The sequence below is a fragment of the Flavobacterium profundi genome, assembly GCF_006491645.1.
In the GTDB taxonomy this organism is placed as follows: domain Bacteria; phylum Bacteroidota; class Bacteroidia; order Flavobacteriales; family Flavobacteriaceae; genus Flavobacterium; species Flavobacterium profundi.
Map to the genome: position 1 here is coordinate 173,015 of NZ_VDCZ01000005.1, position 57,671 is coordinate 230,685.

At 33.3% G+C, this 57,671-nt stretch carries 41 protein-coding genes (2 of these 41 running past the window's edge); 18 read left to right on the plus strand and 23 right to left on the minus strand.

Features of this window, described 5'->3' with window-relative positions; translation table 11 throughout:
* Positions 1-31 carry the start of a RagB/SusD family nutrient uptake outer membrane protein gene (locus FHG05_RS08805; protein ID WP_140997641.1) on the minus strand. Its footprint begins 1,463 nt before the window's first position, so only the first 31 of its 1,494 coding nucleotides appear in the window; the start codon lies at positions 29-31; its stop codon lies beyond the left edge, outside the window.
* A 12-nt stretch (positions 32-43) separates the two neighbouring features.
* Positions 44-3,286 (minus strand): SusC/RagA family TonB-linked outer membrane protein, encoded by a 3,243-nt coding sequence (locus FHG05_RS08810; protein ID WP_140997642.1) that lies wholly within the window; start codon positions 3,284-3,286, stop codon positions 44-46.
* Positions 3,287-3,486: 200 nt separating this feature from the next.
* Between FHG05_RS08810 and FHG05_RS08815 the strand changes: the two genes are divergently transcribed.
* A complete protein-coding gene (locus tag FHG05_RS08815; RefSeq protein WP_140997643.1) occupies positions 3,487-4,146 on the plus strand; it encodes a ribonuclease HII in 660 nt (219 codons plus the stop codon).
* A gap of 20 nt (positions 4,147-4,166) precedes the next feature.
* On the opposite strand, the gene lipB is transcribed toward FHG05_RS08815, so the two are convergent.
* Together lipB and FHG05_RS08825 are read right to left on the minus strand one after the other, a co-directional pair.
* Positions 4,167-4,862 (minus strand): lipoyl(octanoyl) transferase LipB, encoded by a 696-nt coding sequence (gene lipB, locus FHG05_RS08820; RefSeq protein WP_140997644.1) that lies wholly within the window; start codon positions 4,860-4,862, stop codon positions 4,167-4,169.
* A complete protein-coding gene (locus FHG05_RS08825; RefSeq protein WP_140997645.1) occupies positions 4,855-5,625 on the minus strand; it encodes a hypothetical protein in 771 nt (256 codons plus the stop codon). The genes lipB and FHG05_RS08825 overlap by 8 nt, the downstream gene beginning before the upstream one ends.
* A 237-nt stretch (positions 5,626-5,862) precedes the next feature.
* On the opposite strand from FHG05_RS08825, the gene lysS reads away from it, so the two are divergent.
* Positions 5,863-7,560: a lysine--tRNA ligase gene (gene lysS / locus FHG05_RS08830; RefSeq protein ID WP_140997646.1), complete on the plus strand. Its 1,698-nt coding sequence runs from the start codon at positions 5,863-5,865 to the stop codon at positions 7,558-7,560.
* 47 nt (positions 7,561-7,607) lie between these two features.
* On the opposite strand, the gene FHG05_RS08835 is transcribed toward lysS, so the two are convergent.
* From FHG05_RS08835 to FHG05_RS08850, 4 genes are all read right to left on the minus strand, one after another.
* A complete protein-coding gene (locus tag FHG05_RS08835) occupies positions 7,608-8,561 on the minus strand; it encodes a transporter family protein (protein ID WP_140997647.1) in 954 nt (317 codons plus the stop codon).
* A 15-nt stretch (positions 8,562-8,576) separates the two neighbouring features.
* Positions 8,577-9,614, minus strand: coding sequence for a cytochrome-c peroxidase (locus FHG05_RS08840; protein ID WP_140997648.1), 1,038 nt, complete (start codon positions 9,612-9,614; stop codon positions 8,577-8,579).
* Positions 9,615-9,778: 164 nt separating this feature from the next.
* Positions 9,779-10,558, minus strand: coding sequence for an MbnP family protein (locus FHG05_RS08845; protein WP_140997649.1), 780 nt, complete (start codon positions 10,556-10,558; stop codon positions 9,779-9,781).
* Positions 10,559-10,672: 114 nt separating this feature from the next.
* Positions 10,673-11,095, minus strand: coding sequence for a hypothetical protein (locus FHG05_RS08850; protein WP_317130140.1), 423 nt, complete (start codon positions 11,093-11,095; stop codon positions 10,673-10,675).
* Between the two features lie 71 nt (positions 11,096-11,166).
* Between FHG05_RS08850 and FHG05_RS08855 the strand changes: the two genes are divergently transcribed.
* Together FHG05_RS08855 and FHG05_RS08860 are read left to right on the plus strand one after the other, a co-directional pair.
* Complete coding sequence (locus FHG05_RS08855) at positions 11,167-11,589, plus strand: hypothetical protein (protein WP_140997650.1); 423 nt, start codon at positions 11,167-11,169, stop codon at positions 11,587-11,589.
* A 77-nt stretch (positions 11,590-11,666) separates the two neighbouring features.
* Positions 11,667-12,002, plus strand: coding sequence for a hypothetical protein (locus FHG05_RS08860; RefSeq protein WP_140997651.1), 336 nt, complete (start codon positions 11,667-11,669; stop codon positions 12,000-12,002).
* A gap of 67 nt (positions 12,003-12,069) precedes the next feature.
* Here the strand turns inward: FHG05_RS08860 and hemL are convergent, their stop codons facing one another.
* Genes hemL through FHG05_RS08880 form a run of 4 tightly spaced genes read right to left on the minus strand, consistent with a single transcriptional unit; the run spans position 12,070 to position 17,080 of the window.
* On the minus strand, positions 12,070-13,353 hold the full coding sequence (gene hemL, locus FHG05_RS08865; RefSeq protein WP_140997652.1) for a glutamate-1-semialdehyde 2,1-aminomutase: 1,284 nt from the start codon (positions 13,351-13,353) through the stop codon (positions 12,070-12,072).
* Positions 13,353-14,216, minus strand: coding sequence for a glucosaminidase domain-containing protein (locus FHG05_RS08870; protein ID WP_140997703.1), 864 nt, complete (start codon positions 14,214-14,216; stop codon positions 13,353-13,355). The genes hemL and FHG05_RS08870 overlap by 1 nt, the downstream gene beginning before the upstream one ends.
* On the minus strand, positions 14,216-15,109 hold the full coding sequence (locus FHG05_RS08875) for a 1-aminocyclopropane-1-carboxylate deaminase/D-cysteine desulfhydrase (RefSeq protein ID WP_140997653.1): 894 nt from the start codon (positions 15,107-15,109) through the stop codon (positions 14,216-14,218). Before FHG05_RS08875 ends, FHG05_RS08870 begins: the two co-directional genes overlap by 1 nt.
* Positions 15,110-15,169: 60 nt before the next feature.
* On the minus strand, positions 15,170-17,080 hold the full coding sequence (locus FHG05_RS08880; protein WP_140997654.1) for a T9SS type A sorting domain-containing protein: 1,911 nt from the start codon (positions 17,078-17,080) through the stop codon (positions 15,170-15,172).
* Positions 17,081-17,412: 332 nt separating this feature from the next.
* Between FHG05_RS08880 and FHG05_RS08885 the strand changes: the two genes are divergently transcribed.
* The 3 genes from FHG05_RS08885 to FHG05_RS08895 all read left to right on the plus strand — a co-directional run bounded on the left by FHG05_RS08885 (position 17,413) and on the right by FHG05_RS08895 (position 30,746).
* Positions 17,413-24,036, plus strand: a complete 6,624-nt coding sequence (locus FHG05_RS08885; protein WP_157504215.1) for a GEVED domain-containing protein — start codon at positions 17,413-17,415, stop codon at positions 24,034-24,036.
* A gap of 169 nt (positions 24,037-24,205) precedes the next feature.
* Positions 24,206-29,173, plus strand: a complete 4,968-nt coding sequence (locus FHG05_RS08890) for a GEVED domain-containing protein (protein ID WP_140997656.1) — start codon at positions 24,206-24,208, stop codon at positions 29,171-29,173.
* Positions 29,174-29,345: 172 nt separating this feature from the next.
* Positions 29,346-30,746 carry a hypothetical protein gene (locus tag FHG05_RS08895; RefSeq protein ID WP_140997657.1) on the plus strand — a complete coding sequence of 467 codons (1,401 nt, stop codon included), beginning with the start codon at positions 29,346-29,348 and terminating at the stop codon, positions 30,744-30,746.
* Between the two features lie 4 nt (positions 30,747-30,750).
* Here FHG05_RS08895 and FHG05_RS08900 read toward each other — a convergent pair whose 3' ends face one another.
* Complete coding sequence (locus FHG05_RS08900; protein ID WP_140997658.1) at positions 30,751-31,077, minus strand: hypothetical protein; 327 nt, start codon at positions 31,075-31,077, stop codon at positions 30,751-30,753.
* Between the two features lie 116 nt (positions 31,078-31,193).
* Between FHG05_RS08900 and FHG05_RS18385 the strand changes: the two genes are divergently transcribed.
* The 10 genes from FHG05_RS18385 to FHG05_RS08945 all read left to right on the plus strand — a co-directional run bounded on the left by FHG05_RS18385 (position 31,194) and on the right by FHG05_RS08945 (position 45,031).
* Positions 31,194-31,370, plus strand: coding sequence for a DUF5522 domain-containing protein (locus FHG05_RS18385; protein ID WP_159780654.1), 177 nt, complete (start codon positions 31,194-31,196; stop codon positions 31,368-31,370).
* 187 nt (positions 31,371-31,557) lie between these two features.
* Positions 31,558-33,543, plus strand: a complete 1,986-nt coding sequence (locus FHG05_RS08905) for a urocanate hydratase (protein WP_140997659.1) — start codon at positions 31,558-31,560, stop codon at positions 33,541-33,543.
* A 91-nt stretch (positions 33,544-33,634) separates the two neighbouring features.
* Positions 33,635-34,159 (plus strand): DUF4136 domain-containing protein, encoded by a 525-nt coding sequence (locus FHG05_RS08910; protein ID WP_140997660.1) that lies wholly within the window; start codon positions 33,635-33,637, stop codon positions 34,157-34,159.
* A gap of 587 nt (positions 34,160-34,746) precedes the next feature.
* A complete protein-coding gene (locus FHG05_RS08915; protein ID WP_140997661.1) occupies positions 34,747-35,649 on the plus strand; it encodes a branched-chain amino acid transaminase in 903 nt (300 codons plus the stop codon).
* A 4-nt stretch (positions 35,650-35,653) separates the two neighbouring features.
* On the plus strand, positions 35,654-37,333 hold the full coding sequence (ilvD, locus tag FHG05_RS08920; protein WP_140997662.1) for a dihydroxy-acid dehydratase: 1,680 nt from the start codon (positions 35,654-35,656) through the stop codon (positions 37,331-37,333).
* 11 nt (positions 37,334-37,344) lie between these two features.
* Positions 37,345-39,093 carry a biosynthetic-type acetolactate synthase large subunit gene (gene ilvB / locus FHG05_RS08925; RefSeq protein ID WP_140997663.1) on the plus strand — a complete coding sequence of 583 codons (1,749 nt, stop codon included), beginning with the start codon at positions 37,345-37,347 and terminating at the stop codon, positions 39,091-39,093.
* A gap of 2 nt (positions 39,094-39,095) precedes the next feature.
* On the plus strand, positions 39,096-39,683 hold the full coding sequence (gene ilvN / locus FHG05_RS08930; protein WP_157504217.1) for an acetolactate synthase small subunit: 588 nt from the start codon (positions 39,096-39,098) through the stop codon (positions 39,681-39,683).
* A gap of 180 nt (positions 39,684-39,863) precedes the next feature.
* The gene (ilvC, locus tag FHG05_RS08935; protein ID WP_140997665.1) at positions 39,864-41,342 is read left to right on the plus strand and encodes a ketol-acid reductoisomerase; all 1,479 of its coding nucleotides are present in this window, start codon (positions 39,864-39,866) and stop codon (positions 41,340-41,342) included.
* A 79-nt stretch (positions 41,343-41,421) separates the two neighbouring features.
* The gene (ilvA, locus tag FHG05_RS08940; RefSeq protein WP_140997704.1) at positions 41,422-42,666 is read left to right on the plus strand and encodes a threonine ammonia-lyase IlvA; all 1,245 of its coding nucleotides are present in this window, start codon (positions 41,422-41,424) and stop codon (positions 42,664-42,666) included.
* Between the two features lie 607 nt (positions 42,667-43,273).
* Entirely contained in the window at positions 43,274-45,031 is a 1,758-nt protein-coding gene (locus FHG05_RS08945; RefSeq protein ID WP_140997666.1) for an aromatic amino acid hydroxylase, read from the plus strand.
* Positions 45,032-45,158: 127 nt separating this feature from the next.
* Here FHG05_RS08945 and FHG05_RS08950 read toward each other — a convergent pair whose 3' ends face one another.
* On the minus strand, positions 45,159-46,781 hold the full coding sequence (locus FHG05_RS08950; protein WP_140997667.1) for a DUF4832 domain-containing protein: 1,623 nt from the start codon (positions 46,779-46,781) through the stop codon (positions 45,159-45,161).
* A 97-nt stretch (positions 46,782-46,878) separates the two neighbouring features.
* On the opposite strand from FHG05_RS08950, the gene FHG05_RS08955 reads away from it, so the two are divergent.
* Positions 46,879-47,187 (plus strand): rhodanese-like domain-containing protein, encoded by a 309-nt coding sequence (locus tag FHG05_RS08955; protein ID WP_140997668.1) that lies wholly within the window; start codon positions 46,879-46,881, stop codon positions 47,185-47,187.
* Between the two features lie 96 nt (positions 47,188-47,283).
* Here FHG05_RS08955 and FHG05_RS08960 read toward each other — a convergent pair whose 3' ends face one another.
* The 9 genes from FHG05_RS08960 to FHG05_RS09000 all read right to left on the minus strand — a co-directional run.
* Positions 47,284-47,913 carry a DUF4230 domain-containing protein gene (locus tag FHG05_RS08960; protein WP_140997669.1) on the minus strand — a complete coding sequence of 210 codons (630 nt, stop codon included), beginning with the start codon at positions 47,911-47,913 and terminating at the stop codon, positions 47,284-47,286.
* An 86-nt stretch (positions 47,914-47,999) separates the two neighbouring features.
* Positions 48,000-50,072 carry an OmpA family protein gene (locus FHG05_RS08965; RefSeq protein ID WP_181369158.1) on the minus strand — a complete coding sequence of 691 codons (2,073 nt, stop codon included), beginning with the start codon at positions 50,070-50,072 and terminating at the stop codon, positions 48,000-48,002.
* Between the two features lie 82 nt (positions 50,073-50,154).
* The gene (locus tag FHG05_RS08970) at positions 50,155-50,802 is read right to left on the minus strand and encodes a response regulator (protein WP_140997671.1); all 648 of its coding nucleotides are present in this window, start codon (positions 50,800-50,802) and stop codon (positions 50,155-50,157) included.
* Positions 50,799-51,056, minus strand: a complete 258-nt coding sequence (locus FHG05_RS08975; protein WP_140997672.1) for a hypothetical protein — start codon at positions 51,054-51,056, stop codon at positions 50,799-50,801. Before FHG05_RS08975 ends, FHG05_RS08970 begins: the two co-directional genes overlap by 4 nt.
* A 20-nt stretch (positions 51,057-51,076) precedes the next feature.
* Positions 51,077-51,814 (minus strand): DUF6498-containing protein, encoded by a 738-nt coding sequence (locus tag FHG05_RS08980; RefSeq protein ID WP_140997673.1) that lies wholly within the window; start codon positions 51,812-51,814, stop codon positions 51,077-51,079.
* Positions 51,815-51,822: 8 nt separating this feature from the next.
* Positions 51,823-54,675 carry a CHAT domain-containing protein gene (locus tag FHG05_RS08985; RefSeq protein ID WP_140997674.1) on the minus strand — a complete coding sequence of 951 codons (2,853 nt, stop codon included), beginning with the start codon at positions 54,673-54,675 and terminating at the stop codon, positions 51,823-51,825.
* 12 nt (positions 54,676-54,687) lie between these two features.
* The gene (locus FHG05_RS08990) at positions 54,688-55,431 is read right to left on the minus strand and encodes a hypothetical protein (RefSeq protein ID WP_140997675.1); all 744 of its coding nucleotides are present in this window, start codon (positions 55,429-55,431) and stop codon (positions 54,688-54,690) included.
* A 107-nt stretch (positions 55,432-55,538) separates the two neighbouring features.
* Positions 55,539-56,333 (minus strand): hypothetical protein, encoded by a 795-nt coding sequence (locus FHG05_RS08995; protein ID WP_140997676.1) that lies wholly within the window; start codon positions 56,331-56,333, stop codon positions 55,539-55,541.
* 77 nt (positions 56,334-56,410) lie between these two features.
* Positions 56,411-57,671, minus strand: the 3' portion of a protein-coding gene (locus tag FHG05_RS09000) for a hypothetical protein (RefSeq protein WP_140997677.1). 704 nt of this gene lie beyond the right edge of the window; the window shows 1,261 of its 1,965 coding nt (coding positions 705-1,965); its start codon lies beyond the right edge, outside the window — the gene reads right to left on this strand; the stop codon is at positions 56,411-56,413.

A 57,671-nucleotide genomic window follows, 5' to 3' on the forward strand; every position in this document is an offset into this window, starting at 1 on the left:
CAACCATTAAGTAAATTATTTTATTTTTCATTTTCATATTTTTTTAAAATTCAATTTTAGCACCAAAACTAACTGTAGTCATTGGCATATAAATACCAGAATTAGATCTATCAATTAAAGTTTGTGGATTTAAACCTTTTCTAGCACTCAACATCATTAAGTTATCACCAGAAACATATAAATTTAATCTTGACAAGCTTAATTTGTCAACAAATTTTTCAGGAATTGTATATCCTAATCTCACATTGTTTAAAGCTAAATAATCTGCTTTTGTTAAGAAACGAGTTGATTGACTAGCAAAACTAACATCAGTAGCAACACCTGGAGCTAATCTAGGTACATTCGTAATATCTCCTGGTTCTTTCCATGCATTTAACATATCTGTATGCCAGTTATCAGCACCAATTAATCCAGAAGTTCTCATCAAAGCTGCATAACCGTTATCATAAATATATCCACCAATACTGTAACCAACTTGAGCAGTTAAATCAAAGTTTTTATAACCTGCATTTAAACGGAACGCACCTCTAATTTTTGGAATAGCCGATTTACCAACAAATTTCTGAGTAGCATTAGCGTATACTGAAGTAGTTGTTTTAGCAATATTAACATCACCTGGGTTATCTCTTAAGAAAGTCTCCATATTTGGAATAGAAGAATCACCAGCATTAAATATACCATCATTATTTACGTCATTATAGTACATATTCCATAGAGCCGCACCATTCGCAGGATCCACACCAGCCCATTCACGCATGTAAAAATCGTATATAGAACCACCCACTTTTAAATTTAGGTTATCATCAAAAACTTTAGGCTCTCCTGTGAAGAAATCTTTTGGAGCCTCAAGAAGTTCATTGTGTAAAAACTCCCCATTAACACCTAAACTTAATTTAAAATCTCCAGCTTCTTTAGCATTAACTAAATAACCTGTAATATCAAACTCTAGACCAGCGTTACGCAATTTACCACCATTAAAATCAACAGTATTAAAACCACTTGAAGGTGCTAATCTTTGTTGAAAGAAAAGGTTTTCAGTATCTTTCATATAGTAATCTATATTAACATCTAATCTATTATTAAACCAAGTACTTTCTAAACCTACTTGGGCAATCTTAGAAGTTTCCCATGTTAAATCAGGATTCGCTTTTGTAGAACTAGGTGTAAAAGCATATGACCCATCAACAGTTTGATTGATAGAATAGATTTGCCATCCGTACTGTAAATTAGTACCTTGATCTCCTATAACACCGTAACTAGCTTTTAATTTTAAGTGATTGATAAATTCAGCTTTTGACATGAAATCTTCTTTAGAAATAATCCAACCTAAACCAACTGAACCAAAAGTTCCCCATTTGTTTTGAATAAAACGAGAAGAACCATCACGTCTAACAGAACCTGTTACAAAATATTTTTTAGCATAATCATAACTAAATTGTGCAAAGTAACTTTCAAGAGTCCAAGATTGAGAGAATGAAGTAGCTCTACCAAATGGTGTTGTATACTGAGCTAAATCCAAAGTATTTGGCAAAATAGCAGTTTGCGCAGCAGCACTAAACTCTTTGTATCTATATTCAGTAGATTCATGAGCTGCAAAAGCTTCTATATTATGATTTTCACCAAAAGTTTTCGTAAAACGTAATAATTGCAAGAAATTTTGATTTGTTGCAGTATTATTATTTTTAGACAATAAACCATATGCTGGAGCCCAACCACCATAATATGGATTGTTTCTGTTAGCACTATCAAAATTTTGATATTGCCCACTGTAACGTGTTTCTAAAGTTAAATATTTAGTAAAATCAATACCAATATTGAAATTACCTAATAAAGTAGTACCTAAATCTTGAGACAAATCATATTTAGCATCAGCAATACCATTAGTACTGTTCCAAGCTCTTCTTCCATACACACTTCCATAATCGTATTGGTATCCTCCAAAAATTGGATCTGCTACTAATTGACCGAAATCATCTCTTAAATACACATCATAGATTGCAGGTGTAGTATTCGTTAAAGCAAAAATGTTCCCAGAAGATCCTGCACTACCTTCATCACTAGATGAGTTTGTATATTTAGAACCTGTATAAGCCATATTTCCACCTACTTTTAACCAATCTGTAGCATTGTGCTCCACATTGATACGAGTTGTATAACGTGTATAATTTGATTTAATAGTATAACCTTGATCATCTAAGTAACCAAATGAAGTAGCGAAAACAGTTTTGTCATTACCACCACTAAATTGTAAATTAGCCTCACTTCTGTAACCAGTACCAAAAGCAGCATCAGACCATTTAGTAGGATTGTATCTTCTTCCTACTCCACTAGCAATTTTACCCGTAGCAGGATCAATTAATTGATCACCCGAAACATTCCAAATATTATAATGATTATCAATACCTTGAGCAGTACCGTACAAATTATTACTTGCATAAGCAGCTGGATCAACTTCTCCTTCAATAACCCCTTTAGTTTTTAAAGCACTCCAAGCCGTTTCAATATATGTTTCAGGACTATCGATAATATCGTAAGTTGGCAAAGACAAAGTATTAATACTTGTTTTAAGATCAACAGAAATAACTGATTTACCTGATCTACCTTGTTTTGTAGTAATTAAAATAACTCCGTTAGCACCTCTAGACCCATAGATAGATGTAGCAGCTGCGTCTTTTAAAATAGTCATTGACTCAATGTCAGCTGGGTTGATAGAAGTAATATCACTACTGTAAGGAGCACCATCAACAACGTATAACGGATTACGGTTACCATTTACAGAACCAAAACCACGAATACGAATCGTAGCATCTCTACCTGGAGCACCAGAACCTGTAATAACGTTAACCCCTGCAACTTCACCTCTTAAAGCTTGTGAAATATTAGAAACAGTCTTCGCTTCTAAATTTTCTTTTTCAACCACTGTTGCTGTACCAGTGTAAGCTTCTTTTGTTGTAGTACCGTATCCAACTACCACAACTTCTTTCAAATCCACATTATTTTGAGTTAACAAAATATTGTATGTGTTTTCGGCAGTTACTGGAATTGAGGATTCATTCATCCCAACATAAGTAACAATAAGAATATCCCCCTGATTAGCTTTAATAGTAAAACCACCATTAAAATCTGTTGTAGTTCCTTTACTTGTTCCTTTAACTACAACATTAGCACCAGCTAATGGGCCTAAAGCATCTGAAACGACACCTGTAACAGTTTTCTCTTGTGCGAACGAAAACTGCATTGTAAACGCTACCAAAAGCGTAAAAATCCATTTAAACTTCGATCTCATATTAATTTTTATTTGAGTTAGTTATTTCGCAAACTTCTTAATAATTTCTTAAATAACCAAATAATACTTCGGAATATTACTTTTTTTAAATGTTAAATATTTTAATTATTAATTTGCATTAAACCAATCAATACTAGTTTAAAGATGTTAATTATTCAAAAAGGTTGCGTTAAAAATTATATTTTTACCAAAAAAACAAAATGTTAAGTAAACGTTATAAACCTATAACTTTAGAATGCGGCACAGATGAAGCAGGCAGAGGATGCCTTGCAGGCCCCGTAACAGCAGCCGCTATCATTTTACCTGAAACGTTTCAATCTACCCTATTAAATGACTCTAAACAAGTATCTGAAAAAAATCGTTTCAAACTAAGGCCTCTAATTGAAAAACAAGCAATTTCATTTTCTTATACTCATATTTTTCATCAAGAAATTGATGAAATAAATATATTAAATGCATCAATGAAAGCTATGCAGGAAAGTATTTTACAGCTTCAGCCTCTACCCGAATTTATTATAGTAGACGGCAACAGACCCATTTTTTCAAAATTAGGCTTAAAGAATAAGTTTGGAAAAATATTTACGGAAGAGGAAATTTCAATTTTAAAAAAAATCCCGAATCAAAGTATTATTAAAGGAGATTCGAAATACTTAAGTATTGCTGCTGCATCTGTTCTTGCTAAAACTTACAGAGACGATTATATGGATACAATTCACGAAGAATTCCCCATGTACAATTGGAAGAAAAACAAAGGATACCCAACTAAAGAGCACCGAGAAGCCATAAAAAAATATGGCCCTTGCAAATACCACAGAATGAGCTTTAAACTCCTTCCTGATCAATTATACCTTGATTTATAACTTCTAACTTATGCAGAAGCTCAAACAAATTCATTTTCAAACAATTCTTTAAAGTGCTTCAATATTTTTTCTTTAACCAAAACTTCATCTACTGGATCATTTAATTCTGCGTGCATTGAAGTAACCGCTTTTCCTTTAATACCACATGGAATAATATTGTCAAAATAACCTAAATCTGCATTGACATTCAAAGCAAATCCATGCATCGTAACCCAACGACTAGCGCGAACTCCCATAGCGCAAATTTTTCTTGCAAAAGGAGTTCCTACATCTAACCAAACACCTGTTTCTCCTTCACTTCTAGTTCCTACAATATTATACTCAGCTAAAGTTAAAATAATCGCTTCTTCCAAAAAGCGCAAATATTTATGAATATCCGTAAAGAAATTTTCCAAATCTAAAATCGGATATCCCACAATTTGACCAGGTCCGTGATAGGTAATATCACCTCCTCTATTAATTTTATAAAAAGTAGCTCCCTTCGCTTCCAATTGTTTCTCAGAAAGCAATAAATTTTCAATATCACCACTTTTCCCTAACGTATACACATGTGGATGCTCCACAAATAGAAAATAATTTGACGTTTCAATAGCTGTTTCTTCTCTTCTATTTTGTATTTTTTGATCTACTATCTCTTTAAAAAGAACTTCCTGATAATCCCAAGTTTCCTTGTAGTCTTTTTTACCTAAATCCTGAAGTTTTATTTTCTTATTCATAAAATTGCACTTTAAAACTTAAATCTTCTTGATTCTCTAAATCGTCTAACAATATTTCATACGTAAAAGATTTTTTATCTTCACTTATTTTTGCATTCTTTAAAGAAACTGATTTTATTTTCTTTGGAAAAGTATATTTGATTACATACGAACATTCTTTCAATGCCTCTTTAAGTTGTTTTGAGAATTCATCATCTCCTAGCTCTTCATTTTCAGATATTTTTTGCTTCTCTTTCTCTTTCTTTACTTTGGAAACAATTTTCTTCTCAAAATAATGTGAATTATAGGTATAAGTCGTTTCATAATTTTCGTTACCATCATCTGCTTTATCAGCTCCCATAGCCAAACTTTTATCCATTTTTGACAAAGTTCCTATGCTTTTAAATGGATTCATATCTTTAGACAACGCATCAAAAGAGGATAACTTCATTCCCATTTCATAAAGAAAAATATCTTTTGATTCATCCACTTTCATATGAATATCAAAATCGGCTAAAAATTCTAATTGTGTTCTAACGCTATCTGGCAGTTTTGCAATACTATCTTTATGCTCCGCTAACAACGCTTTGAAATCGAGAACCGTATCATATGCTTTTTGATTTTGCTTCTCTTCTCCTTCTTTTTTTCCTAATTTTAACATAGGTGAAAAATCAAAACCGTATTTTAAATCGACTTCATTCAATTCATTGACAGCTATTGTTTCTTGAATTTTACAACTCACTAAAACAGAAAAAACACTAATTAGAAAAATTATTTTTTTCATTTTTACAAATTTGACACAAATATACAAATACTTTCCCGTATAGCCCTGACAGAAGTGGCATCCTTTTTTGCAATTTAACATCTCCTTTTAATAACAAAAAAGATAGAACGAATGGCAGGAAAATAGTTGACAAAAACAAGACAAACCTTCGCTCCAAATAAAATACAAACTTTTGAAGTTTTATACTTTTAAACTTTTAAACTAATACTTATCTTTGCACGCTTAAAAAGAATTTATATGCAACTTTCAGAACAAGAAATCATTAGAAGAGACAAGCTTACAGCTTTGCGCGAACTTGGTATCAACCCTTATCCTGCAGATTTATTTCCTGTAAAAGAAACTTCGAAGCAGATTAAGGAAACTTTTGAAGAAGGCAAGAAAGTTGTAGTTGCGGGACGTTTAATGAGCGTTCGTGACCAAGGAAAAGCGGCTTTTGCTGAATTACAAGACAGCGAAGGACGCATTCAATTGTATTTTAATAGAGATGTGATTTGCCCAGGCGAAGACAAAACTGTATACAACCAAGTTTTTAGAAAATTAACCGATTTAGGTGACTTCATAGGTGTTAAAGGAGAATTATTTACAACAAAAGTTGGAGCAAAATGCATACGAGTTGATGAATTTACATTTTTAAGTAAGACATTACGCCCTTTACCGCTACCAAAAACAGACGAAGAAGGTCATGTTTTTGATGCTTTTGTGGACCCAGAATTACGATACAGAATGCGTTATGTGGATTTAGTAGTTAATCCACAAGTAAAAGAAGTATTTGTTAAGCGTACCAAATTGTTTAACGCCATGCGTACTTTTTTCAACAATGCAGGATATATGGAAGTAGAAACTCCTGTTTTACAAGCAATTCCTGGTGGTGCTGCTGCAAGACCATTTATAACTCATCACAATAGTTTAGACATTCCCTTATACATGAGAATTGCTAACGAATTGTATTTAAAAAGATTAATCGTAGGTGGTTTTGATGGTGTGTACGAGTTTTCTAAAAATTTCCGTAATGAAGGAATGGATAGAACACACAATCCTGAATTTACCGCTATGGAAATTTATGTAGCTTACAAAGACTACAACTGGATGATGGAATTTACCGAAAACCTATTAGAATATTGCGCATTACAAGTTAATGGAACAACTGAAGTTACTTTTGGAGACAAAAAAGTAGATTTCAAAGCTCCTTACGCTCGTGTTACCATGACAGATGCAATCAAACAATTTACCGGTTTTGACATTACAGGAAAAACGGAAGCCGAATTATTTGAAGCTGCTAAATCTATGGGGATTGAAGTAGATGATACCATGGGTAAAGGAAAATTAATTGATGAAATATTTGGTGAAAAATGTGAAGGTAATTTTATCCAACCTACTTTTATTACCGATTATCCAAAAGAAATGTCACCTTTATGTAAATCGCACAGAGATAATCCTGATTTAACCGAACGTTTTGAATTGATGGTTTGTGGAAAAGAGATTGCCAATGCCTATTCGGAATTAAATGACCCTATTGACCAAAGAGAACGTTTTGAAAACCAAATGGCTTTAGCTGCAAAAGGAGATGATGAAGCCAATGGAATTATTGATGAAGACTTCTTAAGAGCATTAGAATATGGAATGCCTCCTACTTCTGGTTTAGGAATAGGTATGGATCGTTTAATGATGTTCTTAACAAACAATGCTTCAATTCAAGAAGTATTATTCTTCCCGCAAATGAGACCAGAGAAAAAAGGTCCAGAATTAACGGAAGATGAGAAACATATTATTGAACTTTTAAAAGCTAATGAAGGAATCTCAATAGGTGATTTAAAAGAAAAAGCAGGTTTAAGCGGTAAAAAATGGGATGCTGCAAGCAAAGGTATCGTGAAACACGGTTTGATGAAAATTAAAGTGGAAGGCGATTCAAAAATTGCTGAATTTCTAGGAAAATAATAATTATTTTAGATAAAAAAAGGAACTCAATTGAGTTCCTTTTTTGTTTACAAACTATAATTGAAATTGACACTCCACCTATAATTAGCTTCCACATTTCCGCCTGTTAAATTTTGATGAATCGGCAACATGGCATTGGCTCCCAAAGAAAATCTATCTTTACCAATTTCAAAACCTATTTTCCCAAACAAAATAGCTCCTTCAGTATTTCTTACTTTTTGTTGGTGTTGGTAATTACTTTCATACACTTCTCCTGCAAAACCAAGCTGTGGCACAAAAGAAAAACTTTCGTTTGCTACAACATAAAAAAAGGTACCACCATAATTGAATTGGTTTCCAAAACGATAGTTTTTCTCATTCTCTGTCTTAATCGTATAATTCAACATTCCATTGAAACCGATTTGTTCTTTTCGCAGTATGTATTCTGTTGCTAGAATATAATCCCAACTTCCTGTTCCTAATTGGTAACTTGGATTCACGCTTCCATTGTTAGACTCATTGTACTTTCCTGTTGGTATTTTTACACCACCACCAAGCAAAACATGATGTTTAAACGTTAAGGAATCCTTCTTTGTTTTTACAATCGAATAAAACCCTAAAGCTGTAAGATCACCTAGACCAGAAATAGATTGGCTACCTGTATTTGATTCTCGATTATGAAATTGATACGGTAAAAGCAAAGACACTTGAATTTTAGTAGTAACTGGTATTCTTCCCCAAAGTTGAATGGTGTTAAAATTTTCGGTATACCAAGGTGAATTGCTATACAAACCATCTGTACTTTGATAGGATTGATAAAAATAGCGGACTCCAACAAAATTTGGATTTAACATTGAAGAAAAACCCATACTTCCACCACTCGCAGAACAACCGCAAGCATCACAATCTTCCAGTAATTTGTAATATCTTTTAAAAGGATTTTCCAAAGCCAAGCTATCCTTTTCAGTAGCATAAGTTATTGAAAAACCAATTATTAGAAATAATATTATTATTTTTTTCATCTATATGTTTCATTTTTAAAATTCTGCAAAACGAGTATTCGTTAAAAACTCGTTATCGGTTAATGTTTTTAAGAAAGCAATAATTTTTACTTTTTCATCGTTTGTTAAGGGAATTCCTAAAACACCATTTTGGTTTAGACTAGCATCCAAATTTTGTGTATTTACAACTCCATTGGCATAATGATCTAAAACAGCTTCTAAAGTAAAAAAACGACCATCGTGCATATAAGGTGCTGTTTTTTCTATATTACGCAAACTAGGCACTTTAAACGTGTATCTATCTTCTTCTTGCTCCGTTACACGATACCTGCCATTATCTTGAATTTGAGGATTAATAGACAACCCATTGTTTCGAAACGAATTATCTGTAAAAATATCAGTAGCATGACAACTTGCGCATTTTTGATTAAAAAGAGCATAACCTTCTAATTCCTCAGAAGTAAGCACTCCACCTTGTTCATTTCTTCTATATTTATCAAAACGCGAATTAGAAGAAGTTAGCATCGTCATAAATTGCGCTAACGCCTTTAACATGTTTTCACTGTTAATGGCACCATTTTCAAAAGCTTGTTGGTATAATTTTTTATATTCGGAATCATTTTGCATCATCGTAATAATATCTACAATATTTCCATTCATTTCTACTTCATTAGAAATAGGATTCATAGACAACAATTCGATATGATTGGCTGCACCATCCCAGAAAAACTGGGTTTGGTACGCCATATTTTGTATTGGTGGTGCATTACGTGTTCCAATACCTTCTCCCACACCATGACTAAAGGTATGCCCATGATGTGTAAAAGCATTTTCTTGGATATGACAAAAACCACACGCCACCACACCATCAGAAGCCAAACGACCATCATAGAAAATTTTTTTACCTAATTCGAAGCCTTTTTCTGTTAGAGGATTGTATTCCATAGTATAAACCAAAGGAGGAAAATTGCTTGGTACTTGATAATTTATGGGTATATTTTGATATTCCGCCTCTTTATCGGAACTACAGCTTACAAATAATAGTAAGACTGCAACAATTACTATTTTTTTCATCTTTTTAGGATTTTAGCCCTGATTGAAAGAAATAGCCCAAAGGGTGTATCGTTATATTTTCTTATTTTTAAAAAGCGACCTAAGAAGCTCTTTTAAAAATTGTAGAGAATAAACGATACGACCGAGGACTAGTACTGTAAAGCAGGAATAGCTTCTACTTCTACTTAATCGTTGTGTACATGATGTACTTCAAACATGTTGGGTACATTATTCGCCATAATATTTTGCACTTTGGTACCGCCCATAACCATACCTCCTTCTTCGAAATTAACCACAGTAGTTCCGTCGATGATGTCTTTTAAATTCGCCATAATATGAATTTGAGGTGTAATTGTAGAGCGCACCAAAGCGTTTTCAGGTAGATTTAAACTTACTTCGGCATAATTGTAAATTTCCCCTGTTTTCCCAGTATGAACCATAAAACTGGCATCGGTAAAACTAGGTGATGTATACGTACCTTCGAATTTAACAAACTTATATCCTGCGGCCCAAGACCAAGTCATACCTAGGGCATCCGCTCTTTCCCATAAGTTGCCTTGTCCTTCACCACCAACATTAAATTGAGCTTCATCAACCCCAATTCCAAAAGTGATTTTTGTATAGTTTGCAGCAGGAATATTAGGCAAAGAAAGCAAAGTACTAGCAGCATCTGACTCGTTAACAAAGAAATAGCTGTCGGATTTTGGCACTGTATAAATAGAACCATCTTCTTTCGTTAAAACTATATTACTTACAATATAAACTACATCAGTTACTTTAACTATTTCTCCATTAGAATTTGTATAGGGTGTATTAAACGCAAAATTGGCATCGCCATAAATATTATCAAACTCTACTTTTAACGTTCCAGTAGCGTTAGTTGTGTCATCATCATTGTTAGAACAAGAAAATAAGATAGTAGTAGCAACCCAAAGTATTGCTATATTTTTAATTAGGTTTTTCATCTATTAATTTTTAAATTGTATACATAAGTGATTGTTCCAAGGCAAAACCTTAGAAAATTTTAAACATGATAGTCCGCTGATTAATATTGAATTAATCAGTAATAATCAAAAAAATTAAGAGATGCAAATGGGAGGATGAAAGATGGAATATGTAGCAACAGATTGATACAAATTCTGATAGAAAACATCTTTTTCTTGTATTAAAAAGAAATTTTCAAAAAGAATATTCAATCTTTCTATTTCATTACAAAATAAGACTTCGATTTCTTGATGTCCATTTTTTTTGTTGGATGAAATAGGTTTTTCGGATTCTGAAGCTTTAGCAAGCTCTTTGGCTAAATGACATTTACCATTACATTTTAGTTCTGGTTTAGTTACATTTTCGCATAATTCTGTTGCTATATATTCATAATTAACAATATAATCCAATACTGGAATTACTGGTTTTACCAGTATAAATAATGCTAAAAGGAACATTGCTTTTTTCACGAAACAAATATACGTATTGCCAACAGAAAGATTTATGATATTCGTCATTTTTTTTTAGATCAATTAAACCTTTTAAAATTTTAAACATCTAATGGATATAAACATTAAAAAAAAGAATTATGAGAACAAGAATGTTAGCATTGGTTTTAGCTTTTAGTACAATTACTATAGCACAAAACAGAGAAATGAAAAGAGAAAAATTAAGTTCAGAAGAAAAAGTAGCGAAACAGTTAGAAAAAATGACCTCTGACTTGAGTCTTACAAATGAGCAACAAGAAAAGTTAAAACCTATTCTAGAAGCTCAAATGAAAAACAGAGAAAAGAAAATGGAAGAGGTGAAAGAAGCTAGAGCTAAAGAAGAAAAAAAATCGAAAGAAGAGCGCGCTAAAAGAAGAGAAGAAATGAAAGCCAATCAAGACTCTTTTAAAGAGGACATGTCTAAAATTTTAACACCTGAACAATTTGAGAATTGGGAGAAAATTCAAGAAAGCAGAAAAGAAAAAGCAAAGGAGCATTTAAAAGAAAAAAGAGCTCGTCACTAAATAAATAATCTTTTTTTTGGTTTAAAGCTAAAATTAATTTAGATTTGGTGTTATAATTTTAAAAATTCTATTAAAATATGAAACAAATACTATCAATTTTAGTACTATCATTTATGTTTAGTGTAAGTTCTTTTGCTCAAGAAAAAAGCTTTGCAAAATTTGACAGAGAGCAAATGATTAAAGATACTAACGAAATGGTAACTTATTTAGAACTTGATAATAATTTTAAACAATCACTTTTTCAATTAGTGGATATGCGTATTGAAAGCGTTGGAACAGCTACTAATTTGGAAGAAGCTAAGAAAATTAATTCTCAGTTCAACAATAAAATTCTAGCGGGTCTATCAAAAGAAAAAAGAGAGAAACTTTTAGAAAACAAAGCATTGCACAAAAAAATAATCTTAGAACTTTAAGGCTATTTCTTTAAGAATACAAAAAATGGGGTTTTACAGCCCCATTTTATTTTATATATAACTTACATTATTTTGCCGTAACTTCTTGAATAACTTGGATAGTGTAATCTAAGTCTTCGTAAGTTAAAGCATCCGTTATAAACCACGTTTCGTAGGCAGATGGCGCTATATAGATTCCTTTAGCCAATAAGTCATGGAAAAACTTTTTAAAATGATCATTATCGCCATTTTTAGCTGTTTCAAAATCATATACAGGATTCGCATCGAAATGAACTGAAATCATCGAGCCCACTCTATTAATTGTAAAAACAACTTGATTATCTTGTAAAACCTTACGAATTCCTTTTTCTAAATAAGCAGTCTTATCTTCTAATCTTTTGAAAATTTCTTGATCCTCCTGGAGTGCTTTCAACATTTCATAACCTGCAGCCATAGCTAATGGATTTCCAGATAAAGTTCCTGCTTGATATACTGGTCCTAAAGGTGAAAGATAATTCATAATTTCGTTTCTAGCAGCAAAAGCTCCTACCGGTAAACCTCCTCCAATCACTTTACCAAAACAAACAATGTCTGCCTTTACTTGATACAATTCCTGAGCACCACCTCTTGCTAATCGAAACCCTGTCATTACTTCATCAAAAACAAGCAGTGCACCATTTTCAGAACAAACTTCTCTTAGCTGTTTTAAAAAGTCTTTTTTGGGTGGAATGCAACCCATATTTCCAGCTACAGGTTCTATAATTAATGCAGCAATTTCACCTTTATTCGCTTCAAACAACTGTTTTACATTATCAATATCATTATATTTAGCCAATAAAGTATCTTTAGCAGTTCCTGCTGTTACTCCAGGACTATTAGGTACTCCAAAAGTACTTGCTCCACTACCTGCAGCAATTAGAAAAGAATCAGAATGCCCATGGTAACAGCCAGAAAATTTAATTATTTTTTCTCTTTTAGTAAACCCTCTTGCTAAACGAATGGCACTCATACAAGCTTCTGTTCCTGAACTCACGAAACGAATTTTGTCGATATTTGGAACCATCGATACCGCTAAAGCTGCAATTTTAGTTTCTAATTCAGTAGGAGTACCAAAAGAAGTTCCTTTTTTAGCTTTTTCAATAACTGCACTAACAACAGGTTCATAGGCATGACCTAGAATCATTGGTCCCCATGAGTTAATGTAATCTATATACTTATTTCCATCCTCATCATATAAATAAGCTCCTTTAGCTTCTTTAACAAAAATAGGAGTACCTCCTACCGCTTTAAATGCTCTAACTGGTGAGTTAACTCCGCCTGGAATAACTTCATTAGCTTCAACAAACAGTTGATTACTTCTTTTGTATAACATTATTTTATTTTTATTTTTTGACCAATTGCTAATGTATTATCTTTTAATCCATTAATTTTTTTAAGTTCTTCTACAGATAAATTAAACTTTTTAGACAGCGAATACAATGTATCACCTTGTTGTATGATATAAAGTACTATTGGCTCATATTCAGATTTATCCTCTTGAGCTATAAAATCTTTTTTTGATTTATCTCTTTGTAAAACTTCATTATCGTATTGATCTAATTCATACCTTTCAATGATACCAATTAGTTTTGCAGGATATTTTGGATCTGTAGCATAACCCGCTGCCTTAAGTCCTCTAGCCCAACCTTTGAAATCACCTTTATCCAATTCAAATAATTTATTATACCTGCTTCTTGAAGTTAAAAACAAAGAATGATCTCTGTAGGAATCTGCAGGATCTTGATACTTTCTAAAACATTCCTGAGCAGCGTCATCATCATGTGTAATAGAGGGTCCATTCCATTCTTTATGACATTTTATTCCAAAATGATTGTTTGCTTCTTTACACAATCTTCCATTCCCTGCACCAGATTCTAAAATACCTTGTGCCAAAATTATACTTGCAGGAATTCCATACTGTTGCATATTTTGTTTGGCAACTTCTTTAAACGAATCGATGTAAGCATTCACATTACTATAAGTAACAGAAACTTTTGAAGTTGCTTCCAACTCTTCTTTTTCTTCTGTTTTTTCTTGTATAATAGGTTTCGTACTAATAATAGGGCTCGTATTTCTTGTAGTGTTGCCATTTCTAGTTGTAACTGTTCTATTTTTAGCAGTTGTACTTCTTTTATTTTTTGAAGAACCACAGCTAAAAACAAGAAAGGCTACAGCTAAATAAATTATTTTCTTCATCATGCGTATTGTAATAGCTCTTTATTTTTCTTTTCTCTAATTTGATTTATTCCTTTAATACCTTGAAGTCCTCCCGTATGAATCAATAAAATTTTGCTGTTATCAAGAAATTCTCTCTTTTGAATCATATCTAAAACTCCAAACATCATTTTCCCTGTATAAATTGGATCTAATGGAATTGAGGTTGATTTGTAAAAATCATTTAAAAAAGCAATCAGTCCATCCGTTACCTTTCCGTAACCGCCAAAATGATACTCTGAATTCATGGTCCAATTCTTTTTGGTCACAAAATTACAAATTACATCAGACAAAAAATTACCTTTTAATGCTGAAAAACCTACTATTTTTTGATTTTCTTTGGACGAATTAATAATTCCAGATATTGTTCCTCCTGTACCAACCGCACAACAAACATAATCGAAATCGCTATCCATAGGCTCTAAAATTTCTTCACAACCTTTAATTGCTAATGAATTAGTACCTCCTTCAGGCAAAATATAACATCCTACATAACGTTGCTTTATATCATTTAAATAGCCTACTTCTTCTTTTTGGGCATACATAGATCTTGAAACAAATTCGAATTCCATACCAAACTCTTTTGCTAGAGATAACGTTGGATTTTCAAATAACTTATCTTTCCATTCTTCTCCTCTTATGATACCTACAGTTGCAATACCATATTCTTTCCCAGCTGCAGCAGTAGCAAGAATGTGATTGGAAAAAGCTCCCCCAAAAGTAATGAGCATTTTTGACTCTATTTTAAGCGCCTCCTCCACATTATATTTCAATTTTCTAAATTTATTACCCGAAATATGAGGGTGTAATAAATCTTCTCTCTTGATATATAATTCTATAGAATAAGGCAAATCTATATCTATTCTTTGATTCACAGCACAAAATAACAAAAAAACCTCGATAAAATCGAGGTTTTTTCTTTATTATAAAAAAAACTATTGTCTTGAGACAACTATTTTCTTATCTATATTTTTATTTTCTAAAGTAGATAACTTAACAAAGTATACACCATCAGTTAAGCCTGAAGTTGAAACTTGAATTTCAGACGCATTCCCTAAATTATTTTTATTGACTACCATTTTTCCAGTAGCATCATATAAACTCAAAAGTTTTACTTCTTGCTGCATTGGATTAAAGATAGTCAAGAATTGACTGTCATTATTTTGGTAAACCTCAAAAGATTTCACAATTTCATCTTCTAAACCTAAAGTGTTTTCTTGATTTTTGAAAGTAATTTCAAATCTATTTTTATAAACCCCTGGAGGAAGTGTTATACTAAAAAAACTATTTTTAATATCGTAATAAATGTTTGTTTCTTTGTCATGTAAAAAGATATCTTGAGCAAGATTAAAATTAATCAATTCATTCACACTCACTTTAAAAGTAGTTTGAATATCAGCTTTAAAAGCTATTGGCATTTTTTTATCGATATCAAAATTTAAAGTAGAAATTACAAATTGTTTATCCCCTTGTAATGGAAAATAAACATCTCTTGGCAGACTAGATTCTGGAGTAATGGCATCAAAAGCTGGATCATAACTATCTGTAGCCATATCATTAAAAGCTAAAGCTGTTTCTCTGGTATATTCATCATTCATAATCGTATGAATTTTAAATTGAGGAACTTGTTGCTTTGAAAACTGAGTATAATCAACATTAGCAATGTTTGGTATAGCACTCCAATTACTATTTGAAGCTTCATCATTTGAAGAACGCTCAAATTGAGAATTATTTTCAGGTGCTTCTTTTACAAAAGCGCGGTATAAATTTTTCATCTGAGCATTTCCAGAACTAACAACACCTTGTATCATAAAACCTTGTCCAACTGGGGCAAACATTCTTAAATAAGCATTAGCAGTCGAAGATCCGTTAGAATTAGGAGTACCATCAGAATTATAAGTGTTCCAAGTAGCTGGAGTGTATGTACCAGGAGAAAAAGCTGTTGCTCCATTAGCTACATATACACCATACCCTCCCACATATTCAGATACATAATGAGACGTCGCTGGTTTTTGATGTTCCCAAAAATAGGCGTTACCATTAATTATAGGTGAACCTGTCAAGGTATAAGCACCCGTACTATAATTTACTGTATATCCACTATTTTCTAATAAAAATAAATTTAAATTGATTGCTGAAGGATATGGATTCCCAGTTAAAGTCCTATTTGGGTAATCTGGACCTGCTGCATTACCAACAGGTATAGAAATCAAACCTTCATTTGGCTTTCCTCTAAAATCATATCGTTGATTATTTCCAGGGTTATTTGCAACACCTTCATTAGTATCTGCAATTACAGTATCTGTACCCGAAACCCCTTTCATCGTAAACCCTTCACCAGGATTAATTGTGGAAGCATTACCCACATATGCCCATTGCCCATATTGATTGGATTGAACAAATTTATAAATCCATCTTGAAGCAATTGATAAAGAGGAATTAGTAGCAACTCCATCTAATGTGGCACTAGGAAGAATTGTAGCGGACGAACTGGTAATTAGTGCTGTAGGTCTATTCAATCTCGTAATTCCAAAAGCGGCATTCCCAACAGAAGCTGATGGTACTCCTACTGGTGAACACCAATAATTATAACCATATTGATTTGAAGTACCTTCTTGAAAAACAGACAAATTCCCCAATCCACGATTACTACTTGTTGCTGTATTTCCTTGAAGTAATTGGGAACTATTTCTCAAATACATATTGGCATTATTATCAAGATTAACATCCTGACCCACATACACATACGCATTATTAACAAAAACATAACTGTTTGGACTCACATACATTTGCGCATTCATATCCAAAACAAATAAAACTAAAAAATAAAATAATGTTTTTCTCATAATCAAGAAATTTTATTAGTACACTTTGCAAAAATAATTAAAAATTTATAGCCACTGATACTTAACAGATTAAATACCAATAAAATCTTTAAAATACATGTTAAAGATACAAAATTATATCTTATGATTTTATAAAACCACTTATAAAAACATGTTTAATAATCAAAAAAAACCGACGAAAAGCACTAAAAACAGCTGAAACATACTTTTTTTAACATAAAATACAGATTATCTATTGGTTATGTTAAAAAAAGAATTATTTTTGTACTAGCTTATGGTTAAAAATATGCTAATAACCAGTAGAAAAAATTACTAATTTAACCAAATCGTCTATGAAGTTACTTTACTCATTTGATGGGTTGTGCTCTTTTTTTGCCCAAAAATACCACAATCTAATGATAAACAATTTTTTAATTGTTTTATATGTTCTTTTATTTTCATTATTTTTTAATAACGAAACATATTCTCAAACATATACCGACAACACACCTGGAACGAACTCTTTTGTGGTTCCTTGCGATGTAACATCTATCACAGTTAGCGCTTGGGGTGCTGGTGGTGCTGGAGGCGCTGCTGATAACAATTCAAATGGTGGTTCTGGTGGCGGTGGCGGTGGCTACAGTAGCAGAACATTCACTGTAACTCCTGGTCAAACTATTACTTATACAGTTGGAGCTGGAGGAAATGGAGGAAATGGGAACGGACAAAATGGAGGAAACACCACAATTTTAACCTTAACAGCGAATGGAGGTACTGGTGGAGGACAAAATGAAGGCGCAGTAGGAACTGGAGGCTCAGCAAGTGGAGGAACTACTAACCTAACTGGAGGAATTGGTTCAATTGGAATAGACATTGGCATAATAACTGTTGGCGGTGCTGGTGGTACGGGAGCAAATGGAGGTGCTGGTGGTGCTGCGCTAACTGGAGGAGGATCAAATAACGGAAATAATGGAACCGGCCCTGGTGGTGGTGGTGGTGGTGCTAGAAGAGTTACCAATAGTGGAGGAAGAAGACAAGGAGGAGATGGAGCAAACGGACAAATTCAGATTACCTATACTTCTACATTACAAAACTATTGTACACCCTCTTTCACTACATTTGTTTTACCTATTACAAATGTAACTTTTGCTGGTATTAACAATACAACTTCAAATACAACTGGTGGTTCATCATTAGAAAGATTTTGTAGCACAGGTAATGTCATACGTACAAACTCTTACACTATCTCTGTATCAGGAAACACTGATGGTAATTATACAGACTATGTTAGAGTATATATTGACTGGAACCAAAATGGAAACTTTGGAGACAATACTAATGAAATTTACGATATAGGAACAATTACAAATTCAAATGGAGTTGATGGAATATTAACTTCTAACACGATATTAGTTCCAAATACTGCTTCTATAGGTAATACTACTATGAGAGTTATGAAAAGATGGAACGGTTACTCGACTGATGCCTGTCAAACAGGCGGTGGATATGGCCAGGCAGAAGACTACATAATAAACGTGTCAGCTATTGCTCCACCAACAGTAACTAGTTTCACTCCTACAAGTGGATGTGTGGGTTCTACTTTTGACATTACAGGTACAAATTTTATTGGTGCAACTGCAGTAACAATAGGAGGAACAAATGTTACTTCATTCGTAGTAAATTCATCAACTTCAATAACCGCAACTGTTGGTACTGGGACAACGGGTCAAGTAAGAGTAACAAACTCTGCTGGAACGGGTACTTCATTAGGTATTTTTACAGTAGTTGCCACACCAACCATTACTTCCCAACCCGTTTCAACTTTAATTTGTAAACCCGGTAACGGATCATTTAGTGTTACCGCTACAGGCGCTACTTCTTATCAATGGAGAAGAAATGGGGTTAATTTAACCAATACAGCTCCATATAGTGGAGTTAACACAGCTACTTTAACACTTACAGATCCTGCTTTGGCTATAGCTGGAACATTTGATGTAGTAGTTAGTAACGGACTTTGTTCTACAACTTCTAATACTGCTTCTTTAACTATAGATACAACTCCTGTCATAAGTTCTCAACCAACTGCGACATCAATTTGTGAATCTGGAAGCGGTTCTTTTAGCGTGACAGCTACAGGTGGAACTACATACCAATGGAGAAGAAATGGAGTAAATTTAACAAACACTGCTCCTTACAGTAATACTACAACAGCAACATTAACAATAACCAATCCTACAGTTGCAATTGCAGGTAATTTTGATGTGGTTATTACTTCAACATCTGGATGTACTGTAACTTCATCAACTGCAGCTTTAACAGTAATTGCTACTCCAGCTAACCCTGGAAACCCAACGAGTGATTCTCCTCAGTGTAATCCAACTGGCGTTACCTTAACAAGAACAGGAACTCCTCCAGCAGGAGAAACTTGGTATTGGCAAACTGCTCCAGGAGGCACAAATACAACTAATAGTGCTAACACATTTGTAGTTAATACCTCAGGCACTTACCATATAAGATCAAGAAATAACGTAACAGGATGTTGGAGTATTGGAGAAGGTAGCTTAGCAGTAGTTGTTAACAACGCTCCTACAGCTATTGCAACCACACCTAGCCCAACAACTTCTACTTCTGGAATATGTTACATGGGATCTGGTGCCGTATCAAGTATTTCATGGGCAGCGGTTGCTGGAGCAACTTCATATGACGTTTATTTTGGAGCTGGGAGCTTACCTGCTGTAGTAACTACAAACACAGTATCAACATCCTATAACACTGGAGCTCTTGCTGCATCAACAACCTATTACTGGAAAATTGTACCAAGAAACGCTTGTGGTATTACTACTGGTACACCAGTGGTTTGGAATTTTACCACTACTGACAAACCTTGTTATTGTCCTTCAACAGGAAGCACAAGTTCTTATGGCGTTACTGGTGTACAATTCAACACCATTAACAACACTTCTACTGCTACCAATGTTGCTTATTCTAACTTCACAGCAATTTCAACAACCGTTTTAAAAACAGTTTCTTATAACATCAATGTATATGTAAACACAAACGGCAATAACACTAATTACCAAACTGTTTGGATTGACTGGAATGGTAATGGCTTATTTACCGATGCAGGAGAAACATATAACTTAGGTACCGCTACTAATACAGCAAATGGTCTAAGTTCTGCATGTCCTTTATCAATAACGGTTCCAGCAGGTGCTATCACAGGACAAACAAGAATGAGAGTACAATCTAAACTTGGTTCAGCAACTGGTAGTTCATGTGCAACTGGTTTTAGTGGAGAAGTGGAAGATTATACACTGGATATTATTCCAGCATCGCCATGTAGTACTCCTACAGCACAACCTACAGCCTTATTGTTAAGTCCTACAGGAACTTTTATATCAGGTTCATTTACACCTGCATCGCCAGCGCCAAATAATTATTTAGTAGTTTATAATACTACAGGTACGGTACCAACTCCTACAAATGGTTCAACATATTCAGTTGGTGGTACCATTGGAGCTGGAAATATAGTAGTTTCTACAGATAACAGCACTAGCTTCACAATTTCTGGGTTAACCAATACAACGACCTATTATGTTTTTGTATTCTCTTACAATTCATTTTGTACAGGTGGACCAAGATACAATACAACTAGTCCGTTAACAGGCTTCACTACTACTAATACACAAAATTATTGTACTCCTTCAGTAACTTTAGGATTACAATCTTCTAATTATATTACTCAAGTAAACTTTGTTGGAAACTTAACTAACTCAAGCAACACCTCTACTTTCTCTACCAATCCTGCTGGATTTCAAGATTTTTCTTCTTTAACTCCAAAAGCAAGTCAAGCTCAAGGAGAAGGAGTTAATATATTTGTAGATACAAATAGAAATACCGCAGTTTATATGAAAGCTTGGGTAGACTGGAACAAAGACAATGCTTTTGATGATACTACTGAAATTGTTTATCAATCAACTAGTGCCTTTTTAAATACTACTTTTGGTTTTATTGTACCAACTGGAACAACACCCGGTGACTACAGGATACGTATTAGAATTAACGTAGGTAGCAATAGTTTTACTTCTTGTGGCAACTTAAATAGTGGTGGTGAAACTGAAGATTATACCTTCACCGTTATTGCAAATTGTGCAGCAAAAATACAAACGATTGCTTCTGCAACGAGATGCGGAACTGGCACTGTTACTTTAGGAGCAACAGGAACTGCTGGAACAACCCAATACAGATGGTATTCTGCAAAAACGGGAGGTGTATTAGTAGGCACATCAAATACTACTACTTGGACTACTCCTTCTATTTCAACAGATACTCCTTATTATGTAACAGCTTTTAATGGTACTTGTGAGTCATTATTCAGAACACAGGTTATTGCATATGTAAAACCCGTTTCAAATATTACTTTTACAACTTCCAATCCAGAAGTGTGTGGTGAAGACAGTATTATAGCACTTACTGCAAGCACAACGACTGAAAGAATCTCATTAATTAATGAAAATTTTGAAAGTGGTTTAGGTGTTTTTGCTAACAACAGTATCGCTAGTCCAAATACAGCTATTACAAATTGGCAAATTAGAAGTAGTACTTACGTACCTCCATACCCAACGTATCCAGTTTGGTACCCTGCTATTTCATCAGGATTTAGTCCGAATCAATTTGCCATGACCACTTCTGACTTGTCAACTGGTGGAAGTTCATTTGGAAAAGTAGAAACAGCTTTAGAATCATCAGCAGTTAACACCACTGGTTTCTTAAACCTTACGTTATCTTTCAGAATGTATTTTTCAAGCTACTATGATGCAAATAGTGCAACTGTTGAATATGTAATTGTAGAATACAAAAATGGAAGTGGTGCATGGACCGCAATTCCATCTGCGATATTTGTATCTGATGTAGGAATCGGAAATCAATTTGCAACACAAACATACGACTTAAGTTCGTATACTAATATTGCATCTTTACAACTTAGATTCAGATATAAAGCAGGTTGGTGTGACGGAGTAGCCATCGATGATGTACATTTATATGGCGACAAGCCTTTAACTCCTGCCTTTACATGGACAAGTGCTTTACCAGTAGATGCTTACATTGATGCTGCTTGTACTATTCCTTATACTTCTGGTACACCAATTTCAACTGTATACATCAAACCAACTGTAACACAATTAGAAACGCCTAGTTATTCCTTTACAGCTAATGCTAATTTAACAAACGGTTGTTCTACTAGTTCAACAATTAATGTTACCAATAAAACTAAAATTTGGAAAGGTGGTTCTTCAACCGACTGGAATGATGCTAATAACTGGTCACCTGTAGGCGTACCTGATATTAATACATGTGTAATTATTTCTAACACAGGAGTGAATTCAGTATTGAACACAGGTGCTAATGGAATTGGGAAGAATTTAACCATAAAATCAGGTTCAACTTTAAATGTTCAAAATAGTAAAGCTTTAACAATAAAAGAATTCATTGTAAATAATGGTACATTTAATTTAGACAATAATACAAGTGTTATTCAAATTGACAACACTCTTAACTCTGGATCAGGAACAACTACAATGACTAGACAAGGAGTTACTACTAACACTTATGATTACATCTATTATTCATCACCTGTTACTAGTTTTCCTGTAGCTAGTTTATCTGGAAGTCCTAGATATGTTTGGCAACCAACAGTAAACAGAGCTCCTACATATCCAAGTAATTTTGGTACATGGGTAAGTGCAAGTGGCAATATGACTGTTGGTAAAGGATATATATCTAGACAAGGTGTAGCTGGAACAAAAACTGTAAATTTCACAGGTACTTTAAATAACGGAAATTTAAGCATTCCAGTATCTAGAGGTACATACAACGGTGCAAACTATACAGGACCAACACCTACTCCAGTTACAAAAGATGATGACAATTTAAATCTTATTGGTAACCCATATCCATCAGCAATTAGTGCTATAGATTTCTTGAATACGAATACAAACCTAGAAGGTTTTGTAAAAATTTGGACACACGGAACTGCCGTAAGCACTTCTACAACAAGTCCTTTTTATGAAAACTATCAAAGTAATTATTCTATTAATGATTATATCACATACAATTCAACTGGTACCTCATCCGGTCCAGGTGTATTTGGAGGACTTATTGCTTCAGGTCAAGGATTCTTTGTTCAAATGAAACACACTTCTGCTTCAACCACAGAAAATGTAAATTTCACAAATAGCATGAGAAACGCAGCATATAGCAATAGTCAGTTCTATAGAGATGTTACCAATGAAGTAGAAGCCAACAGAATTTGGTTAGACCTAACTAAAGAAAATGGTCCTTCGGTAAGAACTTTAGTAGGTTATATTACAAATGCAACTGATGATCTTGATCGTCTTTATGATGCACCAGCAGTAGATAAAAATTATTTCGATATCTATTCTATTCTAAATTCAAGTGAAAAACTAAACATCCAAGGTAGAGCGCTCCCATTCAATGAAAACGATCAAGTAGCTATCGGAATGTACATTGCACAAGATGGTAATTACACTATTGGAATAGGAGCTGTTGATGGTCTTTTCGGAGATACCAATCAAAATATCTATTTAGAAGATCTAACAACTGGAATTATTCACGATTTAAAACTTACACCATATAGCTTTAATTCAAATTCTGGAAATATAGACAATAGATTTATTTTAAGATATAATAACTCTAATAACTTAGGAAATCAAGATTTTGAAACGAATGAAAATGACATTCTAATCCTTACAAATGATTATCTAACCATTAAATCATTAGTTAAAAATATTGAATCAATAACAATTCATGATATTTTAGGCAGAAATATTACAACTATTAACCAAATTAATTCTCTTGAAAAAGAAATTAAAAATATTCAAAAGAATAATGCTCCTTTAATTATAGAAGTAAAATTAGATAATGGTTTTACCGTAAAGAAAAAGATTATCTTTTAATATCAGTTGAAAATAATGTCTTAAAAATGAAAAGCCAGTCTATGACTGGCTTTTTTATTAAATCACAATGAAACAAACTTTAAAAAAATAAAAATAATTCATAATTTTTTGGTTTTTTTTAACATTATGTTTATTTTGGTCTAAATTATTTGCTTTTAATAGATATAATATGAAAAAAAATTACATTTTTCTAGCCCCACTAGTTTTTGTAACAATCTTCTTTTTTAACCTATCTTTTTCTCAAGGCTCTAACTGTTCAACAGCAACAAGCTTAACAATTAATGGTCCTTGTAGCAGCGGAACAATTACTGACGCTACTGAAAACACCCCAATTGCTTCTGGCTGTGCATTTAATGTATTTAGAAGAGAAGGTTGGTATACCTTCACAGTAACCAGCGGACCTCAAAACATCACCATTACTGCTGAAGGAAATAATCGAGATTTATTTCTTCAATTAATCTCATCAACTTCATCATGTACTGGATTAACCCAAATTGCATGTGCAAATGACACACAAGCAAATGGGACTCAAACAGAAACCATTAGTACTGTTTTACCAAACGGTATTTATTACATCAAAGTTATTAACAACCGAAATAACAATGATATGGTTCTTAATAGTATCTGCGTTACAGCTCCTGCAAGTGCACCCACTAATGATGATTGTACTGGAGCAACACCTTTAACTATTAACTCAACATGTACTTATTCTAACTATTCTACTGTTGGAGCTACAGCTTCAACCACACCCTCTACTCCACCAACACCTGATTGTGCAAACTATTCTGGAGGAGATGTGTGGTTTTCCTTTACAGTTCCTGCTAACGGTACCGTCACAGTTGATTCACAAACTGGAACAATGACAGATTCTGGAATGGCATGGTATACAGGAACATGCGGAAGCCTAACTTTGTTAGAATGCGACGATGATGACAGTAGCAATGGATACATGTCATCCATTACAAGAACTGGATTAACACCTGGAACAACCATTTATGTGCGCTTTTGGGAATATGGAAATGACAACCAAGGAACATTTGGCATTTGTGCTTCTTCGCCTTTACCCTGTTCTGCTCCCTCATCACAAGCCAATAACTTTACTTCAGGAACAATAACTTCTACTGCTTTTCCCGCAACTTTTAACGGAACGGCTGATGGGTATCTCGTAATTCGATCTTTATCTGCAACACCACCAACACAACCTTCAAACGGAACACTATACAATTCAGGAAACATAAGTAGTTTAGGAACAGGATTAACATTTGTACAAAGCAATACCTCTACTTCAATATCAGGCACAGGCCTAAGTGGTAACACACATTACTATTATTATATTTATGCTTACAATAACAATAGTTGCTCTGGAGGACCAATTTATAACACATCTGGACCGTTAACAGGAAATGGAACCACTTGTTCTTCGACACCCACCCCAATTGCAACGAATTCAACTTTAACGAGTATTGATTTTTCGTGGCCATCTTGTGCTGGTGGAGGTGCCAATTCAGTTACCTATCAATTGCAAGTAACAATGGATGCGGGTTATACAATTAATGTACCAGGATCTCCCTTTACAATTAATGACCCTACTACTAATAGAAATGTAACAGGACTTAGCGCTAATACTAACTATTATTACAGAATTAGATCTTCAAATGGATGTAACAGTCCATACACATCTGGTGTAGCTAAAACAGGGTATTGTACTGCAAACAATACCACAAGTACAAGTTACTATATAAGTGGTATAACAACTTCTGGAGCTTCAACCAATTTTACTAATTCTCCAACTGGATTTACAAGTGGAGGCTACGCAGATTATACTTCTTCTTTCACAGTTTCTCAATATGCCGGACTTGGATTCAATATTACTACAACTCACCCATCGAGTACATATGGATATTCAGTTTGGGTAGATTGGAATAATGATTTAGATTTTGATGATACTGGTGAAAACATAATAAATACAGGATACTTATCTAGTCCTGCCTCTATAGGAACTATTACAATTCCTAATGGAACTCCCGCAGGGAATTATAGAATGAGAATTCGAAATGCTTATCTCAGTAATCCAGCCCCTTCTTGTGGCGACTTCCAATATGGAGAAACCGAAGATTACACTTTAAATTGTTTAGGTTCATTACCTTGTGCTGGAGGACCAACAAACATTATTGCCAATGTAACTTCTCAAACAGATGTGGCTATTTCTTGGATAGCCGGATCTCCAGTACCTGCAAATGGATATCAATATTATTTAGCTTCATCAGCTACACCAGTTCCAAGCACTGGAACCACTCCAACTGGTTCTATAGGTAGTGGTACAACATCAACAACATTAACTGGATTAACTCCTGGAAATACTTATTATATTTGGATACGATCTAATTGCGGTGGAGGATTAGGTCAAGGAGCATGGGGTAACTATGTTCAATTTACCATGCCTACTTGTAATGTAGGTGATAGCCAAGGAACCACCACTCTAGGTTGTCCGTCAGTGACATCAGGAGGTTTAAGTTTAAACGGATCTGACCCATCTCCAATTAATTGTTCTGCTGCTTCTACTTGTGTAGATTTAGAAGCTACCTATTTAAATTTAGGAGACACTTCTACTTATAGTGTAGAATCTATACCATACAATCCACCTTATCAATTTAGTTGTTTAAAAAACCCTGTTAGTGTTAATGTGGATGATATTTGGTCTCCAATTATTAATCTCCCTTTTGATTTTTGTTTTTACGGAAATACATACAATCAATGTTTAATAGGATCAAATGGTGTAATTACATTTGATACAACAAATAACATACCCGGCGACTATTGTGATTGGAGTTTTTCAGCAAATTTACCTGTAAGTGGAGATGGTGCTTTGGTTGAAAATTCTATTTTTGGTGTTTTCCATGATATTGACCCTTCAGTTGGAGGTGAAGTTGGGTGGGAATTAATCACACTAAATACGGGATGTAGAGCTCTTGTTGCTTCATGGAACGATGTACCAATGTATGACGAAAATTCAATTCTATACACTGGCATGATGGTTCTTTATGAAAATACAAATGTGATTGAAGTGTACATTAAAGAAAAAAATGTTGATAATTTTGGTGCTGGAAGTTGGAATGACGGTAATGCAGTAGTAGGTGTTCAAAATGCAGATGGCACATTAGCAACAGTTGCACCAAATAGAAATGGATTAGATGCGAATTGGTCCGTTACTAATGAAGCATGGCGTTTTGTACCAGACGGAACTTCAATTACCTCTATAAAATGGTATGAAGGTTCAGGAACATCTGGTCTAGTTGTAGGAACAACAGATCAAATAAATGTGTGCCCAACTGCTACTACAGTATATACTGCTGAAGTTACCTATACTTTATGCGGAGGAGCTACTTTAACAGAAATTGATGAAACAACAGTCACTGTTAATGGAGGCAAAACATGGACAGGTTCAGTAAGTACTAATTGGAACGATAATAACAACTGGTCTCCTACCGGAATACCTACTTCTTCTGACTGTGTAATTATTCCTGTTACTGCAAATGATCCAATTATTTCTGGTACAAATTATGATGCTAATGGTTTAAATCTTACCATTCAAAATGGAGCTAATTTAACTGTGAATCCAACAAACAACATCACAATTACTAACTGGATTAACAACAATAGCTCAGGTATTTTAACTTTAGAAAACAGTTCTAGTTTAATTCAAATTAACAATGCTACCAATACCGGCGCAATGCATATGACTAGAGATGTTCAAGCAAAATTATACGATTATATTTATTGGTCATCTCCAGTATCAAATTTTGCCGTAAGTGATATAACTGGCAGTTACCACTATAAATGGGAACCTACCTTACCTAGTGCTTACACAAGTGATTATGGAAACTGGTCAAGTACTTCCGAAGATATGGTCATTGGTAAAGGTTATATTGTTAGAACACCAAATAATTTTACAAGTACTTTACAAACATTAACCACTACGTTTGTTGGAACACCAAATAATGGAACCATAACAACACCTATCAAAAGAAGCACCTACAATGGAGCTAATTATACAGGTCCAACAGCAACACCCATTACAAAAGATGATGACAATTGGAATTTGATTGGTAACCCGTATCCATCTGCTATTGATGCTATTGACTTTTTAACTTTAAACACCAATATTGATGGATTTATAAAAATATGGACACATGGAAATCTTCCAAGTTCTGCTGTAGCGAATCCATTTTATGAAAATTACCAATACAATTATTCTTTAAGTGATTATATTACCTATAATGCTTCAGGAAGTTCTTCAGGACCAGGTCTATTTGGTGGCTATATTGCTGCTGGCCAAGCTTTCTTTGTCCTAATGAACCATTCAAGTATTTTAACAAACGAAACCGTTACGTTTACCAATACTATGAGAAGTGCAAACTATGACAATACTCAGTTCTTTAGAAATGGATCACATCAAGAAGTTGAAAAAAATAGAATATGGTTAGACTTAATTTCTGAAAACGGACAAAGTGTACGAACATTAGTTGGGTATATTGAAGACGCTACAAATGCTATTGATAGACTTTACGATGCTCCTGCACCGAATAAAAATAATTTTGACATTTATTCAATAAATGAAAACAACAAATTAGCCATACAAGGTAGAGCTTTACCATTTTTAAATACCGAAGTTATTCCACTTGGAATGTATCTAACTCAAGATGGAAATCACACCATTGGCATTGGTGCCTTAGATGGTATTTTTGAAGACAACAACCAATCTATATTTCTAGAAGATCTTCAAAATAATTCCCTTCATGATTTACGAATAAGCCCTTACCGCTTTACAAGTTCGATGGGTTCTATTGATAATCGTTTCCAATTAAGGTTTACCGAAAACACATTAAACAATACTGATTTTGAAAATGACGAATCTAACATCCTTATTATCTCTGCTGATAATTTAGTTGTTAAATCTAAAAAAGACATTATTGAGAGTGTACAAATACATGACGTTTTAGGCAGAATCTTAGTAAATCTTAAAGCAGTAAACACTAGGGAAACAATCATCTCTAACCTACAACAAAACAAAGCCCCTTTGTTCATAGAGATAAAACTTAAAAATGGAAATTCAGTGACTAAAAAAATAATTTTTTAAAAAATAATAATTCTAAAACTACTATCCTCTTCTCAAAAAGAAGAGGATTTTTTTTACAAAAAAATCTCTTAATCAATAAAAATAAGTGTTTTTTTAACAAAAAAGGCAATTTATTTGTAATCATTTAAGATTTACAAACAATATTTTTACAGATAACCCAAAATAAATTGTTATGAAAAAACTTCTATTTCTCAGTTTTACTGTAATTAGCACCTTCACGTATTCACAAGTAGGAATCGGAACCACTACTCCAAATGGAGCTTTAGAAATAACATCAACCACGCAAGGAATTGTCCCACCAAGAGTCGCATTAACGGCTACAAATGTGGCTGCTCCTGTAACAAACCCACAAGGAGGTGCCTTATTAGCTGGAACATTTGTATGGAATACGGCAACTGCTGGAGCTTCACCTAATAATGTTTCTCCTGGACTTTATTATTGGGATGGTTCAAAATGGGTTGCTTTTGCTGGAGCTTCTGGTGGATTAGATTGGTCACTACAAGGAAACAGTGGTACAACACCTGGTACCAACTTTTTAGGAACAACAGATACTCAAAACGTTCATTTTTACACTAACAATTTAGAAAGAATGCGTATTTTAAGTGGTGGAACTATAGGAATCAACTCAGTTGGCTCAACTGCAAGTCAAGTAACTGTAGCTGGTGCTGGAACAAATGATGCCGTAGCAGGTACTGCAAATGATAACGTAGCGAATGCTTTTTGGGGTAGAAATGCCAATGCTACTGGAACAGCAATTATAGGAGCTACTAATGGCATTACAGGAGTTTTCCCTAGTAAAGGTGCTGGTGTTGCAGGTTCTGCGACAAATGGAGTTGGTGTTTATGGAAGTACAGGTAACGGGGCGCCAAATAATGCAGCACACAATGGGAATTTTGCAGGTAGCTTTTCATTAGACACAGATAACAATGTATCCACAAACAACAGTAGTGCCTTTGCAAGTATTGCAGGAAAAAACGAACAAGCCATTGCAGCTATTAGTGGCACAACTGTACGATTTTTATATGGTGGTTATTTTATAGGAGGTACCGCATCTGGTGGTCAATCTTACAGCTATGTAGGTCTAAAATACAATCATAACAATGACGCTACGGCTACAGGAGGAACCAATTATAAAATTGTAGGTAACGGTCTTGTTTCTACTTTAATACCAGACGAAAACAATCAACCTAGAATCATGTTTTGTCCAGAAGCTCCTGAAGTTTTGTTTGAAGACTATGGTGTTGGACAACTTACCAATGGAACCACCTATATTGAGTTAGACAAAATAGTAGCTAAATCTCTTAAAATAGACGATAAACATCCACTTAAAGTATTCATTCAATTAGAAGGAGAATGCAACGGTGTTTATGTTACTGAAAAATCAGATAAAGGATTCAAAGTAAAAGAATTGAATAATGGAACGAGCAATGTAAGTTTCTCATGGCATATTATTGGAAATCGTGCAGATGCTGTAGATGCTTCTGGAAGAGTTACTTCTTACCACCAAGACTTGCGATTACCCTATGGTCCAAAACCTTTAGAGGAAACTAAATTAACTTCTAAAAAAAAATAAAACATTAAAGATATTTGATCCAATTCCAAAAAGGCCTCTTCTTTAAATAGTCGAGGTCTTCTTCATTTGCATAAGACTCTTTTTCAAAAGAAATATTTCTATACGCTTTTTTCCAACTTCTATACATAAAATAACGCACAAGAAATTCCAAACCATACCATACAAAAAAAGGAAGCACTAACATTTCCAATTGCTGTTTAATATGAATTCGCTCATGATTAAGCAAAACAGCATTTTTACCGTCTTCCTCTTGAGTAACAATTACAAAAGGGTAAATTGTAATCCCTTTATAGCGCTTATTCGTAAAAAAACGTACGACTAGAAGAATCATAGTATTGCATTTAATTCAAAAAACTACTCATATTTAAATAAGAACTATAAGTAATCTTGGATAAAAATATTTATTTTTGGGGAATCTAAAAAGTATTTTAGATAAAGATTGCAGTCATGAACAATAAAATAGACCCAAATACCCTTATTGAAGGAGAAGATTTTTACTATACTCCAGAAGGTTATAAATGTTTTACTGAAAAATACCATCTTAAAAGAGGCTATTGTTGCAAAAGCGGTTGTAGACATTGCCCCTATGGTTTTGACAAAAAAACGGGCACTATAAAAAAATAAACATGGACATTACATTCGTTCGATATAAAATCACCATTTATAAAACCTATCACAGGTCAGATATCCGTTACCCTTAGTTGTTATTTTGGGCGTGCCCTCCATTCCATTACGGTCGGGCTATTCGCACTACAAGGTAGTTTGCTTCTATCCCTCACGCAAAAACAAAAATCAACAAAAATAACTTACAATGACTTTTAAAGAACAAATACTTCAGGGAATTCCAAATGAATTACCTCCAGTTAAAACATATGAAACGCAAATCAATCACGCTCCTAAAAGAAAAGAAATTCTTTCAGATGCTGAAAAAAAATTAGCTTTACAAAATGCACTTCGTTATTTCGAACCCAAACATCATGCTACCCTATTACCCGAGTTTAAAGCAGAATTAGACAAATATGGTCGTATCTATATGTATCGCTTTCGTCCAGATTACGAAATGAAAGCACGTCCATTAGACGACTATCCAGGAAAAAGTAATCAGGCTAAAGCCATTATGCTAATGATTCAAAATAATTTGGATTATGCAGTCGCACAACATCCTCACGAATTAATAACGTATGGTGGTAATGGAGCCGTTTTTCAAAATTGGGCACAGTATTTATTAACGATGCAATATTTGGCAGAAATGACAGAAGAACAAACCTTAGTTATGTATTCAGGTCATCCTATGGGTTTATTTCCAAGTCATAAAGAAGCACCAAGAGTAGTGGTAACGAATGGAATGGTTATCCCTAATTACTCTAAACCCGATGATTGGGAAAAAATGAATGCTTTAGGGGTTTCTCAATACGGACAAATGACAGCCGGAAGTTATATGTACATTGGCCCACAAGGTATCGTTCACGGTACGACAATTACCGTTTTAAACGGATTTAGAAAAATAAAAAAATCACCCCAAGGAAGTCTTTTTGTTACTTCTGGTTTAGGCGGTATGAGTGGCGCGCAACCTAAAGCCGGTAATATTGCAGGTTGTGTTACGGTGTGTGCAGAAGTCAACCCAAAAATCACACACATTCGTCATTCTCAAGGTTGGATTAATGAAATTATTGAAAACATAGAGGATTTAGTCCCTAGAGTTAAAAAAGCTTTAGAAAATAAAGAAGTTATTTCAATTGCTTATTTAGGTAATGTTGTAGAAGTTTGGGAACGTTTCGATGCTGAAAATCTTACTATCGATTTAGGTTCTGATCAAACTTCTTTACATAATCCTTGGGCAGGAGGCTACTACCCTATCGGATTTACTTTTGAAGAATCTAATGAAATGATGGCAAACAATCCGCAACAATTTAAAGAAGAAGTTCAAAAAACGTTACGTCGCCACGCTGATGCTATTAATAAACATACAGCTAAAGGAACCTATTTTTTTGATTATGGTAATGCTTTTTTATTAGAAGCTTCTCGAGCAGGTGCTGCAGTTATGAATGAAAATCCTACTTTAGGAAGAGAATTCAAATACCCAAGTTATGTGCAAGACATCATGGGACCCATGTGTTTCGATTATGGTTTTGGTCCTTTTAGATGGGTTTGTACTTCAGGAAAACCAGACGATTTAGCTAAAACAGATGCAATTGCTTGTGCTGTCTTAGAAGAAATGATGCAATCTGCTCCAATAGAAATCCAACAACAAATGGCTGACAACATTCAATGGATCAAAGGCGCTCAAGAAAACAAATTAGTAGTGGGTTCTCAAGCTAGAATATTATACGCAGATGCAGAAGGAAGAATAAAAATTGCTGAAGCTTTCAATCAGGCAATTGCAAAGGGTGAGATTGGTCCTGTAGTTTTAGGAAGAGACCATCATGATGTGTCAGGAACCGATTCTCCATACAGAGAAACCTCAAATATTTATGACGGCTCTCGTTTTACTGCTGACATGGCCATTCAAAATGTAATTGGCGACAGCTTTAGAGGCGCTACTTGGGTATCTATTCACAACGGTGGTGGCGTTGGATGGGGAGAAGTAATTAATGGTGGTTTCGGCATGGTTCTTGATGGTAGTAAAGAAGCATCTAGACGTTTAGAGTCGATGCTTTTTTGGGATGTGAACAATGGAATTTCAAGGAGAAGTTGGGCTAGAAATGAAGGAGCTATTTTTGCAATAAAAAGAGCTATGGAAACGCAACCTTTATTGAAAGTTACCATCCCTAATATAGTTGATGAACATTTGTTATAAGTTTAAAATGGCTTATTAGTTAAATTATTTAACCTAAACATTTTAAACAACTGTAGAATAAGGTTAAATCATTTGCTAAAACATTACAATTATGAAAACATTACAATTTATTTCATTAGGTTTACTATTTATCTTTGCTTCTTGTAGCTCAGTAAGAGTTAATGCAGATTATGATAAGAATGTAGATTTTGCTAACTATAACACTTATGCTTACTTAAAAAGTAGCATTGACAAAGCTGAAATATCTGATTTAGACAAGAAAAGAATTTTACGCTCGATTGATGAAGTGATGTCAAGCAAGGGATTTTCAAAAAGCGAAAATCCAAGTATGTTAATAAGTATCTTTACCAAAGAAAGAGAACGTGTTGATGTATATAATAATGCCGGCTTTGGTTGGGGATGGGGATGGAATCCATATTGGGGAATGAATTATAACCGTGTTTATACAACTCCAGAAGGAACTCTATTTATTGATATTATTGATGCTAAGTCAAAAGAATTGGTTTGGCAAGGAGAAGGCAGTGGTTATTTAACAAAAGATACCAATAAGAAAGACGAACGTGTCAAAGAGTTCGTTTCTAAAATCTTAGCACAGTATCCACCAATTAAAAAATAATATTTCAATTATCATATTTTACAAAAAGAAGTCGAAAAACGAAATTTATTTTAAAAAAAGAGTTTTTTCCATATTAAAATCCATTATTTTAATAAAAATAATATCAAATTAAAAAAAAGAAATGGAACAATCGTTTTTTTGCTTACTTTTGTAAAAGTTAATAAAACACATGTATAAAAAAGTTATCATTATTGTCTCTATTATTATTCCTCAAAAAGGATAGGAGACTTTATGCATAAACATATCAAAAGCCTCCTACTCAGGAGGCTTTTTTTATTTTAAAATTATTATGATTCAAAACAACGTAATTATTGTCATTATTATCATTCGTCCAAAAAAACGAGTCAGGTAACTATGCAATTAAATTACAAAGCCTTTCTCGTAAAAACAGAAAGGCTTTTTTTATATCCATCACAAAATCAATTTAGCAATTATACAAACTCATTTAACATCATAAAAAACAAAAACGAAAACAATTGAAAAACAGATACTTATAAAAAAAATGCAACTTTTAAATATTGTATAAGATTAAAATTCTAAAAATAATAAAAAACACATCCTAGTACATTTACATTAACAACAATAAAATGAATACAAAAAACAATCCATATTATTCTTCAGAAACATTTCTTTTCTATAATGGCGAATTTAAAAAAGCTTCTGAAACAACAACTGATCTTTTTGGGCAAACCTTGCATTATGGCTATGGTGCATTCGAAGGAATCAGATCTTATAAAACAGATGAAGGAACAAAAATTTTCAAAGCTGTTGCACATTATGAAAGATTGAAAAAATCATGCGAATTAATTAACATCCCTTTTGAATATTCTCTTGAAGATTTAATTGAAAAATCGTATCAATTACTAGAAAAGAATAATCTCGATGATGCTTATCTTAGACCTATCGTTTTTTGCGATCCAAATATGAGCCTTACCAAACCCACAGGTGTAAATCTTATGATTTGTGCTTGGAAATGGGGAACCTATCTAGGTGATAACTTATTGCATCTTTCCGTTTCTTCTTATTGTAGACCGCATCCAAAATCAATTAAAATTGAAGCTAAAGTTTGCGGGCACTACATCAATTCTATTTTAGCAACTAATGAAGCTAAAAATAATGGTTTTGATGAAGCATTACTCCTCGATTGTGAAGGATATGTGGCAGAAGGTCCAGGAGCAAATCTTTTCTTCGAAAAAAATGGAACTCTTTTCACACCTCAATTAGGGAATATCTTACCTGGAATTACTCGTGCTACGATAATTGAACTTTGTAACAATCTCGGAATCAAAATTCAAGAAGGCCAATTTACACTAGACCAATTACTACAAGCTGACGCTGCTTTTTATTGCGGAACGGCAGCAGAAGTGATTGGCATTACATCTATTGATAAAAAGGAGTTCCCACTAGACTGGGAAGAAAGTCTTGGCAAAAAATTGCAAATCGCTTATAAAAACATAGTAACAGCAAACCAATTTTCATTACAAAATTAAAATCATGTCTTTAAACAAACATAGTCGCACCGTTACACAAGATCCTACACAACCAGCTGCTCAAGCCATGTTATATGGTATTGGCCTAACCGATACACAATTAGCACAACCTTTTATCGGAATTGCTTCCATGGGATACGATGGCAATACCTGTAACATGCATCTCAATCATTTGGCTACTTTAATTAAAAAAGAAATAAACGATACCGAAATGGTAGGTTTAATTTTTAATACTATTGGTATTAGTGATGGTATTACAAATGGAACCGATGGTATGCGTTATTCTTTAGTAAGTAGAGAAGTTATTGCAGACAGTATTGAAAGTGTAGTAGATGGCCATTATTATGATGCCGTAGTGGCTATACCTGGTTGTGATAAAAATATGCCAGGTTCCATTATAGCCATGGGAAGATTAAACAGACCTTCCATCATGGTGTATGGAGGCACTATTGCTCCAGGAAAATATCAGGGAAAAGACTTAAATATTGTTTCGGCTTTTGAAGCTTTAGGTGAAAAAATTGCTGGAAAAATATCAGAAGAAGAGTTTAAAGGTATTATCAAAAATTCATGTCCGGGCGCGGGTGCTTGTGGTGGGATGTATACGGCAAACACCATGGCAATTGCAATAGAAGCTTTAGGCATGAGCTTACCCTACTCGAGTTCCAATCCTGCGGTATCTCATGAAAAAATAGAAGAATGTGAAAAAGTGGCGCATTATATCAAATTACTTTTGGAGAAAAACATTTGTCCGAAAGACATCATGACCTTCAAGGCTTTTGAAAATGCTATCACCACTTTAATTGCATTGGGCGGAAGCACAAATGCGGTCCTGCATATTATTGCTATGGCAAAAAGTGTGGGCGTAAAAATCACCCAAGATGATTTTCAAAGAATAAGCAATACAACACCACTTATCGCAGATTTCAAACCAGGAGGTAATTACTTAATGCAAAATCTTCATGAAAAAGGAGGTGTCCCTATGGTATTAAAATACTTACTATCAAAAGGAATGCTGCATGGTGATTGCTTAACTGTTACTGGACAAACTCTTGCTGAGAACTTAAAAGATATACTAGATATTGATTTTGAAAATCAAAACATTATCAAACCTATAGAAAATCCTATTAAAACTACAGGCCATTTACAAATTCTGTATGGCAATTTAGCAGAAAAAGGGTCTGTAGCTAAAATTACAGGTAAAGAAGGTGAAAAATTCTCTGGTCCTGCTAAAGTTTTTGATGGTGAGAAAGAACTGATAAAAGGGATTGAAGATAAAAAAATACAACCTGGTGATGTGGTCGTTATTCGATATGTGGGTCCAAAAGGAGGCCCAGGAATGCCTGAAATGTTGAAACCCACTTCTGCCATAATTGGTGCGGGTTTAGGCAAGAGTGTTGCTTTAATTACTGATGGAAGGTTTAGTGGTGGAACACATGGGTTTGTCGTAGGCCATATTGCTCCAGAAGCGTATGATGGTGGCACCATTGCATTGGTAAAAGATGGCGATCGCATTGAATTAGATGCTGCAAACAATTCTATTCATTTAGCTATTTCAGAAACAGAGTTGGAAAATAGAAGAAAAACTTTTGTCAAACCGCAACCTAAAGTTAAAAAAGGAGTTTTATACAAATATTTACAATTAGTAACAGATGCTTCGGAAGGCTGTGTTACAGACGAACTATAATTAAGAAAACTATGGAAACAGTAGCGCAATCAACATTGGAAAACAACATTGGAAAAACCCATAATGTATCGGGTAGCTTGGCCGTTATAGATGCTTTATTATCGGAAGAAGTCACCACTGTTTTTGGATATCCCGGTGGAGCCATTATGCCTATTTATGATGCTTTATATGATTTTGGAGATAGTTTACAACATATTTTAGTTCGTCATGAACAAGGTGCTATTCATGCTGCTCAGGGATATGCTAGAGCCAGTGGTAAAACGGGTGTTGTTTTTGCTACTAGTGGTCCTGGGGCAACTAACTTAGTTACAGGATTAGCTGACGCACAAATCGACTCAACTCCTATTGTTTGTATAACAGGTCAGGTTTTTGCCCATTTATTAGGTACGGATGCCTTTCAAGAAACGGATGTAATCAATATTACCACACCTATTACCAAATGGAACTATCAAGTAACAGATGCGAATGAAATTCCTGAAGTTCTAGCAAAAGCTTTTTATATCGCAAGTTCAGGAAGACCAGGACCTGTTTTAATTGATATTACCAAAAATGCGCAATTGCAACTTTTTGAATACAAAGGGTATAGACAATGTGTTCATGTAAGAAGTTATCGTCCGGAACCTATTGTTCGTAAAGAATATATTGAACAAGCTGCCCAACTTATCAATCAAGCCAAAAAACCATTTGTAATTTTTGGTCAAGGCGTTATTTTAGGGAATGCAGAAAAAGAATTTTTAAGTTTTATTGAAAAAGCAGGTATTCCAACCGCATGGACCATTATGGGAATGAGTGCTATTCCTACTGATCATCCTTTAGCTGTAGGTATGCTTGGCATGCATGGTAATTATGGTCCGAATTATCTTACGAATGAATGTGATGTTTTAATTGCCATCGGAATGCGTTTCGACGATCGCGTTACAGGTCGACTTGATAAATATGCGAAACAAGCACAAGTAATCCACTTGGATATTGATCCTGCTGAAATTGATAAAAATGTACAAACTACGGTTCCTGTGTGGGGAAATTGTAAAGAAACCTTACCCCTTTTAACCGAATTAATTGATACAAAAAACTATCCGGAATGGTTTGCTGAATTTGAAGTAAAGAAAGAAAGGGAAACTACCCTATTAATTGAAAAAGAATTGAATCCTACTTCTGACCAATTAACCATGGGTGAAGTTATGAAAGTACTGAACGAATTAACGAATGGAGATGCTGTTATTGTTACGGATGTTGGACAACATCAAATGGTGGCGTGTAGATATACCAAACAAAATCAATCAAGAAGTAATATTACTAGTGGTGGCTTAGGTACTATGGGATTTGCTATTCCTGCTGCCATCGGTGCCAAATTTGGTGCTCCAGAAAGACAAATTGTAGCCATTATGGGTGATGGTGGTGCCCAAATGAATATACAAGAACTGGGAACCATCATGCAATACCAACCTAATGTAAAAATACTCATCTTAAACAACAGCTTTTTAGGAATGGTAAGACAGTGGCAAGAGTTATTTCATGAAAAAAGATACTCGTTTACCGATATCCAAAGTCCGAATTTTGTGACGCTTGCAAGCGCTTACAATATTGCTGGAAAACAAATTTCTAAAAGAGACGAACTAAAAAGTAGCCTAAAAGAAATGTTAGACCATCCTGCATCGTATTTATTAGAAGTAGCTGTTTTACATGAAGACAATGTATTCCCAATGGTACCACAAGGAAAAGGTGTAGCTGAAATTGTTTTAAGTAAAGAAGAAATTTAATTATGAAGAAAGAGCATACATTAACCGTTTATACCGAAAATCAGGTAGGCCTTCTGAATAAAATAGCAATTATTTTTTCGAGAAGAAAAATCAATTTGGAAAGTTTTAATTCTTCTCCAAGTGAGATTGAAAAAATTTATCGTTTTACTATTGTGGTTATCGAAACCGAAGAAGTAGTTCGCAATCTGGTGAGACAAATTGAAAAAATCGTAGATGTTTTTAAGGTGTTTAACAATACAAATGATGAAATCATTTGGCAACAAATTGCCTTGTATAAAGTACCCACTAGTGTGATTATGAAAGATGTAAAAGTAGAACGTTTGCTAAGAGAATTTGGTGCAAATGCAGTGGTTATTCGAAGTGATTATACGGTTTTTGAAGCCACTGGACAAGATGATGAGATTAATAATTTATTAAAAGAATTGGATAAATATGGTCTTATCGAATTTGTCAGAAGTTCTCGTATAGCAATCATTAAATCGAGTGAAGGGGTACATAAAAAAGTGCTGGATATGCAAAAAAATGATCCTCGAAAATCACCTATTAACAATGAATACTTAAATCATAAAAGTAAGATTTTTCAAATGTAGTAGATAGAAGAAAATCTAACTATAATCAATAATCTTTTTAAAAATAAAGTCGTCAGTTCGAGTGTTTTTGTGAAGAGAAACGCAACAAAAATGTATCGAGAACAAATAGAAAACTTCTCGATATGCTTCGAACTCGAAGTGACATATAAAAAAATACAAACTAAATTAAAAGAAAGAATCATGTCAAATTATTTCAATGCCTTACCTCATCGTTTAAAAGTTCAAGAATTAGGAAAGTGCGATTTCATGAATAACACCGAATTTTCAGAAGGTGTAACCCAATTAAAAGGTAAAAAAATTGTCATTATTGGTTGTGGTGCCCAAGGTTTGGCTCAAGGCCAAAATATGAGAGATAGTGGCTTAGAGGTAGCGTATGCACTACGTAAAGAAGCTATTGAAGGGAAAAGAGCCTCATTTGTAAACGCTACCGAAAATGGCTTTGAAGTGGGAACATTTGAAGAAATGATTCCAAAAGCCGATTTAGTTTCGAACTTAGCACCAGACAAACAACATACAGATGTGGTAAACAAAGTTGTGCCTTTGATGAAAAAAGGAGCTTGCTTATCTTACTCTCATGGATTCAATATAGTAGAAGAAGGCACAAAAATAAGAGAAGATATCACCGTAATAATGGTTGCTCCAAAATCACCAGCATCTGAAGTAAGAGCTGAATATTTAAGAGGTTTTGGTGTTCCAACATTAATTGCGGTTCACACCGATAATGACCCAAATGGCGAAGGCTTAGAAATTGCCAAAGCCTATTGTGTAGGAACAGGTGGACATAAAGCGGGTGTACTACTTTCTTCTTTTGTGGCGGAAGTAAAATCGGATTTAATGGGAGAACAAACGATACTTTGTGGTTTATTACAAACGGGTTCGATTCTATCGTTCAATAAAATGGTGGAAAAAGGAATTGATGCAGGTTATGCTTCTAAATTAGTGCAATATGGTTGGGAAGTGATTACCGAAGCTTTAAAAATTGGTGGTATCACTAATATGATGGATCGTTTGTCTAATCCTGCAAAAATTGAAGCTTTTAAACTGGCTGAAGAATTAAAAACCATTATGACGCCTTTGTTTGAAAAACATATGGATGATATTTTATCCGGACATTTTTCCAAAACCATGATGGAAGATTGGGCAAATGGGGATAAAAATTTATTGCAATGGAGAGCGGAAACTGGGGAAACTGATTTTGAAAAAACTCCAGCTTCTGAGGTAAAAATTAGCGAACAAGAATATTTTGATAACGCCCTTTTAATGGTGGCTTTTGTAAAAGCAGGTGTCGAATTGGCTTATGAAACCATGACGCTTTCTGGAATTAAAGAAGAATCCGCGTATTATGAATCGCTACACGAAGCGCCTTTAATTGCGAATACTATTGCGCGTAAAAAATTATTTGAAATGAACCGTGTTATTTCGGATACTGCAGAATACGGTTGTTATTTGTTTGATCATGCGTGCCAACCTTTGTTAGCTGATTTTATGCAAAAAGTAGATACGAATCTTATTGGTAAAAACTATAATGATACCGCTTCGAATCAGGTGGATAATTTCGAATTGGTAAAAGTCAATGCTAGTATTCGAAATCATTCTATTGAAATTTGTGGGGCGCAATTAAGAGCGGCTATGACTGCCATGAAAAAAATTGTAGCGTAAAAGAGCAAAGAAGAAAGAAGAAAGAAGAAAAGAATAGCTAAATAAAAAGTGGATTAAAAAAATCATGCTTACAACAACAATGACATTATTTGAAGAAGTATTGGAAGCTAAAAAGCAATTTGAAGAGGTGGTCTTCCCTACTCCTTTGTTACCCAATCGAAATTTATCTCATACCTTTCAAGCCAATGTGCTTCTCAAAAGGGAAGACTTACAAGTGGTGCGTTCCTACAAAATACGTGGCGCTTATAATAAAATGAGTGCTTTAACGGAAACGGAAAAAAAACAAGGAATTGTTTGTGCTAGTGCTGGCAATCATGCACAAGGTGTGGCATATTCTTGTCATTTATTACAAATTCATGGCAAAATTTTCATGCCTAAAACCACACCGAAACAAAAAATCAAACAGGTGCAACTTTTTGGTCAGGATTTCATTGAAATTATTTTAACAGGAGATACTTTTGACGATGCTTATGCTTCCGCGAATGCTACTTGTCTCGCTGAAAATAAAATTTTTATTCATCCTTTCGATGATGTAAAAGTCATTGCGGGTCAAGGTACTGTGGGTCTAGAAATTTTAGAAGATTCGAAAACCAAAATTGATTATGTCTTTGTGCCTATTGGTGGTGGTGGTTTGGCTTCCGGACTTTCGACGGTTTTTAAAGAATTGAGTCCGAATACTAAAATCATTGGTGTAGAACCTGCTGGCGCCCCTTCTATGAAAGTATCCATTGAAAAAGGAGAAAATACCCGTTTAGATGACATCGACAAATTTGTAGATGGTGCAGCTGTGAAACAGGTAGGACACCACAATTATACCATTTGTAAAGAAAATTTAGACGATATTATTCTCGTTCCTGAAGGAAAAGTATGTTCTACTATTTTACAATTATACAATGAAGAAGCCATGGTGGTGGAACCTGCAGGTGCTTTAACAATTGCCGCTTTGGACTTTTACAAAGACAAAATTAAAGGCAAAAATGTGGTTTGCATCGTAAGTGGTAGTAATAATGATATCGAACGAACTGCAGAAATTAAAGAGCGTTCCTTATTATACGAAGGTTTGAAGCATTATTTTATGATTCAATTTCCGCAAAGACCTGGTGCTTTAAAGGAATTTGTAAATGAGATTCTAGGCGAAGATGATGACATCACCTATTTTCAATTCAAACAAAAAAACAATAGAGAATCAGGACCAGTGATTGTTGGACTAGAATTAAAAAACAAAGCAGACATTGCACCTATTTTAGAAAAAATGAAACTTAAAGGTTTTGAATTTCATTACCTCAACGAAAAGGAGGATTTATTTGCACAGCTGATAGGCTAATAATTCTCTGGGTTTGGTTTAGTCAATAAGCTTCACAGGAAACTGTGAGGCTTTTTTAATTAAAAAGTGTGCTATTAATTTTCAAAAATAGCACACTCTGGTCTTAAAACTAAACTACTATGGCAATCTATACTAGTTAATACAAAAAGCAGGCCAGTTTTTTTATTTTAGAAATAATTCGTAAAAAATTATATTGAATAATTGTGTCAATTTATTTTCAAAAAATATTTTGCAACACTTGTTGTGGCAATCTTTTTTGTGGCATTTTTATTGCTCCAATGTTTTTGCCACAGTTTGTGTGGCAATTTTAAATTTTTAAATGATTTGAAACAGGTTTTCAAAACGCTACTATTTTATAAACAGCTTTTACTCCAATTATTCACATTAGTCAATTCTTGGTTGTTGGTTAGCAGTTATGAATTTCAAATATTGGTTCTTTAGTATTAAGTATCTTTCCTCTTTCCTCTTTCCTCTTTCCTCTTTCCTCTTTCCTAACTACTAATCACTAATTCCTCTTTTTACACATTCCTCAAAAAATCTCCTTTTTTACATCCCAAAATCCGCTAAAAAATTCGTATTTTTACGGATATATTAATTTATGTGCATTATGGAAGCATCTTTTGAAAGCAATCCTTTGATAGACAGGTTACCGAAACATTTAAAACAGTTTATAAAACCGCAAGATTATGAAGATTACACGCCTATTAACCAAGCGGTTTGGCGTTATGTAATGCGTAAAAACGTGGATTATTTGTCTAAAGTTGCACATGAATCGTATTTAGAAGGTCTAGAAAAAACAGGTTTGGAAATTGAAAACATTCCAAATATGTATGGCATGAACCGTATTCTAAAAGAAATTGGTTGGGCAGCTGTTGCTGTAGATGGTTTTATTCCACCCAATGCTTTTATGGAATTTCAAGCCTACAATGTTTTGGTTATTGCTTCCGACATTCGTCAATTAGAACACATCGAATACACACCCGCTCCCGATATTATTCATGAAGGTGCTGGTCATGCTCCTATTATTGCCAATCCAGAATATGCAGAATACTTGCGTCGTTTTGGTGAAATTGGTTGTAAAGCCATTTCTTCTGCTCACGATCACGAAATGTATGAAGCCGTGCGTTTGCTTTCTATCTTAAAAGAAGCAGAAGATACTCCGGAAGCTGAAATAAAAGCAGCAGAAGATCGTGTAGAATACCTACAAAATAACATGGGTGAATTGTCTGAAATGGCGCGCATCCGAAACTTACACTGGTGGACGGTTGAATACGGTTTAATTGGTACCGTTGAAAATCCTAAAATTTATGGCGCTGGATTGTTATCTTCTATAGGAGAAAGTGCTTGGTGCATGACCGATAATGTAAAGAAAATACCTTATTCAATTGTGGCAGCCGATCAAAGTTTTGACATTACAAAGCCACAACCCCAACTTTTTGTAACTCCTGATTTTGCACATTTGAGTTTGGTTTTAGAAGAGTTTGCTAATACCATGGCCTTACGAAAAGGAGGTCCGAAAGGTGTTCAAAAACTAATTGATTCCAAAGCATTAGGAACTATTGAATTAAGTACGGGTTTACAAATTTCAGGGGTGTTTACCAACGTTATTGAAGACGAAGGAAAATCGGTTTATGTACAAACTACTGGGCCCACTGCTCTATCCTACCGAGAAAAAGAACTCGTGGGTCATGGTACAGAATATCATGCAGAAGGTTTTGGTAGCCCAATTGGTATGCTAAAAGGAATTAACTTGGCTATTGAAGATATGGGACCAAGAGATCTACGTGCCTATGATATTTATGAAGGCGAACAAGTAACCTTAGAATTTGAAGGTAATATTGTGGTTTCTGGAGAAATTGTTACGGGAACTCGAAATTTACAAGGAGAAATTGTCATTATCAAATTCAAAAACTGTACGGTTACCCATAATGACACGGTTTTATTCCAACCAGAATGGGGAGTTTATGATATGGCTGTAGGTAAAAAAATCACTTCAGCATTTAGTGGTCCTGCTGATGTGAACAGTTTTGATATGATTACACATGTTCCTTCTTCCACCACCATTAAAGCAAAAATATCGGAAGAAAGAAAAGAATTAGAAATTTTATACCAAAGTGTGCGTGACATTCGTGAAGGAAAAACAGCTACTACTACTTTAAAAGAAGCTTTTGGTGCCGTAAGTGCCAACCATCCTAACGATTGGTTACTGAGTGTAGAAATTGCGGAATTAGTTTACCAAGCGAATGATAATGCGTTTTTAGATAAAATTGTCAATCATTTAGAATTCGTAAAAAACAAACGCCCAGAAGTAGCGCATTTAATACAGAACGGATTAGACTTGATCTTTGAAAAAGATTTGGTTTAATTGTAAAATTAGACTATTTGAATTTTACTAAATAAAGATTCTTGCATAGTCACATCGAGCGCAGTCGAGATGCGTTTTAACCTCTCGACTGGGCTCGATGTAACAAAATAACTATAAATACTGCGTCTTACTGCTTATTAATTTTCTTAACAATTTTACCGTTTTGCGTTTCAAGATGTAAAAAATAAGTTCCTGTTGGTAAAAATGAAACATCAATTACATTTCCATTTGCTTTCACAAAAACGCGTTGGCCTACCGTATTAAAAAGTTGCATTCTCATAATTCTTTCACTAGTACTAACGGTAATTGTAGCAGACGCTGGATTAGGATAAACTTTTACCGCATCATTATGGAATGAAGTGGTTTGTAAACTTCCTACAGTAACGGTTTGTGCTAAATTATTCATGCCGCTACTCGCTTCCCAAACGGCATCATTAGCCAAACGAATGGAATATTTTGGAATAGTATGCAAAGAGGGCTCATCATCAGGAATAAAAAGATAACTGGAGTAATCTCCTGAAGGTAATGTTCCTAAATCGAACGTTTCATTAAGTGCTATTGAATTTTCCCATTGTCTAATATCAGCATTCATTACATATAAATTATTTTGTAGAGTGGCCGTATTTCGAAGTACTAAATAAACAGCTCTCGCTTTAAAAACACGAGCATAACCTTCATTAGTCAAATTAATTTGTACATTCAAATTAGTTCCTTGCACCTCAAAAGTAGAATTCGTCAAAACAAAACGATAGCCTAATTTCCTCTTTATTTCATCAATATGATTGGAATTTGTCCAATTCGTTATGTTTTGTTCAAAATAATCCCGGTTCAACAAAGACCAGTTGGTATAATCTAATTCTAAAACAGCATTGGCTCCATCGGTTCTCGGTGCGTTTAATCCATTGGTTTCTCCAGACATGGGCACATATTGGGTTTCATTACTTAAATACACATAATCAGCGGTACCCACAGGGTTTTCATATTGACTATTCACATCATAAGTCCCTTGATCTCCATAATCATTTAAAAAGGCATCATTAAAAAAACCAATTCGTGCCAAAGCTGTATTTTGATAAGCCGTAGCTGGAGTAAGTGGTGTGTTGCCATACATTGTTTTTTTCAATAAAGGATAACGCAACTGTATTGATATTTCAACTGGAGTAGCATTTAACATGGCGTCTACTACTTCTTTTCGATTGAGCCATTGCGTAGGAGTGATACTATCTTCAGTACCAAATTCACTCGAATTTGTATAATACCATTCGCCCCAAGTGCCTATAAAACCCGCTTGATGTGAAACAATAATATCTTTATTTTGATATAAAAGCGGTTGCAACTGACTAATATGCGATAGAATTTGTGCTTTTGAAGCCTGTTGTGGCGCACTTCCTTCTGCATTGGAATACGAAAAACGAACGATACATTTAAAACCAGCTGCTTTGATTCTATCAAAATCCAATTGCATGTTACTTAAGTAAGTAGCATTAATATTGGTTGTCAAAAAATCTTCCAAAAGAAAATACCGAAAGATTACGCTCACTTTATCCGTTCCATTGTACCAATTATTCAATTCGGAAACATTAATATTACTATAATTGGGTGTGGTTGCATAATTAGCATTGGTAATCGAATATTTTTGAAATCCTCGCTCTGGATTCGCAAAAATGGCATTAGAGGCGGTGTAATTCACCGTGTTTTGTGACCATAGGGAGTGACACAAAACAACTAAGAGTAGTTGTATTTTTTTCATAATTTAGGATGTTGTTTGTTTCAGTATAACGCCAATTCGTAACAATTGTTACAATTCGGTAAGAAATAGCGACTTACATTTGTATAAAAAAGAAAATATGGGATTATTAGACATATTAGGATTAGGCAATAAATCCAATGAAATTCAGGAATTTGTTCAAAAAGGTGCTGTTATTTTAGACGTAAGAACGAAAGAGGAATACAATGAAGGACACATTAAAGGTTCTAAAAATATTGCTTTACAAAGTTTAGATTCAAAAATAGGAGAAATAAAGAAGTGGAACAAACCTGTTATTGCTTGTTGTCGTTCAGGAATGCGCAGTGCACAAGCCACTTCTATTTTAAAACAAAACGACATCGAATGCATAAACGGTGGTGGGTGGACGAGCTTACAAGGTAAATTGTAAATCAACTATTTTATAAAACCAAATGTACCTGGAAGTTATTTTTGGGTACATTTTTTTTGTTTGAGAAAGAAACTATCAACAGCTTTCTAAAATAACTTATAACTTTAAATCGGTTTCTTTTTGAATCACATTTCCTTTGTATTGTAAGGTCCAACCCATAGAATTGGTTACCACTAACATTTTAGTAAGTTCAGAAAGCAATCTGTTTTGAGCGTTGGTCTTTAATGTGGAATTTTCAATCTTTTTAGCCAAACTTTCTTTGGCACTTTTCGCAATCTTATTGTAATCGTCTCCTGTAAAAGCATTAAAGGTAGAAGATTCTGTATTGTAGTATTTGATATCAGGGGAAATTTTGATTTCTTCTTTGGGAATATTAGTAATGGTTACAATCTTACGTTCAGCATCGATATCATAAGTCACTTTACTCAAATCGAAACCCACCGTTACATCTGCATTAATAACTACTAGGGCTTTTTTATCAAAAGTTACACCAGGAATATAGGTTTTTTTTCTGTCTTTATAGGTTAGTACTTCTGCAAAATGGCCTTCTGTAACTACTAACTTTCCAACATTCTTAATTTGTTGTTGAATGAGATTGGTATCATTTTCTAAAGTGGTTTCTCGCGAAGGCGTGGTAAAATATTTGTAACCAAAGAAAAGTACCAATCCTAATAAAATAAGGACTAGCCATTTTCTTAACTCTGAAAGTGTTGTAAAAAATCCCATAGTTAGTTAGTTAATTAGTTATTTTAATTACTAACGAAGATACTAAACAAACGGATAAAAATGGAATGACTTCAAAAAAACTTATTTTACATGGCTACAATGGAAAACTCTACTCTTCTATTCAATCGTTTACCTTCTTCTGTTTCATTTGTAGCTATGAATTTTTTTTCTCCATACCCTTTTGCGGTTAGCCGTTCTTGTTTAATTCCTTTACTTAAAAGATAATTCATAACAGCGTTGGCTCTGTTGAATGATAGTACTTGATTGTCATTATCTGAACCTACCGCATCAGTATGACCTGCAATTTCTATTTGCAAATGTTTGTTTTCCAATAAAACTTTATATAACTTGTCCAATTCTGCATTCGATTCGGGAAGCAAATCGTATTTCCCAGAATCGAAGAATATATTATTCAAACGAATCGTTTGTCCTTTTTGTATAGGGTTCAAATACAAATCCACAGTAATTTCTTTATATTCTTTTAAATTGGATAAATCCACATTTTGGGTAACCGCATAATACCCTTCCTTTTCTGCCATGAAACTATATTTTTCACCAAAAGGTAAAACTATTGAATAATCTCCTGTCTTTGGATTGGAAAGAGCTGTCCCTAGTGGTTCATTAGTTTTCAAGCTGTTGTAAACTATAGGTGCACTTATAATTTGATTGGTTTTACTATCATATACTTTTCCTGAAACTAAAACTACAGGGTCTTGTTTTGCAGTATTTTTAATTTCGTATAAATCACTACCTCTTCCTACAAATGCTTTATCCCCTTTTGCTGTTAAAAAAAGACTCAAGTCATCTAATGTAGAATTGATAACATTCCCTAAATTCTTTGGCTTAGACCAATTGGTCCAACTATCGTCTAATCTTTTAGTAACATACAAATCATAACCTCCATAACCTGGATGCCCTTTACTTGAAAAGTATAAAGTTTTACCATCAGACGCTAAAAAAGGATTAGCTTCTTCACTATAAGTATTCACTATATTACCAAGATTAAGCGGTGTTGACCAAGAGCCTTCCTTTTCCAAAAAACTCACGTAAAGATCTTTTAATCCAAATCCTTCTTCTTTTTGGATTGCCATTAACAAATGCTTATTATCATTAGCAAGAAAATAGCCTACATACTTATTTTTATTAGAGAAATTTTTAATTTTTATTTCTTTAGGAATTCCCCAGCCCTCTTTATTTTTATAGGCGATTGAAAGTCCTGAACCTTTTATAGACATACCATCTTCACTATAAACATTAGCTAAGAGCAAACTATTATTGTCTGGAGAAACTGAGATTACAAAATTATTCCCCATATTGTTTATTGGTCTACCTATATTTTGAGTTTCAGACCATGTCCCATTTTCAAAAGTTGAAAACCAAACATCTCCTTTTGAACTATCGTCAATGTTAAATTCACAATATTTTCTTTCAAAAAAAAGTGTTTTACCATCAGGGGCAATTACAGGATTATTTTCAGAAAAATCTTTTGAGGAAATAGTTTCAGGTAATTTTTCGATTTTAAGATTAGCATCAAATGTTTCAATTACATCAATTGACAATGGGAATTCCGTTATTTTAAGATTAGAAACTTTAATGGTCATTTTGGGTGCTAGTATAAACCCAAATTTATCTCCATAATAAATTGTTTTATTTGTTTTCAAAATGACTTCATCGTTTACATAAACAGTAACGATTTGAGCTCTTTTGCTTACTTTAATGGTGTTTTCTCTTTTGCTTTTTACATTTTTGTTCTCTGTCCAATTCAAATCGTAATAAGAATGTTTATTGTAATGCCAATAAGCTTGATGTTGTCCTTTTTCATTTAAACTAACCACATGGTAATTTGAATTGTCATTGTAACAAGCCCAAACCAATCCGTAGCCAGAAGTTTCAGAATTTGTTTTTTCCAGAGACATGGTAACTTCTACATCAAAATCATTTGCTTCTAAATTGCGATTTACATCAATTAAACTCCATTTTGAATTTGTGTCGTGATTGTTTTCTAGAATTAAACCTCTTTTTTCAACGTAAACATTATAATTATCATTATTTATGCTTAGATTATAATTGTCTTTTTCAAAAGTATCGTTTATGATACTGTTTTGGGAATAGATATTCGATATGAATAAAAACAGAAAAAATAAGTAGTTATTTTGCATGGGATTCATTTTAAAAACAAAATTGAAAAAAATCCTACCCAAAAAAAATAAGGCAATTGCCTTATTTTATATCATTCATTTATTAAATCAGGTTGTTGCGCTTGGCTTTTTGAACAGCTTCTAATTTTGAGTGTACTTGTAATTTTGAATAGATATTCTCAATGTGTTTTCGCACAGTAGAAGGAGATAAAAATAAATTTTCAGCTATTACTGTATAACTTAAGCCTTGTGCTAACTGTTCTAAAACATCAATTTCTCTAACTGTTAGATTAATCTCTTCTTTAGTTGCATCATCAAAACTAATAGGATTTCGCAGTAATTTTAAAGTCTTTAAAGCTATAGAAGGATTCATTGCTGCACCTCCATTTAAGGTTTCTACTATCCCATTAAACAAAACATGTGGATTGACATCTTTCAACAAATAACCATCCGCTCCAGCTTTAATAGCATTAAAAATATTTTCATCATTATCAAAAACAGTAAGCATAATAATTTTAATTTGAGGGTATTTTTGTTTGACCGCTAAAGTTGCTTCTATACCATTCATAATAGGCATTTCAATATCCATTAAAATAGCTTCTAAATGGTTGTTTTTTTCTAATTTTTCTAATAATTCGACACCGTTTAAGGCTGAAAACTTAATTTGAATTTCTTCAAAAAAAGATAATTTTTCCTTAATTGATGTAATTAGAAAACTATTATCATCTACAATGGCTATTCTCATGCTTATTCTTTTAATTTTGAAATTTCATTTAGTAGAGTGGCTTGTTGTTTAAGAATGTCTAATTTAAAATGAATACTTTCATAAACATTGTTATCAGATTTACTTTTAATTACTTTACTTTTATTTGTTTGAAAGGCAATGTCTTTTTCTAAATCAAACACTAAAATGAGATGTGTTTGCTTTTCTTTTTTTATTGTATTTATATGCCAGACAATAATCGAAAGACTTATTAAAAGTAGAAAAATTAAAATACTATTCATAATCTTTTGATTTATTGTTCTTATTCTTCAAAAAAAACCTTTAAAGTGGCTTCAATCTTAGGCAATTCTTCTGGTTTCTTTTGATCCATTATTCGTATGGCTAATGCTTTGATTTTTTCTGCATCTTTAGCAATTAATGAAAAATAATAATCTAATAGTGTACGCATGAGTATTAATAAAATAGCGGCAACTATACCTACAGCGTTCATAAAAAACAAAAAGAAGAAAGGAATTATAGCTAAAAATTGTTGCAAAAAAATACGCAAATAGGGTTTTACCATATAAGCTCCAAGATGCTGCTGGTTATACTTTTTAACTTTTAAAAATGAAAAGTAAAAGGAAGCTACATGAGTTGCTAGTATAGACAAAGTAACCAACTTAAAGCCTTCTAAGTGTAATATTTCAACGAAATTAGAAAAACTTAATGAGGTGGAGAAACGTTCGTCATTAATAGCAAAAGCAGTGTATAAAAAAATACTTTGTATGGCTACAAAAATGCCATAATGAATCATAAAAAAAGGAATCAAAAGAAAATTACCTACTTTGGATTCTCTTTTCATAGGTTTATTATTCTTGATAATGTAAAATAGTTTCACTACGTGAACTAATCCAATTATAATAGTTTCAAAAACATAAGCAAAAACAATAGCCATTGGGTCTGCTTTTCCAACAAGTAGCAATGCGATTAAAAACAAAGCATTAGCTACTATGGAAGGATTACTGTTATGTAACTTATTGTTTAAAAAAGAGTAGTTCATATCGACTTTTATCTTCCGTTATATAAAAATGGTGCCCAAAATTTAGGCGCTTTTACCGAATCACCAAAATCTCCATTAATAAATGCTCGTTTAATATCGTTTAAAATCACATTGGCTTTTGCATTATTTTGAATCACATTTTTAAACAATAATTGCATTGTTAAAGCTGTACTAGCATCATCTACTGACCAAAGCGACAACAAAGTACTATTGGATCCTGCCACTAAAAAAGAAGTATTTAATCCATTGATACCTTCACCACCATATAATTTCCCTACACCTGTACTACAAGCACTTAAAATAGTTAAATCGGCATTAAGATTTAATTTTGCTATTTCTGGAGCTAATAAAAACGTATCCTCTTTACCGTCTCCTCCATTGGGTTGCGAAAACATTACACCACTAAATTCTGGAATTACATCTCCTGTAAAACCATGAGTGGATATAATTAGATTTTTATATTGTTTTAATTCGCCTGAAAGATTGGCTTTTTTGAAATTACTCTCGGTCATATTTTGTCCTGTAATTACTTTAGCATCATTGGAAAGGGTTCCAATAAACTCCACTTCTTTTAAGGTTCCTTCTAAATAACCTGCTCCACCAAAACCAACGGCTTCTAATTCAGGCTTTAAGTTATAATTTCCTTGTTCGATTTTTTTAGAAACAGCATCAGAAATTTTATAGTAATCCTCAATAGTTCGAACCGTTGCTTTTACATTTCCTGAAGGTTGATATTGTGCCCCACCAAAAGCTATGACCGATTTTCTGTCACTACTATAATTCCTATTTGACACCATTTTCCAGACGCTTACATTTGGAATATATCGCACATTATTAGTACTAACAAAATATTGATTTTTGGGATTTATAAAAGCTTCAAAAGGCAAATAATTCAATTCTGAAGCAGCACTGATGATTACGTTTTTATATTGACTTGTTAAATCTTGAACGGGAAGCAATACTAAGTTGTACCAAAAATGAAGAAAATCAGCTTGTGGTTTTTGATATTCTGGTTTGTTTGAATTTTCCAAAATATCTCTTGTCCATTGTACTAAGGTGACTAAATCTTCTTTTTTAAAGTTGGATTCTTTATTAGCATATCGCACTAATTTCCCGTCTTCATAATCTACATTAAAATCTTGCATGTAAGGATTCAACGTAGAAGGTACTTTTTTAATTCTATCTGTATAGGCTTTTTTGATGGCAATCAAGTCGTCAATTGGGTAATTGTATCTGATTTCTGCTTTATTTTTTGAAATAGCCGTAATGATAATTTCTCCTGGTTTCCCAATACTATACGTCAACAATAATTCATCGTTTTGTAGCATATTTTGCGCTTCTTTTACATTGGCAACAGCCGAATTATTTTGCAATAAATCTTTTAAATAACTACTCCGTGTTCGCTCTTGTAAATCAAACAACTTTTCGGTTTGATTAGTTTCTTTATAGCACATTATCAAACCTGTGTAAGCACCAGCAACCTCGTTCATATACTCTAATTTCTGTTTGGCATTTAATCCTTTTTTGATAGTTTCTGCTAATGCGATACTTTTTTCGAATTCGATACTGGCATTTTTGTAGTCTTTTCGTAAGTATAATACAAAAGCCATATTGTTGTAGAGATTTTGAGCGTCAATATATTTTTTATCTTTCAAATAATCTTGTACTAATGCTTCATTAATTTTTGTGGCATCAGCATACAAACCTTGCTTTACTTTCACCATAGCATAATTGGCACTCACTTCATTTAGAAGATTTTTATCGTTAACCGTTTTTGCTAAAGTGTAGGCTTTGGTAATGTATTCAGTCCCTTTTGCCATTTCGGATTGTGCTCCATCCATAAAATAATAGGAACCAATAGAATTATACGCTTTGGCTAAAAAATAGTGATTATCAATATTTTTAGCGGTTTGTTCTAATTGGAAAGCGGTTTGCAATTTCTCGTCATTTTTATCACCAAGCATTTTCAAAACATAAATTTTATGCAATTGCATGTCTGCCAATGCTAAAGAAGCAAATGGTAATTTTGCATATTCCGCTAAGCCTTCATTTATAGTAACTAAAGCTCCTCTGCTATTGTAAGAATTGTTTTTTATAACCGACAAAAAGTATAAAGCATAACTTCTTTTCGCTAATAAAGAAGAATCATTTTTACTAATCTCTAAAAAATACTCAAATTGTTTGATACTTTCGTTAGCATTCCCACCATAATAATACGTTACTGCTTTTAGCAAAGGCAACATTTTTTGAAACAAAGGATTTGCCTTTTTCATACTTGAAAACTGAGCAAACAGCATATCTAAATTGTTGCATTTTGTGCCTGATGTAAGAATACTATTTACACAAGTATCGAGGTTTAAAGCCTTATTGGTATTAATTGTTTTCGTTTGATAATAAGTAAGCCACTGGTTTTTTAAAACGGATGCGTCTTTTTTAGTAAAAAATTCAATCTTTTCAATATCTTCGAGAATATCTTTTGCTTCTTGAAAAGTGCTTAATTGCATGGCCCATTCTAAATTCTTCAAGGCATTTGGAGTATTTCCTTTAAGAAAATCAATATAAGCTTGTGTATAATAAGGATATTGAAGTAAAGGTTGAATATTCATGGCTTGTATAGTACTGGCTTGTGCTTGGTTTAAATCACCTTTGAGAATTTGGTAATACGAATTGAGATAAAAGCCAGCAAACTCATCTGAAAAATAGGTTATCAATCCTTCACTTCCGGTTTTCATTTTCAGTAAATCATTCGTTTTATAGCCTTCTAAATACTGATTATAATACTCATCAAAGGTTTTTTGAGACCAAACTTTTGGTATATTTAAAAAAAGTACAATCAAAACAATTTTAATCCAACACTTCATAATAATATATTTTTAAAGACTAATTTTTAAAGTGCCGGCATCATAAAAACCTTTTTGTATAACTGTTAAGTTTTTATCAACAATGAAACCTAAACCTTCTTGATTGTTTTTATGCCAAGCTCCTATGTAAATATTTTTGTTAGCAAAAAAGTAAACACCAAATTCTTTTCTTAAACCTTGAATACATTGTCCATAGAAAGAATCTCCTGCATCCCATATTTGAATAATAGGGAAAGCTTTACTACCATAAGCAAAATAACCTAGAGCATAAGAAGTTTTATACTTTTCAATTGTAAAACCTTCAAAATTAGGTTTGTTTTTATCTGTATAAAAATCGAAACTATGATTTACAGTATAACCATTTGGGTCTTCAAACCCTTTCTTGAATTGTTTTGTCCAAGCAATTTTACCATTTGCGATTTGAAATGCAGGACCATCTAATAGATTATTTCTATATGTATATAATGTAACTTCTCCAGTGCTACTATTCATAATAATAGTAGTTCCATCCATGACATGATCTTTATTGTAATTAGAATAAGTTTTTATCCCAGCTGCATCTATATTCAATTGTGGACCAACTGGCAAATCATCCATTCTAAAACCTATGCTTACATTTCCTTTATCATCAGTAGTTTTCACAAAAGAAATTAATCCCTTGTCAACGTCTTTTTTCTTGACTTGTTTACCGTAATCAATTTGTGAAAAACTTAAAGAAACTAGCAGTAAACTAATAAAAAGTAGGGCTTTTTTCATGACTTATAATTTTAAAAATTTATACTCGTAAAATTACTTTGAGTCCATCAATCTTGAAATAAGGCAATTGCCCTATATTTCATTTTTCAAGAAAGTACATATTGCTTCTAATAATAATCAATAACCCTAGTGATTTCTTGATTTTTAATCCAATTATTATGTGAATCTACTTTAAAATTATTCAGTACCTCTTTTATTTGACTATCTGTTACATTACCCTCTTCAAATGGAAAGCCAAATATGGGATTTCCAAAATAATCCGAATAAATATAACTTACTGATTCGGTATCTTCATATTTATAAGTCAATTTTATTTGAACAAAATCAGTAAAGAAGTTATAGTCAAAATGCGTTCTTTCTGAAATTATATTGTTATTAAACACAATGTTTTCAGTAAGTTTTAAATCATTACTATATTTATTTTCTTGAAGTGTACTTTTATCTTCCAAACGACTTTGTTTCGTCCAATATCCATTTTTATTATATTCATTTACAACAGTTACCATTCCATATTCTTTATTATTGGTAACTAATTGAACAACGTTTTCGTCCTCATTTAGGGTCACTTGAAAGTCACGCATCTTTTTTGCGCTTGTTGTATAAGAAATTAATTTTCCCCTCTTGTCATAATTGAATTTTTGTGATACAAAACCAAATCCATTTTTTACTTGGATAAGATTTCCTTTATCATCAAATTCGTGAATGATTTTCTCATTGTCTTCATTTTCTGGAAGCGTCAATTCGTAAAACGATTTTACGTTTCCTTGTAATCCAAAATGTTCTAATTTGTATTTGACAGGTACATCATGGTACATTTTATAGAAATGAATACTGTCTTTTGATTGAGCAGTTGCAAAGCAAAAAAACAAACTGGAAAACATTATAAATACTATTTTTTTCATTTTTAAAGAGTTTAATTGCATTAAATAAAAAGTTGAATGTTTTGTTCTACATGTAGCATAAGAGAATTGCTGTATTTTTATTTACAATCGCTAGTTAATTGTATTTTAGTTTCTTTACCATCATTAACTACTAATGAGTATTTTGTACCATCAGAACTAATTCTGTACACTTTTACTGTAGCAATTTGTGTGGTGTATCCATTAACGTTTTGAGTTATTCCCAATAGTTTTCTGCGTACAAAAACCCCATTAAAACCATATGAAACACTTATTAATTCTATTTGATATTGGTCTTTTGTTACTCCTATGGCTAGTAAATCTGCACCATTATATGTGCAAAATTTACCAATAACATAAGTAGTGCCTCTAATTCCGTTTTTATTTAATAATTCACTGGAAGAAACATTTACATAATCGAAATTAGAATAATTTAATTCGTAATAGCTTCCAAAAGTTTTAAATTGGCTTAAAAATGATTCCACTTCCAATTTTGCTTTTTGTTGAAGGGCTTGAGATTCTTGATTATTTTGTTCGCGTTCGGCAAATGTTTTCTCGGGTAACAAAGGAATAATTTCATTTGTTTTGATATTTACTATAAAAGAATTAACATCAATAACTTTATCGTTATGAGAAAAATAAAATGGCGCATCACTATTGTCTTTAGAGCTTACATAAACTTCATTACATTCTGGATAATATTGTAAATCGTAATATACAAAACCATCTTTTCGATCTTTTACCAATAGTTGTACTTTTTCTGCTATCGTTTTATCAGTAGTTTTATCTACTATTGTGAGTTCACGACCATTTATAATTAGGTGGTATTTACCTTGAAAAGTTCCCTTTTCTTTTACATCTTGAGTTTCGTTGGTTTTTAAATCAACAATTCGGGTATCAAACATATTCAATAGAACAATTTTATTACCATAATGCGACAATCTTTGAGTTTGGCCATTCCCAAGAAAACCTGTATTTATACTAATTTCTTCACCTGTTTCAATAACATATGCGTGAATACCGACGAATAAGTACTCTTTATTTTCTGAGATATCGATTTGATACCTTCCATATTTCGATTTAAATAGTTTTTCAAAACTATCTTTTTCGTAATCATACTTATATACTATATCTCTTTCATTTATTACTAAAATTGAATTTCCTTTATATTTTCCAATGTAAAAATAATCTTCAAGAATTTTTACAGGTTTATTTGGTATATTCAATTCTACATTAGCTTCAACATTTTTTGCAAAGGAATTATCGTTCTCATTGTAAGAGTCCAATGTTAGGCTTTTAGTAGTATTGTTATAAGTAAAGCAATGTTTTTTTTTGCCTGAA

Bases quoted from the DNA above. Each gene is read 5' to 3' on its own strand.
- FHG05_RS08845 (WP_140997649.1), bottom strand. From the start codon at position 10,558: ATGAAAAACCTAATTAAAAATATAGCAATACTTTGGGTTGCTACTACT.
- FHG05_RS08955 (WP_140997668.1), top strand. From the start codon at position 46,879: ATGGGATTATTAGACATATTAGGATTAGGCAATAAATCCAATGAAATT.
- FHG05_RS08965 (WP_181369158.1), bottom strand. From the start codon at position 50,072: ATGCAAAATAACTACTTATTTTTTCTGTTTTTATTCATATCGAATATC.
- ilvA (WP_140997704.1), top strand. From the start codon at position 41,422: ATGACATTATTTGAAGAAGTATTGGAAGCTAAAAAGCAATTTGAAGAG.
- FHG05_RS08860 (WP_140997651.1), top strand. From the start codon at position 11,667: ATGAAACAAATACTATCAATTTTAGTACTATCATTTATGTTTAGTGTA.
- FHG05_RS08890 (WP_140997656.1), top strand. From the start codon at position 24,206: ATGAAAAAAAATTACATTTTTCTAGCCCCACTAGTTTTTGTAACAATC.
- ilvB (WP_140997663.1), top strand. From the start codon at position 37,345: ATGGAAACAGTAGCGCAATCAACATTGGAAAACAACATTGGAAAAACC.
- lipB (WP_140997644.1), bottom strand. From the start codon at position 4,862: ATGAATAAGAAAATAAAACTTCAGGATTTAGGTAAAAAAGACTACAAG.
- FHG05_RS08960 (WP_140997669.1), bottom strand. From the start codon at position 47,913: ATGGGATTTTTTACAACACTTTCAGAGTTAAGAAAATGGCTAGTCCTT.
- FHG05_RS08815 (WP_140997643.1), top strand. From the start codon at position 3,487: ATGTTAAGTAAACGTTATAAACCTATAACTTTAGAATGCGGCACAGAT.
- ilvD (WP_140997662.1), top strand. From the start codon at position 35,654: ATGTCTTTAAACAAACATAGTCGCACCGTTACACAAGATCCTACACAA.
- ilvN (WP_157504217.1), top strand. From the start codon at position 39,096: ATGAAGAAAGAGCATACATTAACCGTTTATACCGAAAATCAGGTAGGC.
- FHG05_RS08915 (WP_140997661.1), top strand. From the start codon at position 34,747: ATGAATACAAAAAACAATCCATATTATTCTTCAGAAACATTTCTTTTC.
- FHG05_RS08825 (WP_140997645.1), bottom strand. From the start codon at position 5,625: ATGAAAAAAATAATTTTTCTAATTAGTGTTTTTTCTGTTTTAGTGAGT.
- ilvC (WP_140997665.1), top strand. From the start codon at position 39,864: ATGTCAAATTATTTCAATGCCTTACCTCATCGTTTAAAAGTTCAAGAA.
- FHG05_RS08975 (WP_140997672.1), bottom strand. From the start codon at position 51,056: ATGAATAGTATTTTAATTTTTCTACTTTTAATAAGTCTTTCGATTATT.
- FHG05_RS08950 (WP_140997667.1), bottom strand. From the start codon at position 46,781: ATGAAAAAAATACAACTACTCTTAGTTGTTTTGTGTCACTCCCTATGG.
- FHG05_RS08870 (WP_140997703.1), bottom strand. From the start codon at position 14,216: ATGAAGAAAATAATTTATTTAGCTGTAGCCTTTCTTGTTTTTAGCTGT.
- FHG05_RS08885 (WP_157504215.1), top strand. From the start codon at position 17,413: ATGAAGTTACTTTACTCATTTGATGGGTTGTGCTCTTTTTTTGCCCAA.
- FHG05_RS08850 (WP_317130140.1), bottom strand. From the start codon at position 11,095: ATGACGAATATCATAAATCTTTCTGTTGGCAATACGTATATTTGTTTC.
- FHG05_RS18385 (WP_159780654.1), top strand. From the start codon at position 31,194: ATGAACAATAAAATAGACCCAAATACCCTTATTGAAGGAGAAGATTTT.
- lysS (WP_140997646.1), top strand. From the start codon at position 5,863: ATGCAACTTTCAGAACAAGAAATCATTAGAAGAGACAAGCTTACAGCT.
- FHG05_RS08990 (WP_140997675.1), bottom strand. From the start codon at position 55,431: ATGAAAAAAGCCCTACTTTTTATTAGTTTACTGCTAGTTTCTTTAAGT.
- FHG05_RS08980 (WP_140997673.1), bottom strand. From the start codon at position 51,814: ATGAACTACTCTTTTTTAAACAATAAGTTACATAACAGTAATCCTTCC.
- FHG05_RS08900 (WP_140997658.1), bottom strand. From the start codon at position 31,077: ATGATTCTTCTAGTCGTACGTTTTTTTACGAATAAGCGCTATAAAGGG.
- FHG05_RS08880 (WP_140997654.1), bottom strand. From the start codon at position 17,080: ATGAGAAAAACATTATTTTATTTTTTAGTTTTATTTGTTTTGGATATG.
- FHG05_RS08810 (WP_140997642.1), bottom strand. From the start codon at position 3,286: ATGAGATCGAAGTTTAAATGGATTTTTACGCTTTTGGTAGCGTTTACA.
- FHG05_RS08855 (WP_140997650.1), top strand. From the start codon at position 11,167: ATGAGAACAAGAATGTTAGCATTGGTTTTAGCTTTTAGTACAATTACT.
- FHG05_RS08895 (WP_140997657.1), top strand. From the start codon at position 29,346: ATGAAAAAACTTCTATTTCTCAGTTTTACTGTAATTAGCACCTTCACG.
- FHG05_RS08905 (WP_140997659.1), top strand. From the start codon at position 31,558: ATGACTTTTAAAGAACAAATACTTCAGGGAATTCCAAATGAATTACCT.
- FHG05_RS08840 (WP_140997648.1), bottom strand. From the start codon at position 9,614: ATGAAAAAAATAGTAATTGTTGCAGTCTTACTATTATTTGTAAGCTGT.
- FHG05_RS08910 (WP_140997660.1), top strand. From the start codon at position 33,635: ATGAAAACATTACAATTTATTTCATTAGGTTTACTATTTATCTTTGCT.
- FHG05_RS08985 (WP_140997674.1), bottom strand. From the start codon at position 54,675: ATGAAGTGTTGGATTAAAATTGTTTTGATTGTACTTTTTTTAAATATA.
- FHG05_RS08995 (WP_140997676.1), bottom strand. From the start codon at position 56,333: ATGAAAAAAATAGTATTTATAATGTTTTCCAGTTTGTTTTTTTGCTTT.
- FHG05_RS08835 (WP_140997647.1), bottom strand. From the start codon at position 8,561: ATGAAAAAAATAATAATATTATTTCTAATAATTGGTTTTTCAATAACT.
- FHG05_RS08945 (WP_140997666.1), top strand. From the start codon at position 43,274: ATGGAAGCATCTTTTGAAAGCAATCCTTTGATAGACAGGTTACCGAAA.
- hemL (WP_140997652.1), bottom strand. From the start codon at position 13,353: ATGTTATACAAAAGAAGTAATCAACTGTTTGTTGAAGCTAATGAAGTT.